A 56,791-nucleotide genomic window follows, 5' to 3' on the forward strand; every position below is an offset into this window, starting at 1 on the left:
CATTCAGGCTCTTCAACCTGTCCGGAGGCAACCGTTCTAACTTAGCGGAGCCGACCCTCCCCGTCAAACCCCCTCGTCAGAGGCGATTCAGCTGGGGTGGAACCTCAGTTCCGCGCCCGGACGCTCCAGGTGACCGACGATGTGATCGCCGGTCAGGAGTTCCGGGGGGTGTCGCTCGGGGGACCAGCCACCGTGGTTCGATCCGCGGTGTCCGTTCCTCCCTGCCGGGCGACGTCGAGAAGATTACGCAGGGTCGGGGCCGGAGAGCAAATCCCTGCCCGGTGACGCGGGTCACGTCGCCCGGATGGGCGCTGACCTGCGACGACGCTCAGTAGAGCGCGCTCGCCATGGCCCGCCGGGCGGCGATGACGCGGGGGTCCTCGCCGCCGATGACCTCGAACAGGTCGACCAGCCGCACGCGGACGCGCTCACGGTCCGCGCCGGCGGTGGTCCGCAGCACGTCGACCAGTCGCGCGAAGGCGTCCTCGACCTTGCCGCCGAGGATGTCGAGGTCCGCGACCGCCAGCTGCGCGTCCACGTCCGACGGGTCGGCGGCTGCCGCGGCGCGAGCAGCCTGGAGGTCGGCGTCGCGCGTCCGGTCGAGGAGGCCGACCTGCGCCAGCCCCGCCCGGGCGAGCGCGTCGCGCGGGTTCTCCTTGAGCGCCTGCTCGTAGGCAGCGGTCGCGGCGGGCAGGTCGTCACGCTCGATCGCGTCGTAGGCGGCCTGGTGCAGGGGCGGGAGCTCAGGCTCGGGCTCCTCCTGCGGCGCCGGCGCGGAGCCGTCGCTCGGGCGCACGCGGCCCGTGATCCCGTTGGCCTCGGCCGCGGCGAGCACCTGGTCCAGGACGGCCCGCACCTGATCGCGCGGGTAGGCGCCCTGGAACAGCGGCAGCGGCTGCCCGGCCAGGACGGCGACGACGGTCGGCACGCTCTGGGCCTGGAACGCCTGCGTGATCTGCGGGTTGGCCTCCGCGTCGATGCGGGCGAGCTGCCAGCGGCCGGCGTCCTCGTCGGCGAGCGAGGCCAGGTCGGCCGCGACCGTCGCGCTCGCCTCGCTGCGCGGGGACCACAGGACGACGACGACCGGGTACTCCGTGGAGGACTGGACGAGCGCCGGGAACGAGTCCTGGTCGACGTCGACCACGTACGTCCCCGGGGTCGGCAGCCCACCGGGGCTGCCCGGGGCGGGCGTCGCCGGGCGGTTCAGCGTCGAGAGGTCGACGGCGCCGCGGACGTCGAGGCGGGGGCGTGGTCCGGTGGGCTGGGACATGCGTCGATCATCCTTCGGGGCCTGCGTCGGTCGGGTCAGGGGGTGGTGCGGTCCTGCGGTGTCACTCGGCCGTCGCCGACGTGACGGCGTGCTCAGCCGCGAGCAGCTGCACGGGTGCGGTGCTGTCCTTGGGCGGCACGTACATGACGAGCACGTCCGTGAAGTTGCGGACGAAGTTGCTGCCGGCGCTGGTCTTGCCGGTGAGCGCCGCGTAGAAGGGGTCGGAGATCGGGATCGTCCCACCTGCGACCGTCAGCGTCACGGTCGAGACCGTGGCGAGCTGCCCGACGACGATCGCGCCGCCGTCGACAGTCCCCAGGGCGACCACGGACGCCGGGTCCGGGGTGTAGGTCTCGCTGGCGCTGCCTGCCGCCTGCACGCCGGCGGCCGTCGCCGCGCGGGCCGCCTCGATGCTCGTCCGGAACGTGTCCGGGGCGAACGTCGCGGCGAACGTGGACGCGTCCCCGTTGGCCAGGACGTCGGCGTACTGCTGGAGCGCCTCGGTCGGTGTCACCTTCAGCGTCGTGGCGTCGGGGGCGACCACCGGGCTGCCCGTCTCGGGGGCGGCCGTCGGAGGCATCTGGATGCCCGCGCCCATGCGGCCCCAGCCCCACAGCTTGTACGGCTCGCGCGGGGCGGCCTGCTGCATGACCAGGATGCGGGGAGCCTGCAGGTCGTCGGGCTGCTTGGTGACGACCAGCTGGGTCCGCGGCCAGACGTCCGTCTGGGGCACGATCAGCGCCTGGGCGTCCGTGGGCAGCGCCGTGGGCGGCTTCGCGCCTGCGGTCGCGGTGGACCGCAGGTACTCGGCGCTGCGGATGGCCAGGGCCGGACCGTCCACGCGCGGCGCCAGCTGGGCCGGATCGAGCGCGGTGTCGCCCGCGGTCAGGACGGTGCCGAGGTCCGTGAGCACGTCCTGGGACTGCCCGACCGTCGTGGCGGCCGGGGCGACCGCGGGGACCGCCTCCGGCTCCGGCTGCGGCAGCGGGTTGCTGCACGCGGCGAGCCCGAGGAGGAGCACGGCGCCGAGCGCGGCGGCAAGCCGGCGGGAGCGGGGGCTGCGCGTCATCGTCCCTCCTCCTTGGTCGCGTCGGTCTCCGGGTCGGTTCCCGTGGTGTCACCCTCGGTCGGCGGCAGGCCCCAGGCGCGGCGCCAGGCGTCGGCACGCGAGCCGCCCGCGGCGTTCTCGTCGGCGGGGGTCGGGTGCTCGGCCGCGGTCCGCACCCAGGTCGGTCGGCCGGCGTGCACCGGCTCGGCGTCGGGCCCCGCCGGCGAACCCGGCCGCAGGCGCGCACCGGGCGGTGGCGGGACGGCGGACCATCCTGTCGGTCCGCGGGGGTCCGGTGCGGGGGCCGTCGGGGCGGGCGACGGGGCCGTCGGCGCGTGGGCCCAGGACGGGCGGCCGTGCGGGGTCGCGCCGGGATGGGTCGGGGCCGCCGGGTTGACCGCGGGTTGTGCCGGGTCGGTCGCCGCAGGTCCGGCCTGCGAGGCGGTGGGCGCAGGCTGGGCAGACGGGCGGTCCGGCTGTGCGGTCGACGGGGTCGGTGCCCAGCCGGACGCGGCGACCGGCCGCCCGGTGGTGGTCGGTGCCGTCGGCGCGGCGGGCCCGTCCGGCGTCGTCGGCGGACTCGCCACGGTCGGCATGGAGCCCGTGGGCGGCCGCAGGGCGCGCCGGGTCGTCGGGACCGCGGACGGCGCGCCGGAGGCGGCGGGCACCGGTGCCGCGGCCGTCTCGTCGGGAGCCGGGGCCGCGACCCGCGGGACCGAGCCGGTGCGCGGCCTCGCCGCCCGAGCCTGTGCGGCCTCGCGCAGCTGGCGGCGGGTGAGGACCGGGACGTCGTCGACCGCGCCGACGGTCACGCTGTCGACCGCGGGGATGGCGCCGGTGGTCACGGGGTGCCAGACGGGCTCGTCGAGACCCGCGCGACGACGGCGGACGTCGCGCAGGAGCAGCCAGCCGGCCAGGAGCAGCAGCAGGACGCCCACGACCACGCACGGCCAGAGCCACGGGGTGGTGACCACGCGGGGCCAGGCGAGCGAGAGCGTCGGGGCGGACTCGCCCGTGCTCACCGCGAGGAGGCTCCAGCGGCCCTCCTGCGCGGGCCACTCGAGCGTCGCGGACCCCTTCCCGGTCTTCTCGACGACCCAGAGGTCGGAGCCCGTCGGGTCGGCCGCCGTGGCGGGTGCGGCGGCCGCGGAGTCCGACGGCGCCGGGGTGGCGGCGTCGGCAGCAGGTGCGGTCGCGGCGTCCGAGGGTGCGGCGGTCGGTGCGGGGGCCGCCACGTCCTTGACCGCCAGCGTGTGCCAGCCGGACAGGCCGGTGACGGTGCCGTGCGCGTCGGTGCCCACCCAGCCGGCGACGTCCGTGTCCCGGCCGACCGCGAGCACGACGTTCCCGCCGTCGGGCACGCTCACCTTCACCGTGACGGGGTCGCCGCCGAGCTCGAGGACGCCGGGCTCGGTGACGAGCGTGTGGGGGCCGCCGGACGTCGTCGCGACGAGGACGTCGTCAGCACGCCACACCGTCGCGGAGGCGATGCCGAGACCGATGACGACCAGTCCGACGACGCCGACGGCGGCGATGATCAGTCGCTTGAGCACGCAGGATCCTCCAGGGACGAGAAACCCCCAGGATAGGCAGAGCCTCACGTCCCGGCCGAACCGGGACCGAGTGGACGGATGGGCGTCGATGTGCGTGGCCGGGCCGACGCCGTCCGCGGCGCCGTGAACACGCGTATCCTGACCGGCGGGCTCCGGAAGTCGACGAGCGCCTCGACCGAGGCTGCTCCGCGCGGAGCCACCGTGCCCAGGAGGACTGCTCGTGCCCGACGCCCGGACCCCCTTCCCCGTCGTCAACTTCCGCGGATACGAACGCGAAGCCGTCGACGCCCGAATCACCGGGCTCGAGAAGGCCCTCGCGGACGCCCGCGCCCAGGTCGAGGCCCTCGACGGCCGCGCCATGCAGGTGGCCGGCGAGCTCTCCGAGGCGCACCGCCAGCTGCGTGAGGCCGAGCGGCCCACCTACTCCGGGCTGGGCTCGCGGATCGAGCAGCTGCTGCGGTCGGCCGAGGAGCAGTCGTCGGACGTCGTCACCCAGGCGAACGCCCAGGCCGCCGACGCACTCGCCCGCGCCAAGCTCGCGTCCGGCCAGCTGCGCGCCCGCGCCGAGAACGAGGTCGCCGAGGTCGTCGCCACGGCCCGTCGCGAGGCCGACGAGGTCAAGACCACGGCCGCCGCCGAGGCCGAGAGCACGCTCCTGGCCGCCCAGCGCCGCGCCGAGGAGCTGGTCGGGTCCGCCGAGCGCGAGGCCGCCCGCATCCAGAGCGCGATCACGACCGAGGAGAGCGAGCGGCGCAGCTCGCTCGAGCGCGAGCTGGGCACGCTGCGCGCCAGCGTCGAGCACGAGGCCACGCAGCTGCGCATCGCGACGGAGCGGACCGCGAGCGAGCTGCGGTCGCGCGCAGAGATCGAGACGACCGCCCAGCGCGAGGAGGCCGAGCGGTACGCGCTCGACCTGCGCCAGAGCGCCGACGCCGACACCACGGAGCTGCGCCAGCGGGTCGAGGGCGAGCTCGCCGCGGCGCGCGTCGAGGTCGACCGGTACGTGGCCCAGCAGCGCAGCGACGCCGCCGCCGAGGTGGGTGCCGCCCGCCAGCAGGCCGCCGAGGAGGTCACGTCGCTGCGGGTGCAGACCCAGGAGTACGCCGACGGCGTGCGCGCGGCAGCCGAGCGGGACGCCGCCGCGCTGCAGCAGCGCGTCGCGGCCGAGGTCGCGGCCCTGCGCGTCGAGGCCGAGCAGTACGCGGCGTTCGTCCGCGCGCAGGCCGAGCGCGAGACCGGCGAGCTGCGGTCGAAGACGTCCGACGAGCTCACCGCGCAGCGGGCCGAGGCCGACCAGGCGGTCGTCGCGCTGCGTGGCGACGCCGACCGGTACGCCACCGACCTGCGCGCGCAGGCCGAGCGGGAGACCGGCGAGCTGCGCGAGCGGACCGTCACCGAGACCACCCACCTGCGGGACCTGACCACGCGCGAGGCCGCGGAGCTGCAGGAGGTCACCGCCCGGGAGACCGGCGAGCTGCGGTCCGCCGCCGACCGCGAGACCGCGGAGCTGCGCGAGCGCACCCGCCTCGAGGTGGAGCGGGCGCTCACCGACGCCCGACGTTCCGCCGCCGAGCTCACGGCCGCGGCCAAGGCCCACGCCGACGAGATGGTCCGCTCCGCGGAGCAGCAGCTGGCCGACGCCGAGCTGACCATCGCCTCGCGCCGCGAGGCGGCCGAGCGCGACGACGCCGAGCGCCACGAGCGGGCACGGTCCGAGACCGAGCACCTGGTGCGCGACGCCGAGGCGCACGCCGCCGAGGCCGAGCAGCGGGTGGCCAAGGCGCTGGCGCAGGCCGACAAGGTGCGCACCGACGCCGAGCAGCACGCCAAGGAGCTCATCTCCAACGCGCGCAAGAATGCCGACCGCGTGGTGGCCGAGGCCCGCGAGCACGCCGAGAAGCAGATCTCCGACGCGATGATCGAGTCGGAGCGCGAGCGCACGTCCGCCACGCGCCAGGTCGAGGACCTCAACCGCCAGCGCGAGTCGATCACGTCCTACCTCGACGAGCTGCGCAACCTGCTCGGGCACAACCCCGACCGCGCCACGCTCGAGCGGGCGACACGGGCGGAGCAGGCGTTCGAGAAGGAGCAGAAGTCGGCTCCGGCGGCGGCCAAGAGCGGCGGCGACAAGAGCGGCGGCGACGCTCCGGCGGCGCCCGCCGGGAAGCCGGCGCGTCCCGCGTCGCGGCCCACCAAGTCGCGCCCGGCCCCCGTGTCGGCGGCTGTGCCGGTGGTCGCGGAGGCACCCGCCGCCGACGGGTCGGCCCCGTCGACCGACGAGTCCGGCAAGGCGACGGCCGAGGACGCCGTCGAGACCAGCGGCGCCACCGAGAGCACCGAGGTCGTCGAGAGCAGCGAGGTCGTCGGGGGCGGCGACGCCGTCGAGAGCGGCGACGTCAAGGACGAGCCCGCCGCTGCCGATGCCCAGGACGAGCAGCCCGCCGAGAAGGACGACGCAGCCGCGCCGACCCGCTGACGGGCACGTCGGAGGGCACCCGTGACCGATCAGACCGCGTCCGACGCGACCGCCCGCTGGCGCGAGGAGCGCCGCGCGGCGGCCGCGGCGCACGGCGAGCTGCTGGCCGAGCGCCAGCGGGCGGAGTCCGCCCGGGCGCAGGAGCTGATCGACGCGTTCCTGATCCGGGTGGCTCGCCTGGGCCCGCAGCCGGTCGAGCTGTCCGCGCGCAGCTACGACGGCCGGGCGCGGTACCGCACGCCGCTGACGGGCTGGTACCTGCGGCGCGACGAGACGGTGGCCATCGACACCACCGGCAAGTTCTACGTGCTCACGACGCCGCCCAGCCTGGCCGCGCGCTTCCGCGGGGTGACCCCCGAGCCGTCCGCTCCCCCGCTGGTGATCGGCGCGGGCGGCAAGGACGGCGAGTCGCTCGACATGTCCGAGGCCCTGCGGCGCGTGCTGGGGCGATAGGTCCCTACGCGGGGTCGGCGGCCTGGGCCAGCTCGGCGAGGGCTGCGGCCACCGCGGCGGGCTGCTCGACGGCGGACAGGTGTCCCGCCCCGGGGATCACCACCAGGCGCGCGTCGGCGGCCGTCGCGACCAGGTGCTCCGCGGCCTCGAGCGGGGTGACCGTGTCCTCGTCGCCCACCACCGCGACCACCGGGCCCGCGAAGCCGCGGAGGACCTCCGAGCGGTCGGGCCGGGCGGCCATCGCGCGCTGCGACCACGCGATGCCGGTGGGCTCCTGCTGGTCGATCCAGGCGGCGACCTCGTCGGCGACCTCGGGCCGGGCGGCCCGGGTGGTCTCCCCGAGCAGCGACGTGGCCATCGGCCGCACGGGGTCGACCGAGCCCGTGGCCTCCGCCTCCGCGGCGATCCGCAGGCGGTTCGCGCGCGCGTCGGGCGCGTCCGCGGTCGACTTGGTGTCCACCAGGGCGAGGCCCGCGACGAGGTCCGGGTGCCGCTCGACCAGCGCGAGCGCGACGTAGCCGCCCATCGAGAGGCCGGCGACCACCGCGCGCTCGATGCCGGCCGCGCGCAGGGTCGACGCGACGTCGTCGGCGGACGCCTCGAGCGCCGGCTCGGGCAGGTCCCTCGCGCGGCCGGGGGTCCCCGGCAGGTCGATCGCATGCACCGCGCGACCGGGCGGGAGGGCCGCCGCGACGCCGTCCCACATCCGGTGGTCGAGGGGGAAGCCGTGCAGCAGGACGAGCGGCAGCGTGTCGTCGCCCTCGCGGTAGGTGTGCAGGCTCATGCGTCGTCCTCCGCCGTGCTGCTGGGACCCGCCCAGTGGGTGGGCAGCGGGACCTCGTGACCGGGGAGCACGTGCGCGACGATCTCGTCGAGCACCCGACGGACCGCGGTCTCGCCCACCCACAGGTGCTTGGCGCCGTCGACGCCGATGACCTCGGCCTGCGAGACACGCGCGAACCGCCGGCGGGCTTCCTCGGGGCGCAGGTAGTCGTCGAGCTCCGGGACCAGCACCACCAGCGGCTTGCCGAACTGCGCCCACGCGTCGAGGTCCGCGTCCGTGGCGCGGTGCAGCGGCGGAGACAGGAGGATCGCGCCCTCGATCGACGGATCGCGACCGTGCATGAGCACCAGCTCCGTGCCGAAGGACCAGCCGACCAGCCAGCGCCTCGGCAGGTCGTGGAACTCGGCGAACTCGATCGCGGCGTGCACGTCGAACCGCTCGGCGACACCCGCGTCGAAGGTGCCGCCGCTGGTGCCGCGGGGGCTGGCCGTGCCGCGCGTGTTGAAGCGCAGGACCGCGAGGTCCGCGAGCGCCGGCAGCCGCCACGCGGCCTTGCGGTAGACGTGCGAGTCCATGTACCCGCCGTGCGTCGGCAGCGGGTGGAGCGTCACCAGGGTCGCGGCGGGCGGGCGGTCGACCGGCACCGCCAGCTCGCCGACGAGCGTCAGGCCGTCGGCCGTGTGCAGCTCGACGTCCTGGCGGACGGCGGGCAGGACCGTGAGCGAGCGGATGAGGCCGGGATCGGTCGTGGGCGTGGTCATCGGGACGAGCCTAGGACGCCTTCGGCCAGCGCACCCGCGAGGTCCAGGACGTCGGCCACGCCGTCGTCCGCGTTCGACGCGCACCGGCGCGCCGCGGCCGCGAGGACCGCCGGGTGCGCGTTGGCCACCGCGAAGGACGTGCCCGCCCAGCCCAGCATCGACAGGTCGTTGGGGGCGTCGCCGACGGCCCACACGTCCGCCGCGTCGATGCCGCGGGCGGCCGACCAGTCGGCGAGCGTCGCCGCCTTGGTGATGCCCGGCCCGGAGATCTCGCCCAGGCCGGACGCGCCCGAGTCGGCCACGATCCCGAGGTCGCCGACGACGGCCGCGAGCTCGGCGGCGAACGCGTCCGTGATCGGGCGCGTGCTGCGGACCAGCAGCTTGAAGGTCGACGGGCCGAGCACGTCCTCGATGCGGTCGGCCGTCGGGCTGCCCGGCGGCACGTGGTGCGTCGAGAGGAACCGGGTCTCGTGCGCGAAGCCGTCGACGCTCTCCGCGGCGAGGTGCACCGCCTCGGGACCGCCCCAGGCCGCCCTGATCCGATCGGCGATCCGCGCGACGAGGTCGGGCGGCATCCCCCGCTCCGCGAGCACCCGTCCGCTGCCCACGTCGAGCACCGCGGCGCCGTTGGCGCAGATGGCGACGCCGTGGCCGGCCACGTGCGGCGCCAGGTGACGCAGCCACCGCGGCGGCCGGGCCGTCACGAACACCACCTCGACACCGGCGTCGGCGGCTCGGACCAGGGCCTTCGCCGTGCGCTCGGACACCGAGCCGTCCGGGCGCAGGAGCGTGCCGTCGAGGTCGGTGGCCAGGAGCCGGGGAGCGCGGATCATCGGCGCGTCGGGCCGCGGCGCGCGCGGGCCTGCCAGCAGGAGCTGTGCCAGTGGCGCCGGTCGTCGAGGGCCTCGCCGAAGAGGCCGTCGGTGCGCCACGCGACGACGTGGGCCGTGCCGGGGGTGACCACCTGGTCGCAGCCCGGGCAGCGGTACCCGCGGTCGGAGCCGCGGACGTGCTGGACCACCCACTCGCCGTCCGGCGCGGACTCGGAGCGGCGGCTGCCCGTGGCCCGGTCGAGGTCGAGCTCGACGTGCTCGGCGCCGTACGGCCGCTTCGTCGATCGTCGTCCCACTCCGCCATCCTCCCCCACGCACCGCCGACGTCCGCACGATCGAGCGCCCGGGCGAGCAGATGTGCGGACGCTACCGCCCGGGCCGGGGGACATCCGCGTGATCGAGCGCCCGGGCGACCGAATGTGCGGACGTCGTGGGGAGAGGTGCGGGACGTCCGAGCACATGAGGGCTATGGCAGCCAGGTGCTCGGACGTTGCTGTCAGAGGTGCGCAACGTCCGAGCACATGAGGGCTGTGGCAGCCAGGTGCTCGGACGTTGCGGGATGGAGAGATGGCGACGGCCGAGCTCCCGGGCGGGGGCTCGGCCGTCGGTGGGGTCAGAGGGCGGCCGACTCCGGGGTCGGGATCGTGCTGGTGCGCAGGAGCTCCCGGTACCAGAGGCCCGAGTCCTTGACGGTGCGCTCGAGGGTGTCGTAGTCGACGCGGACCACGCCGAAGCGGCGGTCGTAGCCGTAGGCCCACTCGAAGTTGTCCATCAGCGACCAGACGAAGTAGCCGCGCACGTCAGCGCCGCGCTCGATGGCCTCGCCGACGGCGTCGATGTGGTCGTGGAGGTAGGCGACGCGGTCGGCGTCGTGCACCCGGCCGTCGGCGCTGACCTCGTCGTAGAACGCGGCGCCGTTCTCGGTGATGGCCATGGGCACGCCCGGGTAGCGGTCGTGGATCTCGAGCAGCAGGTCGACGAGCCCCTGCGGCTCGATGTTCCAGCCCATCGCCGTGTGCGGGCCGGGCTGCGGGAGGAACTCGACGTTCGTCGCGCCGATCCAGGGGCTGTGCACCGACGAGCGGTGGCCGTCCGGGCCCGGGGTGCCGTCGCCGTCGGGCGGCGTGCCGTGCTGGACGCGGCCCGTGGAGTAGTAGTTGACGCCGAGGAGCGCGAGCGGGACCTGGATGAGGTCGAGGTCGCCGTCGAGGACGAACGACCAGTCGCTGATGTGCTCGGTGTCGGCGAAGACCTCCTTGGGGTACTCGCCGTCGAGCATCGGGCGCAGGAACACCTCGTTGGCGATGGTGTCGATGCGCCGCTTGGCCTCGACGTCCTCGGGCGCGTCGGTCGCGGCGCGCGTGACGTGCAGGTTGAGGGTCACCGAGACCGGCGTGTCCTGGCCCAGCACGTCCTTGATGGCGCGGCCGGCCAGGCCGTGCGCGAGGTTGAGGTGGTGCACGGCCGCCAGCGCCTTCGCGTCGTCGGTCACGCCAGGGGCATGCACGCCCGAGCCGTACCCGAGGAACGCGGAGCACCACGGCTCGTTCAGCGTGGTCCACAGGTGGATGCGGTCGCCCAGCACCTCGGCGAGCTTGCGCGCGTACGCCTCGAAGGCGATGGCGGTCTGGCGGTTGGCCCAGCCGCCCTCGTCCTCGAGCGCCTGCGGGAGGTCCCAGTGGTACAGCGTGGCGACGGGCTTGATGCCGGCGGCGATGAGGCGGTCGGCCAGGTCGACGTAGAAGTCGAGGCCGGCCTGGTTGAACTCGCCCGAGCCGGTGGGCTGGACGCGGGGCCACGCGATCGAGAACCGGTAGGCCTGCAGGCCGAGGTCCTGCATGATCGCGACGTCCTCGGCCACGCGGTGGTAGTGGTCGGCCGCGACGTCGCCCGTGTCGCCGTCGAGCACCTTGCCGGGCGTGCGGGAGAACGTGTCCCAGATGGACGGCAGACGCCCGTCCTCGTCGACCGCACCCTCGATCTGGTACGACGCGGTGGCCGATCCCCAGAGGAAGTCGGCGGGGAACTGGCGTCCGGAGGGGCGCGTGATCGTCATGGTGGGGGTCCTTCGGTCGAGCGGACTGGTCCGGGCGGCTGCAGGTCTGCGGGGTGGCGGGCCGCGGCGCTCGACCGGCTCCTGCGCCGGTGGACCACGGGCCGCCCCCATGTCGAAACGATACGATACACATCGTGGGAACGCTCCCGCCACCCCGGTTGCCCGGGGCGGCGGGAGCCGTCAGAGCGCGAGCTCGACCGCGTCCTGCCCGGCGCCCGCGCTCACGGCGGGTCCGTCGAGGCCGATCTGCACGTGCCAGGGACCCGTCGCGCCGCGCGCCGCGACCCGCACCGTGCCGCCGTCGCGCTCGACCACGAACGTGGCCGGCTCGCCGCCGTCCTGCGCCGGGACGAGCACCACGGACCGGTGCCCGTCGGCCGGCTCGAACAGGCGCAGCGTGACGCCGTCGGCCCAGTCGTAGTCCGGCCGGTCGGTGCGCGCGCCGACCGGCAGGACCGCGTCCGGCCGGACGTACACGGGCAGCGACGAGAAGCCGTGCTGCTCGCGCACCCAGCGCGGGCCGGTGACCTGTCCGCCGTCGAGCAGCGAGGTCCATGTGCCTTCGGGCACGTAGACGTCGACGTGCCCGTCGGCGGAGAACACGGGCGCCACCAGCACGTTCTCGCCCAGCATGTACTGGGTGTCGACGGTGGCCGCGCCGGGGTCGTCGGGGAACTCGAGCACCATCGGGCGCATGACCGGCAGGCCCTGCTCGTGGGCGTCGAGCCCGAGCCGCCCGAGGTACGGCATGAGAGCGAGCTTGAGCTCGGTGAACGTGCGCGTGACGTCCACGGCCTCGTCGTCGAACGCCCACGGCACCCGGTACGAGTCCGAGCCGTGCAGCCGGCTGTGGGAGGAGAGCAGCCCGAACGGCAGCCACCGCTTGAACACGGCGGCGTCGGGGGTGCCCTCGAACCCGCCGATGTCGTGGCTCCAGTAGCCGAAGCCCGACGACGAGAGCGACAGGCCCCCGCGCAGCGACTCGGCCATCGACACGAACGTCGACTCGCAGTCGCCGCCCCAGTGCACCGGGAACTGCTGGCCGCCGGCGGTCGCGGAGCGGGCGAACAGCACGGCCTCGCCCTGGCCGCGCTCGGCCTCGAGCAGCTCGAAGACCGCGCGGTTGTACTGGTGCGTGTAGTGGTTGTGCATGCGCTCGGGGTCCGAGCCGTCGTGCCAGACGACGTCGGTGGGGATCCGCTCGCCGAAGTCCGTCTTGAACGCGTCGACGCCCTGGCCCAGCAGCCGCCGCAGGTGTCCCTGGTACCAGGCGACTGCCTCGGGGTTGGTGAAGTCGACCAGCGCCATGCCGGCCTGCCACTGGTCGGTCTGCCAGACCGAGCCGTCGGCCCGCGTCACCAGGAAGCCGCCCGCGCGCCCCTCCTCGAACAGGACCGAGCGCTGGGCGATGTACGGGTTGATCCAGACGCAGACCTTGAGGCCCTTGGCGTGCAGCCGCTCCAGCAGGCCCTCGGGGTCGGGGAACGTCGCCGGGTCCCACGTGAAGTCGGTCCAGTGGAACGCGCGCATCCAGAAGCAGTCGAAGTGGAAGACGCTCAGCGGCAGCCCGCGCTCGGCCATGCCGTCGACGAACGACATCACGGTGGTCTCGTCGTACTGCGTGGTGAACGACGTCGACAGCCACAGCCCGTAGGACCAGGCCGGCACGCGCGCGGGGCGGCCGGTCAGCGCGGTGTATCGACGCAGGACGTGCTTGGGCGTCGGCCCGTGGATGACGTAGTACTGCAGGCTCTCGCCCGGGACGGAGAACTGCGTGCGCGAGACCGCCTCGGAGCCGACCTCGAACGAGACCCGTCCGGGGTGGTCGACGAAGACGCCGTAGCCCGCGTCGGACAGGTAGAACGGCACGTTCTTGTACGCCTGCTCGCTGGCGGTGCCGCCGTCCTCGTTCCAGACGTCGACCGACTGGCCGTTCTTGACGAAGGCGCCGAACCGCTCGCCGAGCCCGTAGACGTGCTCCCGGACGCCCAGCGACAGCTGCTCGTGAACGTAGGAGTCGCCGCGCGCGTCCGTGACGACTCCGACGCTGCGCGCCGTCGACGAGGTGAGCACCCGCCCGTCCGCCTCGAACTCGACGCCCCACTCCCCCGTCGTGGCCACCCGGGCCGTGAGCCCGCCGGACCGCAACGAGGCCACCGGGCCGTCGGCGACGACCTTGACGTCCGCCGCCGACCGCGCGACGTCGAACGCCGGGCCGCGGTCCACGCCGCCCACGTGGTGCTCGATGCGGACGCCGATCACGTCGTCCATGGGCGACGAGAACGTCACGGTGACGAGCGGGCGGTTGAGGGTGTCGCCCCGCGACGTCAGCGGGACCGTCGCGCTGTAGACCGTGAGCGTGTCCTCGCCCACCACGACGTCGGCGACGCTGCGCGGGCGCAGCACCTGGACGCCGGGGAGGAGCTGCCAGTAGCCGTCGGTGAACTTCATGGGTCGATGCCTTTACTTGACTGCGCCGGCGGTGACGCCGCGGGTCAGGGTGCGCTGGAACAGGAGGAAGAACAGGACCGCGGGCACGAGCGAGACGAGGGCACCGGCGTTGGTGGTCGGCGCATCCATCATCCGGTCACCCTGCAATGACGCCAGTGCCACAGGGATGGTCTGCGTGTCGTTGGAGGTCAGCATGACCAGCGGGATGAAGAACTCGTTCCAGGTCCAGATGAAGAAGAAGATCATCAGCACGGACAGCGTCGGCCGGACCACGGGGAACACGACGCGCCACAGCACCTGCCAGCGGGTGGCGCCGTCCAGCGCCGCCGCCTCGAGCAGCGCCTTGGGGAACGTGCTGAGCACCGAGGACAGCAGGTAGGTGCCGAACGCCGACTGGATGACGGTGAAGATGATGATCACCGACCACGGCGAGTTGGACAGGCCGGCCTGCTGCGCCATGGTGAACAGGGGGTAGATCAGGGCCTCCTGCGGCAGCATCGTGGCCAGCAGGAACAGCGTCACCACCCAGAGCCGGCCCTTGATCCGCCCGATGCCGATCGCGTACGAGTTCAGCAGCGAGAGCAGCGTGCCCGCGATGGCGACCGCGCCGGAGATCCAGATCGAGTTGAGCAGCTTCTGCGGGAAGTTCACGCGGTCCCAGAACGCCTTGACGCCCGTGGTGTAGAACTCCTGCGGCCAGCTGAGCGGACCGTTCGCGGAGTAGTCCGCCGGGGACTTGAACGCGTTGAGCAGCATGATGAGGAACGGCACGATCATCAGCAGCGCGACGAGCACCGCGAACGCGAGCACGAACCAGCGGGCCGTCCCGCGGCGGTGCCGGGCACCGCTCGGCAGGTCGGCGTGCACCTTCGTCGCCGGAGCGGCGACCACCTCGACGGCCATCAGCCGACCCCTTCCTTGCGCTCGGACCGCGCCTGCAGCACGAGGATGATCCCGGCGACGACGACGATCACGAGCGTGAGCACGTTGGCCACCGCGGCGCCGTAGCCGACCTTCGACTTGTCGAAGAAGTTGAGGTACGAGTAGTAGCTGGGCACCAGGGTCGAGCCCTCCGGGCCGCCGCGGGTCAGCACGTAGATCGGGCCGAACACCTTGAGCGCGGCCACGGTGCACGTCAGCACCACGACGAACGTCTCGGGCTTGATCTGCGGGATCGTGATCGCCCGGAAGCGGCGCCACCAGCCGGCGCCGTCGAGCTCGGCCGCCTCGTACAGCTCGGGGTCGACGCGCTGGAGCGCCGACATGAAGATGACGACCGGGTAGCCGATCTGCACCCACACGAGCACGAGCATCACGCTGGGCAGCGCGGTGGTGGGCGACCCCAGCCAGTTGGGCGGGTTCTCGATGCCGATCGACCGCAGGATCTCGTTGACCGCGCCGGTCTGCGCGTTGAGGATCCAGTTCCACAGCACGCCGGCGACGGCGACGGGGAGGATCTGCGGCAGGTAGTACGTGGCCCGCAGCACCGAGGCGGAGCGGGCGCCGAACGTCTTGCCCAGGTAGTCGAAGAGCACGGACGCCAGCAGGAGCCCGATCAGGGTCGGCACGATCACCATCGCGACGATCATCGAGATCGAGTTCCGGAACGAGGTCCAGAACTGCTCGTCGTGCAGCAGCGCCGTGTAGTTGTCGACGCCGACCCAGATGTGAGGGGCCATGCCCCCCTTCCACTTCTGGAAGGAGTACACGACGTTCGTCGCGAACGGGATGCCGATGACGACCACGAACCCGATCAGACCGGGCACCAGGTACGGCAGGTAGGGCACCCACGTGGGGCGGGTCCGGCGGCGACGGGGAGCACGCGTGGTGGCGGGCGGCGCGGCGTCGAGCGTGCGGTCGTGCAGAGCGTCGGTGCTCATGGGGTCCTCCGTGGGGCGGGCCCGGCGGCCCGGGCGGGTGCTGACTGCGGGCAGCTCCCGCCCGGGCACGACGGGGTCACTCGCCGAGCAGGTCCTGCTTGCCGGACTCGTAGGCGTCCTTGAGGCCGTCGAGCACCTCGTCGGGCGACTTCGACTGGTTGACCAGCGACTGCAGCTGGCTGACGATCACGTCGTAGAACCCCGCGACCGGCCAGTCCGGGTAGTAGGCCAGGCCGTCGTCGCCGAGGATGTCGGTGAAGTTCTGCGTGAGCTCCGCCGTCTTCGGGTCCGTGATGGTGGACGGGTCGCCGGCGACGGGCAGACCGCCCGCCTGACCGAGCACGTCCTGCACCTCGGGGCGCAGCGTGATGTCGATGAAGTCCTCGGCCAGCGTCTTGGAGTCCGCGTTGGTGGGGACCACCCAGATGTTGCCGGACGAGCCCGGGTGCAGCGTGTTCTCGGGGAACAGGGTCTGCGCCCAGTCGAACGTGATCTCGGACTGCAGGCGGCCGAACCACCACGAGCCGGAGACCATGATCGGGTAGGTGCCCGCGATGAACGAGGTGCCCATGTCCTCGGCGGTCAGGCCGGCCGAGTCGGACGCGATGTAGCCCTTCTTGACCCACTCGTCGAGCTTCTCGGTCGCCTTGGTCATGGCGTCGCCGTGCCAGTCGACGTCGTTCTTGAACAGCTGGTAGTCGTCCACCAGCGCGCGGTCGCCGTAGTGCAGCACCAGCTCGTACCAGAGCTGGCCCAGCGGGTACTCCGCGCCGGCCTCGGCGAGCGGCGTGACGCCGTTCTGCTTGAAGGTGGCGAGGGCGGCCTCGAACTCGTCGAAGGTGGTCGGGACCGCGATGCCGTACTGCGCGAACAGGTCCTTGTTGAGGTAGACGCCGACGAACTCGCCGTAGTTCGGCACGCCGTACCAGTCGCCCGAGCCCATGAGCCCGTTCTCGTCGTACGTGGCGGTCGTGGCCAGGGAGCCGCTGAGCTTGGTGTCCCAGCCCTTCTCCTTGGCGACGTCCGTCAGCGGGGTCAGCAGGCCCTGCGACGCGAGCTGGCCGGCCGTGGCGTTGCCCTTGTTGTACTCCATGACGTCCGGGACGTCGTCGCCGGTGAGCACGATCTTGGCGTTCTTCTGGATCTGCTCGAACGTCTGGTGCTCGACGTCGACCGTCACGCCCGGGTGCTCCGTCTTGAAGATCTCGATGGCCTTGTTCCAGGCCTGACCCATGGCGGACTCGTCGTTCTCGTAGTGCCAGATGGTGAGCGTCTTGGTGTCCGCGTCACCGTCTCCGCCGCCGCTGCCCCCGCCGCTGCTGCTGCAGGCGGCCAGTGCGAGCGGGGCGAGGAGGGCGGCGGTACCGACGGCCGCCCATCGCCGTGTGCTGATCCTCATCCGGGTTCTCCTCATCGAGTGGATGGTCGGGTGTGAGGCCCGATCGTCGAAGCGCTTCGATAACTTAGCGTCCGATTCTTTCGTTGTCCAGCCGGGGTTGGTGGGGCTTTTGCCGGACTGCATCAACGGCTATCGTCGAAGCGCTTCGCCGTGGAGGCCGTGCCCTCGGTGCAGGCTCCCGGTCCGACCGGGGGCTGCCCGCTAGGGTGACTCCCGGCGCCCGGGTCCCGGGGCTCGACGCGAAGGAGGGGCGGTGCCGTGACCACGATCGACGACGTCGCACGAGCGGCGGGCGTCTCGGTGTCGACCGTCTCGTACGCCCTGTCCGGAAAGCGCCCGATCTCGGCCTCGACCCGGCAGCGGGTCGAGCGCGCCGTGCGCGAGCTGGGCTACCGACCGCACGCCGGCGCCCGCGCGCTCGCCTCGCAGCGCACCAGCGTGCTCGCGCTCATGGCGCCCCTGCGCGTCGACGTCAACGTCGGCGTGATCATGCAGTTCGTCACCGGGGTGGTCACGCGCGCCCGCGACTTCGAGCACGACGTCCTGCTGCTCACCCAGGACGACCACGCCGGCATCGAGCGGGTGGCGGCCGGGTCGATGGTCGATGCGGTGATCATGATGGACGTCGAGGCCGAGGACCCCCGGCTCCCCATCCTGCGCCGCCAGCGCCAGCCCGCCGTGCTCATCGGGCTGCCCCGCGACGCCTCGGGCCTCTCGTGCGTCGACCTCGACTTCGAGGCGGTCGCGCGCACCGCGGTCGACCACCTCGCGGACCTCGGGCACCGCCGGATCGCGCTGATCGGCTCGCCGCAGGCCGTGCTCGACCGGCACACCACCTACGCCCAGCGCATGGTCCGCGGGTTCCGGTCCGAGACCGAGCGCCTCGGCGTCGAGGCCGTCTTCGAGCCGTGCGAGTCGTCGGTCGCCGGCGCCGTGGACGCGCTCGACCGCGTCCTCGCCCGGCTGCCCGGCGTGACCGGGCTCGTGGTGCACAACGAGGTCGCCCTGCCGGCCGTGCTGGCGACCCTGCGCGAGCGCGGGATCGAGGTGCCGCGAGACGTCTCCGTGGTCGCCGTCTGCCCCGAGGACGTCGCGCTCGGTCAGGTGCAGGCACTCACGGCGGTGAGCATCCCGGCCACGCGGATCGGGGCGGTCGCGGTCGAGATGGTCATGCACCGGCTCGACCACGGCCAGGAGGCCGAGACCCGGCTGCTGGCGCCCGAGCTCACGGCCCGGACCACCACCGCGCCGGCGTCATAGCCAGGCGCCCCCGCGCAGCACGCGCAGGGGCCGCAGCTCGTCGTCGACGAGCACGAGGTCGGCCCGCCGTCCCGCGGCCAGCGCGCCGAGGTCGCGGCGGCCGAGCACGTCCGCCGGGGTGGTCGCCGCCGCGAGCACGGCGTCCTCGAGCGGGATCCCGGCGGCGACGACGTGGCGGACCACGTCGAGCAGGTGCGCCACTCCCCCGGCGATCGCGCCGGTCTCATCGGCCACCCTCGCCACCCCGTCGGCGACCACGACCTCCATGGGCCCGAGCCGGTACGACCCGTCGGGCATGCCCGCGGCCGCCATGGCGTCGGTGACCAGCGCTATCGAGCCGGCGCCCACCAGGTCGAACACCGACCGGACCGTGCCGTCCGCCAGGTGGGTGCCGTCGGCCACCAGCTCCACCACGAGCTCGCCGCGCGCGGCGGCCGCGAGGCACGCGGCGATCGGGCCCGGGTCGCGGTGGTGCAGGGGGCGCATGCCGTTGAACAGGTGCGTGGCCGTCAGCCGGCCGTTGGACCGCGCGGCCAGCAGGTCGAACCCGCGGTCCACGGCGTCGTCCACCTGCTCGGCCGACGCGTCGGTGTGGCCGATCGAGGGCACCGCGCCGGCGTCGACCAGGGCCTCGATCACGCCGCCGGCCCCGGGGACCTCCGGCGCGACCGTCATCGTGACCAGGTGACCCCCCGCCGCCTCCGCGAGGCGGCGCACCAGCTCCGGGTCGCCCGGCAGCATGTCGGCGGGGTTCTGGGCGCCGCAGCGGTCCGCCGACAGGAAGGGCCCCTCGAGGTGGATGCCGACGATCTCGCCCGCGTCCGCGAGGCCTGCCAGCAGGGCGGTCCGCTCGAGCAGGGCGTCCGTCGGGGCCGTGACCAGCGACGCGACCAGGCTGGTGGTGCCGTGCCGGCGGTGCTCGTCGACCGCGCGCTGGGCGTCCGCCGCGTCGACGGCGTCCGGGAAGCTCGCTCCCCCGCCGCCGTGGCAGTGCAGGTCGACCAGGCCCGGCAGGATCGTCGCGTCGCTCGGCTCCGGCAGCGTCCATGCCGGCGGCAGGCCGTCGGCCGGGCCGACCCACACGATCGTGGCGTCGTCGACGACCACGGCGCCGTCGTCGAGGATGCCGCGGGGAGTCACCAACCGGCCACGCAGGATGAGGGTCACGGGCTCATCCTTGCGCACGCGACGGACGACTCCGCACCGGGTAGCGTGCCGAGCGTTGGCCGCGCACACCGGCGTGCGCACCCCGGCGCGAGGAGCAGCGGTGAGCATCGCGAGTCCCTACCCTGACGTCGACGTCCCGGACGTCTCCGTGTTCGACCACGTGCTCGGGAGCCTCTCCCCCGACGAGCTCAGCACGGTCGCGGTGGTCGACGGGGACGCCGAGCTCACCTACGGCGACCTGGTCGACCGAGTCCTCGCCGTGGCCGGGGCGCTCGCCGCCCGCGGGGTGCGGCCCGGCGACGTCGTGGCCCTGCACGCGCCGAACTCCGCCGCGTTCGTGGCGCTCTTCCACGGGATCCTGCGCGCCGGCGCGACGGTCACCACCGTCAACTCCCTCTACACGGCCGACGACATCCGGCGCCAGCTCGCCGACTCGCGGGCATCGTTCGCCATCACCGTCTCGGTGCTCGCCGAGCCGATGCTGGCCGGCGCGCACGCCGTCGGCCTCGGGGACGACCGCATCGTCGTGGCCGACGGGGCCCCGGGGCACGAGTCGCTCGCCGACCTTCTCGCCGAGAGGCGGCCCGCCCCCGACGTGGCGATCGACCCCGCGACGCACCTGGCCGTGCTGCCGTACTCGTCCGGGACGACGGGGACGGCCAAGGGCGTCATGCTCACGCACCGCAACCTCGTGGCCAACGTCGAGCAGTCGCGCCGGCTGATCCGGCTCGGCCCCGACGACGTGGTGGCCGCGGTGCTGCCGTTCTTCCACATCTACGGCATGACGGTGCTGCTCAACCTCTCGTTGCGGGCACGGGCCCGTCTGGTGACGCTCGCGCGGTTCGACCTCGCGCAGTTCCTCGCCACCGTCGAGCGGCGACGCTGCACCTACCTCTTCATCGCCCCGCCCATCGCGGTGGCGCTGGCCAAGCACCCGGCGGTGGCCGAGCACGACCTGTCGAGCGTGCACACGATCCTGTCCGGCGCCGCACCCCTGGCCGGCGCCCTCGCGGACGCCGTCGCGGAGCGCCTCGGGTGCCGGGTGGTGCAGGGCTACGGCATGACCGAGATGAGCCCGGTCTCGCACGCGGTCCCGGCCGACCGCGACGACCTCCCCCGCGGCTCGATCGGTCTGATCATCCCCAACATGGTGTGCCGCGTGATCGACCCCGCGGACGGGCACGAGATCGAGGTCCCGGCCGACGGGATGAGCGAGCCGGGCGAGCTCTGGTGCCAGGGCCCGAACGTCATGGTCGGCTACCTGGGCGACGAGGCCGCGACCGCCGAGACCCTCGACGCCGACGGCTACCTCCACACCGGCGACGTCGTGACGGTCGACGCCGACGGCGCGTTCTACGTGGTCGACCGGCTCAAGGAGCTGATCAAGTACCACGGCTACCAGGTGCCCCCGGCGGAGCTCGAGGCCCTCCTGCTGACGCACCCGGACGTCCAGGACGCCGCTGTCATCGGGGTCGCGGACGCCGACGGGCAGGAGACACCGAAGGCGTTCGTCGTGCCGCGGTCGCCCCTCGACGCCGACCTGCTGATGGCGTGGGTGGCCGAGCGCGTCGCACCGCACAAGAAGATCCGCCAGGTCGAGTTCGTCGACTCCATCCCGAAGTCGGCGTCGGGGAAGATCCTGCGCAAGGACCTGCGGGCGCGCTGACGACGTCAGCCGCGCGCGTCGTCGAGGACCGCGTCCTCCACGTCCTCGTCCGTGGGCGTCCTCGGTCGGCCGGCGCGACGGCGGCGCGCCCACCCGGACCACCAGCGCGCGCCGCCCGCGCCGACCGCCCCCTCCAGCGCTGCGAGCACGGCGTGCGGGCTCACGGGCTGGACCACACCGAACCCGACGCAGAGCGCGACGGACAGCGCGGCGCCGACGAGGGCGAACGCGCCGACGTGCACCGCCTCGCGTCGGCTCCGCCGCACCAGGTGAGCCGTGAGCACGCCCGCCGGGAAGCCCACGACGAGCACGGGCACCGCCGCGACGAGCAGGACGTAGCAGAGGAAGGCGACGCCCTGCGACCAGCCCTGTCCGGCCAGGGCCGAGGGGTCCGTGACCAGCTGGACGGCGAGCACGAGCGGCACGTTGACCAGCGCGAGCACCGCGACGCAGCGCAGGCACAGCGCGAGGACCGCTGCCGGGCCGTGGACCGTCACGACGCACCCGACGCAGAGCGATCCCCGGCCAACCCGCCGACGACGGCTGCGCCGTGGCTCATGCCCGCACCGCGCGCACCAGCGCGAGCACGTCGTCGGCGGCACCGCGCAGCACCGGCAGCCGCGACAGCCTCACCAGCCGACCGATCAGCGGCGCGATCCCCTCGACGAGCGTCCGGGTGCGGCGCTGCCCGTGGGACCCGTCGTAGACCCAGAACAGCGTCACGCCCAGCTGCGCCAGCCAGAGCAGCTCGGGCAGCTCGTCGCGCAGGACGGTCGGGACCGCGGGGGTCGCCCCCTCCACGAGCTCGCGGAAGATGCCCTGGCTCAGCCGGCGCGCGTCCGCGGAGTGCGCCGAGAACGGGCTCGCGGCCGACCCCGGCCGGATGGCGACGGTGATGAACTCCCCGCCGAACGCGTGGTAGTCCGCGAACGCGTCGACGCCGGCCAGCAGCACGCCGCGCAGCCGGTCGGTCAGGTCCCCTCCGCGCGCCAGCACCTCGCGCGCGCGGACGACGTGCTCCCGGTTGACGTCGAGGTACAGCTCCTGGACCAGGTGGTCCTTGGACGCGAAGTGGTAGTACGCGTTGCCGGTGGCGACCCCGGCCTCCTGCGCGATCGCGCGCATGGTCGTGGCCGCATAGCCGCGCTCGCGGAACAGCCGGAGGGCGGTCGCCCGCACCAGCTCCTTGGTGTCGTCGCTCATGACTCATTTGAACACGTTCAACTGAACATGTTCAAGCCGTGCGGGGCGAGGCGCGGGCCGCGGTGCCCGCGCGATGATCACGACGCCGACGAGCACGACCAGGCCGCCCAGCAGCTCGGCGCGGACCGGGAGCTCGCCGAGCAACGCCCATCCGAGCAGGACGGCGACCGGCGGCACGAGGTACAGCAGCGACGTCGACACCGCGACCGGCATCCGGCCGACGGCGTACGCCCACAGGACGAAGCCGATCGCCGACGGCACGAGGCCCAGGTACACGGCGGCGAGCCACGCGCCGCCGTCGGCGCGGGCCAGGTTGCCGAGGTCGACGACGACCAGGGGCATCGTCATCACCGCGCCGGCCACGATCGCGTAGCACGCGACCTCGAGGCTCGAGTAGCGCGCGAGGAGCGGCCTCTGGAGCGGGTGGTACATGCCCTGCACGACCATCGCGGCCACCACGATCCACACCGACGCGGAGAGCGAGACCCCCGCGCGGGCCAGGCACACGAACGCGACCCCGACGAGCGCGACGACGCTCCCGACGACCGTCGCCCGCGCGACCTTCTCGTGGAACAGGAGCCGCGCGACGCCGACCGAGACGACGGGCGCCGCCGCGACGATCATGCTGGCCGTGCCCGCGGGGACGTGCAGCTCGCCCCAGTTCAGGAGCAGCTGGTAGGCGGGCATCCCGAGGAACCCGCACGCCGCGATCCAGCCCAGGTCCCGAGAGCGCGGTCGGCGCGACCGCGTCACCACGGCGAGGGCGAGCAGGGCGAGCGCCGCGACGCCGGTCCGCACGCCCGCGAGGCCGATCACCCCCATCGCGGGCACCGCGGCGCGGATCGCGACGAACGCCGACGCCCACAGCACGACGACGGCCAGCCCCGCGACGAGTGCCCTGTTGTCCTTCACCGCTCGAGCGTGACAGTCTCTACCCATCAGGTCTACTGACTGTTTGTGAACCTCACATCACTGGGAGTGATGCTTCTCATGCTCGACGTGCGCAAGCTCCGGATGCTCACCCTTCTGGAGCGGCTCGGCACCCTCGCGGCCGTCGCCGACGAGCTGCACCTCAGCGCCCCCGGTGTCTCCATGCAGCTCTCGTCGCTGGAGAAGGAGGTGGGGATCCCGTTGACGCAGCGGCAGGGCCGTCGCGTCGTCCTGACCCCGGCAGGGAGCGTGCTGGCAGAGCATGCTCGCGACGTCGTCGACCGCCTGTCCATCGCCGAGCTCGAGCTGGACGCGCTCCGCGCCGGGACGGTGGGCCGCTACACCGTCGCGGCGTTCCCCTCGGCAGCCCGCACGATCCTCGCGGAGGCGTTCCGACGCCTGCGCGGCGAGGACGGGTCCACCCTCGAGCTGCACCTGACGACCGCCGAGCCGGAGCCCGCGCTCGACGCCCTGGCCGCGGGAGCCGTCGACCTCGCCGTGATCCACGCGTACTCCAACGTCCCGCGGGACGTCGCGCCCGACGTGGCGACCCACGTGCTCGGCACCGACCCGGTCTGGCTCGCCGTGCCGGCGCTCGGGGACCCGAGCTCTCGCCTCGAGGACTACGCCGAGCACCCCTGGATCGCGCCGACCGGGGACGTCACCTGCTACGCCATGGTCGAGCGCGCCTGCGGGCTTGCCGGCTTCCGTCCCCGCATCGTCGCCGAGTCGATGGACTTCGCCGTCCAGCTGGCGCTCGTCGCCGCGGGGGTCGGGGTGGCGCTCGTGCCGGACCTCACGGTGGACCGGGTCCCGCACGGGGTCCGGCTGCTGCGCCCGGCGGCGCCCGTCGAGCGGACGGTCGCCGTCGCCGCACGCCGGTCCCGCCTCGCGGATCCCGGCGTCCGACACCTCACCGAGGTGATCGCCGCGGCGGCCGAGGCGACTCTCACGGCCCGTCGGGCCTCAGAACAGGCGTGAGCCCGAGTCGTCGACGCCCTTCATGGCGTCGTAGTCGAGCACCAGGCAGCCGATGCCCCGGTCGGTCGCCAGCACGCGCGCCTGCGGCTTGATCTCCTGCGCGGCGAACACCCCGCGGACCGGGGCCAGGTGCGGGTCGCGGTTGAGCAGCTCGAGGTAGCGGGTCAGCTGCTCGACGCCGTCGATGTCTCCGCGGCGCTTGATCTCGACGGCGACGGTGCCGCCGGAGGGGTCCTTGGCCAGGATGTCGACCGGGCCGATCGCCGTGGGGTACTCCCGACGGACCAGGGTGTGCCCCGTGCCGAGCAGGATGATCTGCGCCGCGAGCAGCTCCTGGAGGTGGGCCTCGACGCCGTCCTTGACCAGGCCGGGGTCGACGCCCAGCTCGTGCGCGGAGTCGTGCTGCACCTCGTACAGGTCGATCTCGAGGCGGTCGTCCGACTTCTGGTGCTGCACGGTCCACACCTGGGTGACGCCGGCGGCTCGGGACTCGTCGGACGGCTCGGACACCGCGAGCGTGCACGGCGGGCTCATCCAGTTCAGCGGCTTGTACGAGCCGCCGTCCGAGTGCAGCAGCACGCTGCCGTCGGACTTCACCAGCAGCAGGCGGGTGGCGAGGGGCAGGTGCGCGTTGAGCCGGCCGCTGTAGCGGGCAGCGCAGGACGCCACGACGAGACGCATCGGAACTCTTTCCGTCAGATGACCGAGCCGACGCGCGAGGGCGTCGCCTCGATCCACGACGTGAGGCCCGCGTAGGCCTCGGTGCTCATCAGCAGGTGGACCACGGTGGTCGCCGCGCCCGGGCGGCAGGTGACCAGCAGCTGCCCGGCGGCCGTCTCGCGACGCTCGAGGACGGTCAGGCCCATGCGCTGCCAGCGCTCCCGCGGCCGGGCCGCCAGCGAGCGGTACCGCCACCAGTACAGGGAGTCGGTCCCGTACTGCGCGACGCCCGACGACCACGGCCCGTCGGCCGTGCGGCCGACGGAGCACGAGAACGAGCCCACCCGCCGGTTCAGGGTGTGCACCCGCGAGCCCCAGAGCGCCGCGAGGACGAGCAGGAGGACGACGACGACACACCCGAGTGCGACGACGTGCCCGCTCACCGTGCCGGCGACCTCAGTGCGCGGCCGGCGGCGTCGCGGGGCGGGCGCCCTCGACGACGTGGTCGGCGACGATGGTCAGGTGGTTCGAGTCGAAGGACAGGAACCCGCCCTCGACCTGCCAGCGCTTCGGCTGGGCGCCCTGCGACGGGAACACGCGGACCTCGCCGGGCTGCAGCACGGACAGCACGGGCTCGTGACCGGCCAGGATGCCGATCTCGCCCTCGCCCGCCTTGGCCGAGACCATGTAGGCCGTGCCGGACCAGAGCTTGCCGGCGGTGGCGACGAGCTCAACCTCAATGTCTGCCACGAGACCCTCCTTCGATGATGTGCGGGACTACGGGTACGCAGGGGCGCCCGTGGAGGGCGCCCCTGCGTCGGTCTGACGGGTCAGACGCCGTAGTCCTTCTGGATGCGGGCCCAGTTGCGCTCGAGGTCCTCGAGGCCGCCGATGTTGAAGAAGGCCTGCTCGGCGATGTGGTCGAACTCGCCGTCGGCGATCTTGCCGAAGGCCTCGACCGTCTCCGTGAGCGGGACCGTGGAGCCGACGACACCGGTGAACTTCTCGGCCATGTACGTGTTCTGCGAGAGGAACTGCTGGATGCGACGGGCGCGTGCGACGACCGTCTTGTCCTCCTCCGACAGCTCGTCGACGCCGAGGATCGCGATGATGTCCTGGAGCTCCTTGTTGCGCTGCAGGATCGACTTCACGCGGGTCGCGGCGTCGTAGTGCGCCTGGCCGACGTAGCGGGGGTCGAGGATGCGGCTGGTCGACGTCAGCGGGTCGACGGCCGGGTAGAGGCCGCGCGACGCGATCTCGCGCGACAGCTCCGTGGTGGCGTCGAGGTGCGCGAACGTCGTGGCCGGCGCCGGGTCGGTGTAGTCGTCGGCGGGCACGTAGATCGCCTGCAGCGAGGTGATCGAGTGGCCGCGCGTCGAGGTGATGCGCTCCTGGAGGATGCCCATCTCGTCGGCGAGGTTCGGCTGGTAGCCGACCGCGGACGGCATGCGGCCGAGCAGCGTCGACACCTCGGAACCGGCCTGCGTGAACCGGAAGATGTTGTCGATGAAGAGCAGCACGTCCTGCTTCTGCACGTCGCGGAAGTACTCCGCCATCGTCAGCGCCGACAGGGCGACGCGCAGACGCGTGCCCGGCGGCTCGTCCATCTGGCCGAAGACGAGCGCCGTCTTGTCGAAGACGCCGGCCTCCTCCATCTCGACGATGAGGTCGTTGCCCTCACGGGTGCGCTCGCCGACACCGGCGAACACCGAGACACCACCGTGGTTGAGCGCGACGCGCTGGATCATCTCCTGGATGAGGACCGTCTTGCCGACGCCCGCACCGCCGAAGAGGCCGATCTTCCCGCCCAGCACGTACGGCGTCAGCAGGTCGATGACCTTGATGCCGGTCTCGAACATCTGGGTCTTGCTCTCGAGCTGGTCGAAGGCCGGGGGCTTGCGGTGGATGGGCCAGCGCTCGGTGATCTCGAGCTTCTCGCCCTCCTTGAGGTTGAGCACCTCGCCGATGACGTTGAAGACGTGGCCCTTGGTGATGTCGCCGACGGGCACGGAGATCGCCTCGCCGGTGTCGCGCACGAGCGCGCCGCGGACCAGGCCGTCGGTCGGCTTGAGCGCGATGGCGCGGATCAGCGAGTCGCCGAGGTGCTGGGCGACCTCGAGCGTCATCGTCGTCGCGCCGGAGGCCTCCCCCTCGCCCTGGGTCGACAGGTCGATGTCGACCTTCAGGGCGTTGTAGATCTCGGGGATCTGGTCGGACGGGAACTCGATGTCGACGACGGGGCCGATGACCCGCGCGACCCGACCCACGCCGGGGCCGGACGCGTGCTCGACGGCCGCTTCGGTGGTGGTAGCAGTCATGGTTTCTCCAGTGTTAGGAGGCGAGCGCGTCGGCGCCCGACACGATCTCGCTGATCTCTTGGGTGATCTCGGCCTGGCGGGCCTGGTTGGCGAGCCGGGTGTACATGCGCACCAGGTCCTCGGCGTTCTCGGTCGCGGTGTGCATCGCGCGCTGGCGAGCGGCGAGCTCGGAGGCCGCGGCCTGCAGGAGGCAGGTGTAGATGCGGCTGCGCACGTACATCGGCAGCAGCGCGTCCAGCACGGCCTCCGGCGACGGCTCGAACTCGTACAGCGGCGGGATCTCGTTCTCGTCGCGCGCCTCGACGCCCTCGACGATCTCGAGGGGCAGCAGCCGGATCACGCGCGGCGTCTGCGACACCATGTTCTTGAAGTGCGTGAACACGACGTGCAGCTCCGCGACGCCACCCTGGTCCGCCGGCGCCCGGAAGGCCGCGAGCAGGGTGTCGGCGATGTCGGTGGCGGTCTCGACCGTCGGGGCGTCCGAGCTGCCCGACCACTGCTCCGCGAGCTCACGCCCACGGAACGCGTAGTACGAGATGGCGCGGCGGCCGACGGCGTAGACGACCGGCTCCTTGCCCGCCTCGGTGAGGCGACCGATGAGGCGCTCGGCCTCCCGGATCGCGCTCGCCGAGTAGGCACCGGCCATGCCGCGGTCCGACGTGACGACGAGGACCGCGACCCGGTTGGTGTCCGACCGCTCGGTGACGAGCGGGTGGGTCACGTTCGAGTGCGTCGCCACGGCCGACACGGCACGGGTCAGCGCCCGGGAGTACGGCGTCGCCGCCGTCACCCGGTCCCGCGCCTTGCCGATGCGCGAGGCAGCGATGAGCTCCATCGCGCGGAAGATCTTCTTCAGCGACTGTGTCGACCGGATCCGCTGCCGGTAGACGCGCTGCTGACCTGCCACGGTCAGCCCTTCTTCTGCCGGACGATCTGCTCCTGCTCGACGTCGACCTCGGCACCGTCGTCGGTGGAGCCGACCAGCGTCGTGCCGTCACCCACGAGGAACCCGTTGCGGAACTCGTCGATCGCGTCGCCGAGAGCCTTCTCGGTGTCGTCCTCGAGCTTGCCGGTCGACGCGATGGTCGACAGGACCTCGGTGTTGCGGCGCAGGTGGTCGAGCAGCTCGCTCTCGAACCGGCGGACGTCGGCCAGCGGGACGTCGTCCAGCTTGCCCTTGGTGCCGGCCCAGATCGACGCGACCTGGTCCTCGACCGGGTACGGCGAGTACTGCGCCTGCTTGAGCAGCTCCATGAGGCGGGCACCACGAGTCAGCTGCGCGCGGGACGCCGCGTCGAGGTCGGACGCGAACATCGCGAACGCCTCCAGCGAGCGGAACTGCGCGAGGTCCAGCTTCAGCGTGCCGGAGACCTTCTTCATGGCCTTGACCTGCGCGGCACCACCGACGCGGGACACCGAGATGCCGACGTCGACGGCGGGACGCTGGTCCGCGTTGAAGAGGTCGGACTGCAGGAAGATCTGCCCGTCCGTGATGGAGATGACGTTGGTCGGGATGTACGCCGACACGTCGTTGGCCTTGGTCTCGATGACCGGCAGGCCCGTCATCGAGCCGCCGCCGAGGTCGTCGGAGAGCTTGGCGCAACGCTCGAGCAGGCGGGAGTGCAGGTAGAAGACGTCACCCGGGTAGGCCTCGCGGCCCGGCGGGCGACGCAGCAGCAGCGACACGGCACGGTAGGCCTCGGCCTGCTTGGACAGGTCGTCGAAGACGATGAGGACGTGCTTGCCCTGGTACATCCAGTGCTGGCCGATGGCCGAGCCGGTGTAGGGCGCGAGGTACTTGAAGCCGGCCGGGTCGGACGCGGGGGCCGCGACGATGGTCGTGTACTCGAGCGCGCCGGCCTCCTCCAGGGCGCCGCGGACGGCGGCGATGGTGGAGCCCTTCTGGCCGATGGCGACGTAGATGCAGCGGACCTGCTGCTTCGGGTCGCCCGACTCCCAGTTGGCCTTCTGGTTGATGATCGTGTCGATCGCGATGGCCGTCTTGCCGGTCTGGCGGTCGCCGATGATGAGCTGGCGCTGGCCGCGGCCGATCGGGATCATCGCGTCGATGGCCTTGAGGCCGGTCTGCAGCGGCTCGTCGACCGACTTGCGGTGCATCACGCCGGGGGCCTGCAGCTCGAGGGCGCGGCGGCCCTCGGTCGGCAGCTCGCCCAGGCCGTCGATCGGCTGACCCAGCGGGTCCACGACGCGGCCGAGGTAGCCGTCACCGATCGGGACGGAGAGGACCTCGCCCGTGCGGCGGACCTCCTGGCCCTCCTCGATGCCCGTGAACTCGCCCAGGACGACGACGCCGATCTCACGGACGTCGAGGTTGAGCGCGAGGCCGAGCGTGCCGTCCTCGAAGCGGAGCAGCTCGTTCGCCATCGCGCCGGGCAGGCCCTCGACCTGGGCGATGCCGTCGGCGGTCAGCGTCACGCGACCGACCTCTTCGGACACCACGCCGGTCGGCTCGTAGGACTTCACGAAGCTGTCCAGCGCGGCCCGGATCTCGTCCGGCCGGATCGTCAGCTCAGCCATTGCTCTTCTCCTGTCGTGACCGCCGATGAGCGGTCGAAGTGTCGTACACGCGGACGGCCTGGGGCCGACCGTCAGCTGGCAAGTCGTCGTCGTGCGTCGGCGAGCCTGGCGAGCACGGTCGAGTCGACCACGTCCGCGCCCACCTGGATGCGCAGTCCCCCGAGGATCTCGGGGTCCACCGTCACGTTGAGCTGCAGCTCCTGCCCGTAGGCCTGCTGCAGGATGCTGCCGAGGCGGTCCATCTGCGCCTGCGAGAGCTCGCTGCCCGACGTCACGGACGCCACGAGGCGCTCGCGACGCGTCGCGGCGAGGTCGGCCACGTGGCCGAGCGTCGCGACGAACCGCCGGCCGCGAGGGGCCTCGGCGGCGCGCCGGGCCACCGCGAGGGTGGCGTCGGCGACCTTGCCCCGCAGCAGGTTCTCGGCCAGGTCCCCGCGCTTGTCGCCCGGGACCCGGGGGTCGAACAGCGCCTGGCGCACCTCGCGCTGGCCGACCAGCGACCGCGTGATGCGGAAGAGCTCGTCCTCGACCCGCTCGAGCTCGCCGCCGGCCTGCGCCGACACGAGCAGGGCGTCGAAGCCCAGCTGCTCGACGGCGTCGACCAGGTCCTCGGCCGACGACCAGTGCGCCTGCGCGAGGGTGGTGACCACGTCGACCACCCGCTTGTCGGACCGGGCGAGCACGCCCGCCACGAGGCCGGCCTTGGCGCCGGACTCGATGGACTGGTCCGAGAGCGTCCGCCGGAGCGAGCCCGAGGAGTCCAGGGCGTCCACGACGGCGAACAGCTGCTCGCCGAGCGTGATCGCCTGCGTGCCCGCGGCGGCCAGCACCGGCTCGAACCGGACCTGTGCCGCGGACAGGGACGCCAGACTCGTGCCGCGCATCAGTTCTCCTTGCCTGCGCTCGTCGCTGCGGTGGACGCCTCGAGGTCGGCCAGGAAGCGGTCGACCACGCGCGACTGGCGCGCGGCGTCCTCGAGGGACTCGCCCACGATCTTGGACGCGAGGTCCGTCGCGAGCGCGCCGACGTCGGCACGCAGCGAGACCGCCGCCTGCTGACGCTCGGCCTCGATCTGGCGCTGGGCCGTCTCGAGCGTGCGCGCGGCCTCGGAGGCTGCCTTCGCCTTGAGCTCGGTGACGATCGCACCGCCCTCGGCGCGGGCCGCCTCCTTGATGCGGGCGGCCTCCGTGCGGGCGTCGGCGAGCTGCTGCTCGTACTCCGCACGCAGGGCAGCGGCCTCGGCCTGGGCGGCCTCGGCGTGCTGCAGCCCGCCTTCGATCTTCTCCGTGCGCTCGTCGAGCACGGCCTGGAACTTCGGCAGGGCGTACTTGATGAACACGACGGCGATGATCACGACGATCACCAGCGACCACACGATGTCGTAGGTCTCCGGCAGGAGGGGGTTGATGTCCTCCGTCTGGGTGGCCGCCGCCACGCTGTGCGCGGCAGCGACGAGCTGCGCGGTGATCACTTCAAGAAGAACGGCGTCGCGATGGCGAGCAGCGCGAGGATCTCGATGAACGCCAGGCCGATGAACATCGTCGAGCGGAGCTGGCCGGACATCTCAGGCTGGCGCGCCATGCCCTCGATCGTCTTGCCGAACAGGATGCCGAGGCCGATGCCGGGGCCGATGGCCGCAAGACCGTAGCCGACGAGGGCGAGACCGGTGATTTCCACTAGATCTGGTTCCTTTCATCTGCGCGCCGCGCGGCGCGTCCGTTGCGGGGCGACGACCCGGGGATCAGGACGTCGCGGGTTCGATCAGTGCTCTGCGGTGGTGGCCATCTGCAGGTAGACCGCCGTGAGGATGGAGAACACGTACGCCTGCAGTGCGGCGACGAAGACCTCGAGCAGGAAGAACCCGAAGCCGGCGACGAAGGTCACGGCGCCGAACGCCTTGAGCCCGGCCGAGGCCTCGAAGAGGAGGAAGGACGTCGCGGCGAAGCACAGCGCCAGCAGCAGGTGCCCGGCGAGCATGTTGGCCAGGAGCCGGATGACGAGCGTGGCGGGCCGCAGGATGAACACCTGCAGGGCCTCGACCGGCGTCAGCAGGATGTAGATGGGCCACGGGACGCCGGGCGGGAACAGGCTGTGCTTGAGGTAGCCGCCCAGGCCGAACTTCTTGACGCCCTCGTACTGGTACATCACGTAGACCCAGAGCGCGAAGATGATCGGCAGGCCGATCACCGAGGTCCCCGCGATGTTGAGGAACGGGATGACGCCGGTGATGTTGAAGACGAAGACGGCGAAGAAGATCGTCGTGATCATCGAGACGTACTTCTTGCCCTCCTTCTCACCGAGGATCTCGTACGCGATCGACTTCCGGCAGAAGTCCAGGCCCATCTCGAGGACGCTCTGGAACCGGCCGGGGACCAGCGTGGCGCGCTTGGCGCCGATGATGAAGACCAGCAGGAGCGCGACGACCGCGATGAACCGGACCAGGATGATCCGGTTGATCTCGAACGGGGTGCCCTCGAACCAGATGGCCGGCGGGAAGAAGTCGATGAGCGAGGGGGCGTGGAAACCCCCGCCGCCGTCATCCGCGGCGAGCGGCAGGATCGTCGCAAGGCTGAACAGGGCGGTCTCCCGTGGTCGTGTGCGCCGAGTGCCGCATCAGTGCGGGCACGAGCACGGCGCCGGGCCTTCATGGATGGGAGGAAGCCTAACCTATGAACCCGCTTGGTCCGGACCCGGCCCGGCGTTGCCCGAGGGGCTCTGGGCGGCTCCCGGACCGGCCGCCGGCTCGAAGTAGCCGACCCGTCCGCGGGACACCGCACGGGCGTCCAGGACGGCCGACCCGATGACCCCGAGGAGCATCACGACCGCCAGCACCTGGGGGTTGTAGAAGTCGAGCGGCTTGAGGGCCACGAGCAGCGCGATGACCACGAGGATCTTCACCAGCCAGGCGCCGAGGATGACCGCCATCATGGTCGTCGGGGCCGAGCGCGTGGTGCGCTGGACCGAGATCACGGTGGTCCCGGAGAAGACCAGCGCGACGCCGACGCCGATGAGCGCGCCCCAGACCCCGGCCAGGCCGTCGACCAGGTAGCCGACCAGCACGCCGACCACGGTGAGCACGCCGAGCAGCACGAGCATGTCGCGCAGCGCCTGGCGGAAGACGAGGTCGGTGGACGACGGGGTGGTGGTCATGGTGCGGCAGCCTCCAGGGGCGGTGTGGCGGCCCGGCCGCGCAGGGGTCCGAGCGTCAGCAGGGTGGCGGCGACGACGGCCGCGCCGAAGGCGATGAGCACCACCGTCGTGGACCAGCGGACCAGGGCCGCGACCCCGAAGGCGAACACGGCCGTCCAGACGTACAGGATCACGACCGCCCGGCGGTGCGAGTGGCCCAGCTGGAGCATCCGGTGGTGCAGATGCATGCGGTCGGGGTGGAACGGCGACTTGCCGGCGCCGACGCGCCGGACGATCGCGAGCCCCATGTCGAGCAGCGGGAGCAGCAGCACGGCGAACGGCAGCAGCATCGGCAGGAACGCGGGGAACCGCTGCCGCTCGAGCACCTGCTCGGGGTCGATCTGCCCGGTGACCACGATGGCCGCGGCGCTGAACACGAAGCCCAGCACCATGGCGCCCGAGTCGCCCATGAAGATGCGCGCCGGGTAGACGTTGTGCGGCAGGAACCCGACGCAGGCGCCGACCAGCACCGCCAGCACGAGGGTGGCCAGGTTGGCGTTGGCGTACGCGCCCGGGTTGGCGCCCTCGGTCAGCAGGTAGGCGTAGAGGAAGAACGCCGTGCCCCCGATGGCCAGGACGCCGGCCGCGAGCCCGTCGAGGCCGTCGACGAAGTTCACCGCGTTCATGGCGATCACCACCGTGAGCACGGTGAGGAACATGGCCATCCGGGTGGACCCGATGATCGGGATGCTGCCCGTGGGCAGCTGGTAGACGAGCACGCCCTGCCAGGCCAGGAACCCGCCGGCCAGCACCTGCCCCATGAGCTTGGTGAGCCAGTCGAGGTCCCAGATGTCGTCGGCGACCCCGAGGGCGCACACGATCGCGGCGCCGCCCACGATGCCGATGAGCGGCCGCGGGTTGGAGTACACGCTGTCGAGGAACGGCAGCCGGCTGGCCATGACGATCGCCACGAGGATCCCGGCGAACATCGCCATGCCGCCCAGCCGGGGCGTGGGGATGGCGTGCACGTCGCGGGACCGCACCGCGGTGATCGCCCCCCAGCGCAGCGCACACCAGCGGGCCAGCGGGGTCATCAGGTACGCGACCGTGGCCGAGATGAGCAGCGCGAGCAGGTAGACCCTCACGCGGCGGGCCCCTCGACGGCGGTGACCTCGCGCAGCTGCTCGAGGCTCAGGGCACCGGCACGCACCAGGCGCAGCGTGTCCCCCGTGGCGTCGACGATGGTCGAGGCGACCTGGCCGGGCGCGTCGCCGGCGTCCAGGTAGACCGCGACGGACTCGCCCAGCTGGTCGTAGGCCTGCTGGGCGGTGACGGCCGCGGGCGACCCCGTGGTGTTCGCGCTCGAGACGGCGAGGGGTCCCGTGCGGCGCAGCAGCGCCAGGGCCGTCTCGTGGTCCGGCACGCGCAGCGCGACCGTGCCGCGCGTCTCCCCCAGGTCCCACGCGAGAGACGGCTGCGCGCGGACGATGAGCGTGAGGCCGCCGGGCCAGAACGAGTTGGCCAGCGCACGTGCACCCTCGGGGACGGCCGTGGCCAGGCCGTCCAGCGTGCGCACGTCCGGGATCAGCACGGGCGGCGGCATCTGACGGCCCCGCCCCTTGGCGTCGAGGAGCGCCTGCACGGCGGGCGGGGTGAAGGCGTCGGCGGCGATCCCGTAGACCGTGTCCGTCGGCAGCACGACGAGCCCGCCGCGGGACAGGACGTTGACCGCCTCGTCGAGCGCCGGCCCCCACGTGGTGGGGTCGCTCGCGGGGATGATCCGCTCGTTCACGGCGCCGAGTCTGTCACGTCGGGCTGGGCGTTCCGGCGCGCGACCAGCATCCGGGGGCGTCCGGTAAGGTCGGGGCGCGACTCGATGTCCACGAACGCGCCGGTGGCGGCCGCGTCGGCGCGCGCCGCCTCGTCCTGCACCTCGGCGTGCTCCATGACGAGCAGGCCGCCGGGGGCCAGCAGCCGGGCGGCCGCCTGCAGCACGGCCCGCGGCACCTCCAGGCCGTCGAGGCCGCCGCCGTAGAGCGCGAGGTCGGGGTCGTGGTCGCGCACCTCGGGCTCCACCGGCTCGGCGTCGGGCGGGATGTACGGGGGGTTGGCGACGAGCACGTCGACCGTGCCGTCGAGCTCGCTCAGCAGCGCCGGGTCCGCGACGTCGCCGTGCAGCACGCGGACGTGCTCCGCCCCGACCGCGAGCGCGTTGCGGCGGGTCAGGTCGACGGCCTCGGGCGACAGGTCCACCGCGACGACGCGGGCCGCGGGGACCTCCGTGGCGACCGAGAGGGCGATGCCGCCGGCGCCGCAGCAGAGGTCGATGACGAGCGGGGCCGGGAGCCGCAGCGCCTCGTCGACGGCGACCTGCGCGACGATCTCGGTCTCCGGCCGCGGGACGAAGACGCCCGGCTCGACCAGCAGCGTGAGGTACCGGAAGCCGGTGGTGCCCACCAGGTGCTGCAGGGGCTCGCGCAGCCGGCGTCGCTCGACCAGGCCGGCGAACTGCTCCGCGAAGCCGTCCGGGACCGGGGGCGGCAGGACGAGCTCGAGACGCTCCTGCCCGAGCACGTGCGCGGCGAGCGCGGTCGCGTCGTGCCGCGGGGACGGCACGCCCGCCTCGGCGAGGATCCGCGTGGCTCCCTCGACGAGGGCGCGCAGGTCGGGGGTGGTCACGCGTCGCCCGCCGACGCCAGCCGCGCGGCCTCGTCGGCGTCGATCGCGGACTGCACGACCGGCGCCAGCTCCCCGCCCAGGACCACGTCGAGGTTGTACGCCTTGTAGCCGGTGCGGTGGTCGGCGATGCGGTTCTCGGGGAAGTTGTACGTCCGGATCCGCTCCGACCGGTCGACCGTGCGGACCTGCGACCGGCGGGCCTCGCTCGCCGCGGCGGCGGCCTCCTCCTGGCGGGCCGCGAGGATCCGGGCGCGCAGCACGCGCATGCCGGCCTCCCGGTTCTGCAGCTGCGACTTCTCGTTCTGCATCGACACGACGATGCCGGTGGGCAGGTGCGTGATGCGCACGGCGGAGTCGGTGGTGTTGACCGACTGGCCGCCGGGGCCGGACGAGCGGTAGACGTCGATGCGCAGGTCGTTGGCGTCGATCTCGACCTCGCCCTCGTCCTCGGCCTCCGGGAAGACCAGGACGCCGGCGGCGGAGGTGTGGATGCGGCCCTGCGACTCGGTGACGGGCACCCGCTGGACCCGGTGCACGCCGCCCTCGTACTTCAGGTGCGCCCACACGCCGTCCTCGGGGGCGACCGTGCCGCGCGACTTGATGGCCAGCTGCGCGTCCTTGTAGCCGCCGAGGTCCGACTCGGTGGCGCCCAGCAGCTGCGTCGCCCAGCCCATCTTCTCGGCGTAGCGCGTGTACATCCGCAGCAGGTCCGCGGCGAACAGCGCCGACTCCTCGCCGCCCTCCCCCGCCTTGACCTCGAGGATCACGTCCCGGGCGTCGTCGGGGTCGCGCGGGATGAGCACCTCGCGCAGCCGGGCGGACGCGACGTCGGCGGCCTTCTGCAGGCTCGGCAGCTCGGCCGCGAAGCTCTCGTCGACCTCCGCCAGCTCGGCGGCCGCCGCGGCGTCGTCGGACGCGGCCTTCCAGGCGGTGTACGCCTGCGCGACGCGGCCGAGCTCGGCGTACCGGCGGCCCAGCCGACGCGCGTTGGCGGCGTCCGCGTGCACCGCGGGGTCCGCCAGCTGCGCCTCGATCTGGGCGTGCTCGGCGAGCAGCGGCTCGGCGGCGGCGAATGCCTCGCTCATGCGTGGGTCCTCAGGGCTGGTGGCGGCTGCGTCCGACAACGACACAGCGCCGGTGCCCTCGCGGACACTGCCATGGAGGGCAGTCGTCCGCGCCGGGCACCGGCGCTGCGGGAGTGCTAGTTGGCGGCCTTCTTGCCGTACCGCGCCTCGAACCGGGCCACGCGGCCACCGGTGTCGAGGATCTTCTGCTTGCCCGTGTAGAACGGGTGGCAGGCGCTGCAGACGTCGGCGTGGATCTTGCCGCTGGTGACCGTCGAGCGCGTGACGAAGGTGCTGCCACAGGTGCAGGTGACCTCGGTCAGGACGTACTCGGGGTGGATGTCAGCCTTCACGAAACTTCTCCTTGGGTGGATGTCTCCGGGTCCGGACGCGCGAGACGGCGCCGGTGAACCGCAGACCAGCGAACCATTGTGCCATAACAGCGACGAGGCTCGAAATCATCCCGTCCCGACCGCCGGCGACGCGTCAGAACGGCTGCGCGTCCAGCCGGGCCGTCTCGGCCGCCACGTCGAAGTCGGCCGGGGGCCACTCGGGGTCGAGACCCTCGAGAGCGCCCCGCAGCAGCCGCCCGACGGCCAGCCGCGCGTACCACTTGTTGTCCGCCGGCACGGCGTACCAGGGGGCGTGGTCGGTGCTCGTGCGGTCGAGGACCGCCTGGTACGCCTCCTGGTACAGGGGCCACTTGGCGCGCTCGTCGATGTCGCCCGGGTTGAACTTCCAGTACTTGTCGGGGCGCTCCAGGCGCTCGCGCAGCCGCGCCTTCTGCTCGGCGACCGACACCAGCAGCGCCACCTTGACGATCACCGTGCCCGAGTCGACGACCTCCTGCTCGAAGGCGTTGATCTCGTCGTACCGGGGCTCCCAGACCTCGCGCGGCACCAGCTGGTTCACGCGGACCACCAGCACGTCCTCGTAGTGCGACCGGTCGAACACGCCGATGTGGCCCGGTGCCGGCAGCGCCTCGCGGATCCGCTGCAGGTAGTGCTGCGCACGCTCCTTCTCGGTGGGGACGCCGAACGACCTCAGCTGGACGCCCTGCGGGTCCACCAGGCCGAGGACGTGGCGGACGATCCCGCCCTTGCCCGCGGTGTCCATCCCCTGCAGCACAAGCAGCACCGAGCGCGTGCCGCCGGAGCGACCCTGCGCGAACAGCCGCTCCTGCTCCTCGCCCAGGTGGACGCCGTCCGCCGCGAGCCGCTTCTCGGCCGACTTCTCGCCGTGCTCCCACCCGGGCGTCGCGGCCAGGTCGGCGCTCGCCAGGTCGAAGCCCGCGCGCACCCGGAGGGCCTCGGACGGTTCTGTGCTCCACGACTTCGCCATCGAACGCCTCCTGGGTGTGCCACCGACGAGTGCACCGTAGCGGGACGACGACGGCCCCGCCCTCCGGTGCGGAGGACGGGGCCGTCGGGGTGCCGGGCGGTCAGTCGCCGCCGGGCGTCGTCTTCTGCACCTGCAGCAGGAACTCGACGTTCGACTTGGTCTCGCGCAGCTTGCCGATGAGCAGCTCGATGGCCTGGGTCTGGTCGAGCGCGCCCATGACGCGGCGCAGCTTGTAGATGATCTTCAGCTCGTCGTGCGGCATGAGGATCTCCTCGCGCCGCGTGCCCGACGCGTTGACGTCGACCGCCGGGAAGATGCGCTTGTCGGCCAGGCCGCGGGAGAGCCGGAGCTCCATGTTCCCGGTGCCCTTGAACTCCTCGAAGATGACCTCGTCCATCTTGGAGCCGGTCTCCACCAGCGCCGAGGCGAGGATGGTGAGCGAGCCGCCGTGCTCGATGTTGCGGGCCGCGCCGAAGAACCGCTTGGGCGGGTACAGCGCCGAGGCGTCGACACCACCCGAGAGGATGCGCCCGGACGCCGGGGCGGCCAGGTTGTACGCCCGCGACAGGCGCGTGAGCGAGTCGAGCAGCACGACGACGTCCTGGCCCAGCTCGACCAGGCGCTTGGCCCGCTCGATGGCCAGCTCGGCGACGATCGTGTGGTCGGAGGCGGGGCGGTCGAAGGTCGAGGCGATGACCTCGCCCTTGACCGTCCGCTCCATGTCCGTGACCTCTTCGGGGCGCTCGTCGACGAGCACGACCATGAGGTGGACCTCGGGGTTGTTGGTCGTGATGGCGTTGGCGATCTGCTGCATGATGATCGTCTTGCCGGCCTTGGGGGGCGCGACGATGAGGCCGCGCTGGCCCTTGCCGATGGGGGCGACGATGTCGATCACGCGCGGCGACAGCTTGCCCGAGTCGCTCTCGAGGCGCAGGCGCTCCTGCGGGTAGAGCGGCGTGAGCTTGTTGAACTCGGGGCGCACGCGGGCGCCGTCGGGCTCCAGGCCGTTGACCGAGTCGAGCCGGACCAGCGCGTTGAACTTGCTGGGCCGGTTGCCCTGAGCCGGCGGCTGCTCGCCTTCGCGGGGCTGGCGGACGGCGCCGGTCACGGCGTCGCCGCGGCGCAGGCCGTAGCGCTTGACCTGGTTGAGGGAGACGTACACGTCGTTCGGGCTGGGCAGGTAGCCCGTGGTGCGGACGAACGCGTAGCTGTCCATCAGGTCGAGGATGCCGGCGACGGGCAGCAGGACGTCGTCCTCGCTCACCTCGATGTCGTCGAGACCCGCGAGCTCGCCCGCGCCCGGGCGGCCACGGGTGCCGCGTCCCTTGCGGTCACGGTCGCGGTCGCGGTACCGGTCGCGCGAGCGCCGACGACGACCGCCGCGCTCGTCGAGGCCGCCGTCCTCGTCCTGCTGGCGCTGCGGGGCGCCCTGCTGCTGGCCCTCGCGCGGGGGTGCCGCCTGTGGGCGGGTGCCCTGCTGGCCGTCACGCTGCGCGACGCCCTGCTGACGGTCCTGGGTCTCGCGCTGCGGGCGGTCCTGCTGGGCCACGCCCTGCTGACGGTCCTGCTGGCCGTTGGCCTGCGCGAGGTCGCCCTCGTCGCCCTGCGGCGCACCGGCGCCGCGGCCGGCCCGGCGCGAGCGCCGCTCACCGGTCACGCCGCCGACGGCCTCGGCCGCACGCGCGGCGCGGTCGTCGCGGTGCTCGACGGGTGCGAGCTTGGCGTCCAGCGCGGCCTCGAGCCCGGCGAGCGCGTCGCCGCGCGGGGCCTGGGCGGCGCGCTCCTGCTGCGGCGCGCGGTCCTGCGGCGCACGGTCCTGCTGGGGCGCGACCTCGCCCCCGAGGTCGAGCTGCGGCGCCTGGGTGCGCGGCGCGCGGGCCGCACGGGCGGTCACGGGGGCGGGGGCGTCGGCCACCGCCACGGTCTCGGCGCGGCGCGGCTCGAGCGCCCGCGGCCGGGAGCCGCCACGAGCCTCCGAGATGGCCTGGACGAGGTCGCCCTTGCGCATCTTGGAGGTGCCCTTGACGCCCAGCTCGGACGCCATCGCCTGCAGCTCGGGCAGGCGGAGCGCCGAGATGCCGGCGCCGCGGGCGGACCCGCCGGAGCTGCTCACGGCGGGCTCGATGATGTCTGTCACGAAGGACCCTTCCCCTCGTCGGTGGCCGGGACCCGATGGTTCGGGGATCGGCCGACGTCCGGTCGGAGTGACCGAGACGGTGCTGGAGCCACACACGCGCTGCGTACGACGACGTCTGCGCACGGTGGGCTGGATCGTTCCCGGGTCGTCTCACTCATCTGCGGCGGCCGGTCACGTACGACACGGGCTGCCCGAGGACGAGATCCGGGGAACGCATCGATGCTATCACTGTCGGCTCGGTCACCTTTCCGGGTGAACGACCAGGTCAGGTTTCACCCGGTCACGGCACCCGCTGGACGGTGGCGCCCTCGCGGTCCACCGGGAGCGGCAGGATCTGCCAGCCCCCCATGGCGCCGCCGAACGCAGCGCGCACGGCGTCGTCGGCGTCGGTGGTGACCTCGCCGTCGGCGGCCCGGGCGGCCCCGACCCGACGCGCCAGCACCAGGACGGTGGGACCGGCGCCCGACACGACGGCGGCGACCCCGCGGGCGCGCAGGACGTCGACGAGCGCGAGCGACCCGGGCATGACCGCGCGGCGGTACTCCTGGTGCAGGCGGTCCTGCGTGGCCGGCAGGAGCAGGTCGGGACGCCGCCCGAGGGCCTCCACCAGCAGCGCGGCGCGGCCTGCCTGGAACGCGGCGTCGGCGTGCGGCACGGTCGCCGGCAGGACGCCGCGGGCGGCCTTGGTGGACAGGTGGGTGGGCGGGACGATCGCGAGCAGCGCCACGTCGTCGTGCACCGCCAGGTCGACGGCCCGGAACCGGTCGTCGCGCCAGGCCAGGGTCGCGCCGCCCAGCACCGCCGGCGCCGCGTTGTCGGGGTGGCCCTCGATCTGCGCCGCCAGGTCCAGCACGACCTCGTCGGAGAGCGCGTCAGGCTCGGCGATCAGGCCGCGGGCCGCGACGATGCCGGCGACGACCGCCGCAGCGGACGAGCCGAGGCCGCGGCCGTGCGGGATGCGGTTGTGGCACACCAGGTGCAGGCCGGTCTGCGGGGCACCCACCAGGTCGAGCGCCGCGCGCAGCGAGCTGACCACCAGGTGCTGCTCGTCGTCGGGAACCTGCCCCGCGCCCTCGCCGGTGACCTCGACCTTGACGCCGGGCGACCCGAGCGCGCGCACCTCGAGCTCGTCGTGCAGCCCGAGCGCGATGCCGACGGCGTCGAAGCCCGGGCCCAGGTTGGCGCTGGTGGCAGGGACGCGGACGCGGACGTGGTCCGCACCCAGGCGCATCGCGGGCCTCAGTCCAGGCCGAGGGCGGTGGCGATGGACACCACGTCGGCGGTCACGCGGACCGGCACGACGTCGCCGCCGTCCGGCGTGCGCAGCGCCCACTGCGGGTCCTTGAGCCCGTGCCCGGTCACCGTGATGACGATGCGCGCGCCGGCGGGCACGCGGCCCTCGTCGCTGAGCCGGAGCAGGCCCGCGACCCCGGACGCCGAGGCGGGCTCCACGAAGATGCCGACCTCGGCCGAGAGCACGCGGTGCGCGGCGAGGATCTCCTGGTCCGTCACGGCCTCGATGAGCCCGCCGGAGACGTCGCGCGCCTCCTCGGCCTGCGCCCACGACGCGGGGTTGCCGATCCGGATCGCCGTGGCGATGGTCTCGGGCTGATCGATCGGGTAGCCGCGCACGATCGGGGCGGCCCCGTCGGCCTGAAAGCCCCACATGATCGGCGTGCGCGTGGCCACCGGGGTGTGCCCCGCGCCGCCGTCGAGGCCCGCGTACTCGCGGTAGCCCTTCCAGTACGCGGTGATGTTGCCGGCGTTGCCCACGGGGAGCACGTGGACGTCCGGGGCGTCGCCCAGCGCGTCGACGATCTCGAACGCTGCCGTCTTCTGGCCCTCGATCCGGTCGGGGTTGACCGAGTTGACCAGCTCGACCGGGTACGCCTCCGCCAGCTTGCGGGCGGCCACCAGGCAGTCGTCGAAGTTGCCGTCGACCTGCAGCAGCGTGGCGCCGTGCGCGACGGCCTGGCTCAGCTTGCCCATCGCGATCTTGCCCTCCGGCACCAGCACCGCGCAGACCATGCCCGCGCGCGTGGCGTAGGCGGCGGCCGACGCGGACGTGTTGCCGGTCGACGCGCACACCACCGCCTTGGCTCCGCGGCCCGCCGCGGCGGACATCGCGGTCGTCATGCCGCGGTCCTTGAACGACCCGGTCGGGTTCATGCCCTCGACCTTGATGAACACCTCGGCCCCGGTGCGCTGCGACAGCGTCGGCGACGGGACGAGCGGCGTGCCGCCCTCCCCCAGCGTGACGACGCGCTCCTGGACGTGCGCGGGCAGGCGGTCGGCGTACTCGGCGATGACGCCGCGCCACTGGTGGGCCATCAGGCTCCCTCGACTCGCAGGACGGACACGACCCGGCGGACCACGTCGAGGCCGGCGATGGCGTCGACGGTGCTGCGCAGGGCGTGCTCGGGGGCGGCGTGCGTGGTGATCACCAGGCGCGCGAAGTCGGCGTCGGGCGTCGTCTCGGAGGCGGGCGACTGGCGCACGGCCTCGATCGAGACGCCGTGCGACGCCAGCTCCGTGGCCACCTGCGCGAGGACGCCCGGACGGTCCGCGACCTCGAGCCGCACCTGGTAGCGGGTGCGCGCGGCGGCGGCCGGCAGCACGGGCAGGTCGGCGTAGCGGGACTCGACCGGGCCCCGGCCGCCCAGCACGCGGTGCCGGGCCACGGAGACCACGTCGCCGAGCACGGCCGACGCGGTGGGCTCGCCGCCCGCGCCGCGGCCGTAGAACATGAGCTCGCCCGCGGCCTCGGCCTCGACGAACACCGCGTTGTACGCCCCGCGGACGCCGGCCAGGGGGTGGCCGGACGGCACGAGCGCGGGGTGCACGCGGACCTGCACGCCCTCGACGCCGTCGGCGGACCCGCGCTCGGCGATCGCCAGCAGCTTGAGCACGTGCCCGGTGCGCTGGGCCCACAGCACGTCGTCGGCGGTCAGCCCGGTGATGCCCTCGCGGGAGACGTCGTCGATGGACACCCGCGTGTGGAACGCGAGCGAGGCGAGGATCGCCGCCTTGGCCGCGGCGTCGTACCCCTCGACGTCGGCCGTGGGATCGGCCTCCGCGTACCCGAGCGCCTGCGCCTCCTTGACCGCCTGGTCGAGGTCGACGCCCTCCGTGGCCATCTTGTCGAGCACGTAGTTGGTGGTGCCGTTGACGATGCCCAGCACGCGGGTCACGCGGTCTCCCGCGAGGGACTCGCGGACCGGCCGGACGATGGGGATGGCTCCCGCGACGGCCGCCTCGAAGTACAGGTCCACGCCGGCCTCGTCGGCGGCGGCGTAGAGCGTGGGGCCGTCCTGGGCGAGCAGCGCCTTGTTGGCGGTGACCACCGACGCGCCGCCCGCGATCGCCCGCAGCAGCAGGCTCCGCGCGGGCTCGATGCCGCCCATGAGCTCGACCACGACGTCGGCGCGCTCGACCAGCGACTCGGCGTCGGCGGTCAGGAGGGAGCGGTCGACCACCGCGTCCCGGGGGGCCTCGACGTCGCGGACCGCGATCCCGACCAGCTCGAGCGTGGCCCCCACCCGGGACGCCAGGTCCGAGGCCTGCGTCGTGAGCAGCCGCACCACTTCCGTGCCGACGACGCCGCAGCCGAGGACGGCGACGCGCAGGGGCGGGTGGGCGGACGCGGGTGACGGCACGAGACGCATCTCCTGATCGGGTCGGGCGGGAGCGGACCCAGGATAGGGGTGCGTCCGACTGGCGGGACCCGCGGTCCGGAACGTGGAGCGAGCGGTGCGGTCCGAGCGCCCAGCCAGCAGCCGTCGTCGGCGTCGTCGTCGCGCCGTGCGTGAGCACGCTCGCGTGAAGACTCAGTTGCGCTGGGCGCAACGAACTCTTCACGCGTGTGGCGACGCGGCTCAGCCGAGGTCGAGCGCGAGCAAGTCGTCCTCGGTCTCGCGGCGCACCAGCACGCGGCTCGTCCCGTCCGCGACCGCGATCACCGCCGGGCGTGGCACGTGGTTGTAGTTCGACGCCATCGACCGCCCGTAAGCGCCCGTCGCGGCCACCGCGAGCAGGTCCCCCGCGCGGACGTCGGCGGGCAGCTGCACGTCGTGCACGACGATGTCGCCGCTCTCGCAGTGCTTGCCGACGACGCGCGCCAGCACGGTCTGCGCGGCCGCGGACCGGCCGACGACCTCCGCGTGGTACTGCGCGCCGTACAGCGCGGGCCGGATGTTGTCGCTCATGCCGCCGTCGACGGACACGTACGTGCGGGTGCGCCCGTCCTCGAGCCGTACCGGCTTGACCGTGCCGACCGTGTAGAGCGTCAGGCCGGCGGGGCCGACGATCGCCCGGCCGGGCTCGATCGAGAACCGCGGCAGCGGCGTGCCCAGGTCCGTGGCGCTGGCCTGCACGGAGGACGCGATGTCCTTGGCGATCCGGTCCGGGTCGAGGGCGACCTCCCCGGGCAGGTAGGCGATGCCGTACCCGCCGCCGAGGTCGACCTCGTCGACGAGCACGCCGGTCCGCTCGGCCAGCTGCGCCCGCAACGTGAGAACCGCGTGGGCGGCGACCTCGAACCCCGACGGATCGAGGATCTGCGAGCCGATGTGCGAGTGGATGCCGAGCAGCCGCAGCTCGGGCCGGGCCAGCACCGCGAGCAGCCCCTGCATCGCCGGGCTGTCGCCGTCGCCGGCGATCGAGAGCCCGAACTTCTGGTCCTCGTGCGCGGTCGAGATGTACTCGTGGCCACCCGCGTGCACGCCCGTGGTCACGCGGACCATCACGGGCGCGGGGCGTTCGGTGGAGGCTGCGTTCGCGACCCGGTCGATCTCCACGAGCGAGTCCACGATGATCCGGCCGACCCCGGCGTCGAGCGCGCGCGCGATCTCCGCGTTTGACTTGTTGTTGCCGTGCAGCCCGAGGTGCTCGCCGGGGATCCCCGCGCGCAGGGCGACCGCCAGCTCGCCGCCGGTCGCGGTGTCCACCCGCAGGCCCTCCTCGTGCACCCACCGGGCGACCGCGACCGAGAGGAACGCCTTGCCGGCGTAGTAGACGTCGACGCCCGCGCCGATCTCGGCGAACGCCGTCTCGAACGCGCGCCGGTAGCCCCGGGCGCGGGCGCGCAGGTCGGCCTCGTCCAGCACGTACGCGGGCGTGCCGTGCTCGGTCGCGAGCGCGCGCACCCCGACGCCGGCGATCGTCACGGAGCCGTTCGCCGCACGTGCGACCCCGGTGGACCAGGGCTCGCCGGGGATGAAGGTGGTCACATCCGCTCCGGGGCGGTCACGCCCAGCAGCCCCAGCCCGTTGGCCAGCACCTGGCGGGTGGCGTCGTTGAGCCACAGGCGGGTGCGGTGCACGTCGCTGACCTCCTCGTCGCCGAACGGGGCGACGCGGCGCTGGTCGTACCACTTGTGGTACGCGCCGGCGAGCTCCTCGAGGTAGCGGGCCACCCGGTGCGGCTCGCGCAGCTCGGCGGCCTGCGCCACCACCCGCGGCAGCTCCGCGATCTGGCCCAGCAGCACGGCCTCGCTCGGGTGGTCGAGCAGCGAGGCGTCGAACCCGTCCTCGCGGCGCACACCCGCCTCGGCGGCGTTGCGGGCCACGTTGACCGTGCGCGCGTGCGCGTACTGGACGTAGAACACGGGGTTCTCGTTGGTGGCGCGGCTCAGCAGGTCGAGGTCGAGGTCGATGCTCGAGTCCGCCGACGAGCGCGCGAGCGCGTACCGGGCCGCATCCACGCCGACGGCCTCGACCAGGTCGTCGATGGTCACGACGGTGCCGGCCCGCTTGCTCATCCGGACGGGTGCGCCGTCCTTCACCAGGTTCACCAGCTGCCCGATGAGGATCTCGAGGTTGACGCCGGGGGTGTCGCCGAACGCCGCGCAGATCGCCATCATGCGGCCGATGTACCCGTGGTGGTCGGCGCCGAGCATGATGACGACGCGGTCGAAGCCGCGCTCCCGCTTGTCCAGGTAGTAGGCGATGTCGCCCGCGATGTAGGCGGCCTCGCCGTTGGACCGGATGATCACGCGGTCGCGGTCGTCGCCGAACGTCGTGGTGCGCAGCCAGGTGGCGCCGTCGGCCTCGAAGATGTGGCCGAGCTCGCGCAGCCGCGCGATCGCGTGGTCGACGGCGCCCGACTCGTGCAGCGAGTCCTCGTGGAAGTAGACGTCGAAGTCGACCCCGAAGTCGTGCATCGACTGCTTGATCTCGCCGAACATGAGCTCGACGCCTCGGGCCCGGAACGCCTCGGTGGCGGCGGCCTCCGGCAGCGTGCGCGGGTCGGGCTCGCCGGCCGCGAGCGCGTCCGCGACCACCTGCTCGGCGATCTCGGCGATGTACTGGCCGCCGTACCCGTCCTCGGGCGCGTCCTTGCCCAGCGCGCGGGCCAGGAGCGAGCGCGCGAACCGGTCGATCTGCGCGCCGTGGTCGTTGAAGTAGTACTCGCGGGTGACCGCCGCGCCGGACGCCTGCAGCACGCGCGCCAGGCTGTCGCCGACGGCCGCCCAGCGCACGCCGCCGATGTGCAGCGGGCCCGTGGGGTTGGCGGACACGAACTCGAGGTTCACCGAGACGCCCGAGAGCGTCTCGTTCTGCCCGTAGTCGGAGCCCTGCTCGACCACGGAGCGGGCCAGCTCGCCGGCGGCAGCGGCCTCGAGACGGATGTTGAGGAAGCCGGGACCGGCCACCTCGACCGCCGCGATGCCCTCGGTGCTGGTGAGGCGGCGCGCAAGCTCTTCGGCGAACGCCCGCGGGTTGGTGCCGGCCTTCTTGGCCAGCTGCATGGCCACGTTGGTGGCCCAGTCGCCGTGCTCGCGCTGCCGGGGTCGCTCGAGGTGCACGGTCGCGGGGATCGCGGCGGGGTCGAGGGCGAACGTGCCGTCGTCGACGGCGTGCACGAGAGCGGCCTTGAGGGCCTCGGAGAGCTGGGCGGGAGTCACCGGAGAAGGGTACCGAGCCGGCCGGGCCGATCCGCCGCGGGCGACGAGCGGCGACCGCCCGGTCGGCGGGCGCGCGCGTCGCAGATCATCCGTCTGGGGGTCTGGCGTCGGCAGACCCGCCGGTGTTGACTGCACCGCATGCCTGGACACGGAGCCTGACCGGATGGCGCGACGGACCGGACTGATCGACACCGCGGTGGACGAGCTCCGCAGCCGCATCGAGTCGCAGGAGTGGCCCGTGGGGGCCCGGATCCCGCCCGAGCCGGCCCTGGTGGACCTGCTCGGCGTCGGCCGCAACACGGTGCGCGAGGCCGTGCAGTCCCTGGTGCACGCCGGCCTGCTGGAACGCCGGCAGGGCTCCGGCACCTACGTGGTGTCCCGCTACGAGCTCGCCGCGACCATGGGCCGCCAGATCGCCGACGCCCGCCAGCGCGACGTGGTCGAGGTGCGGCGGGCCCTGGAGGTCGAGGCCGGCCGGCTCGCCGCCCGCAGACGCACCGCCGGGGACGCCGCGGGCCTGCTCCAGCGTCGCGACGAGCGCGCTGCGGCCTACCACGCGGGCGACCTCGACGCGATGGTGTCGACCGACCTCGACCTGCACCGCGCGATCGTCCGCGCGACCGCCAACCCCGTGCTGGTCACCCTCTACGAGAACCTGCTCGACGCGATCGGCGAGAACATCCGGTTCAACTTCGTCACCGACACCCACGGCCACGACGCGCACGACGTCCTGGTCGAGGCCATCGTCGCCGGCGACGACGGCCGGGCCGCCAGCGAGACCAACCAGTACCTGTCCGCGCTGCTGGGCGAGTGAGCCGCGGCTGGTAGTGTCGTGCACCGCATCGACCCCCGGGTCGGTGTGCCCGCCCGCGTAGCTCAGTGGATAGAGCGTCTGCCTCCGGAGCAGAAGGTCGAAGGTTCGAGTCCTTTCGCGGGCACACATCACTGACGGCCCAGTCGCATCTGCCCAACGGCCGGGCTCGCAGACCACCACAGCTTGCTGAGGACGTCGAGGGTCTCGAACCCCCGTAGCCTCCGGTCATGAGCACCCTTCACGAGGTCGGCGAGCGCGACGCCTGGCGATGCTGTTTGTGCGACGAGCCGGTCGACCCCGACGCGTCCGTCAACGCCGATCGCGGCCCGAGCATCGACGGCGGCGCGACGCCGAAGGGCAAGAAGGCCGCGCCGGGCTCGGAGCGCCTGGCGCACCGGGCCTGCAACACCCGCAAGGGGGCGGTCAAGCCGGTCGTGGCGTGGTCGCCGGCGCTGTTCGTCGTCGAGCCGGCACCGATCGTGTCGACCGTCGAGCGGCTGACCCGCAAGGGCGGTCGCGAGGTCGTGGGGCGCTGCCCGACGAAGGCGGACGGTGAGGCGGCGGCAGCCTGGCTCGAGGACCGGCTGTCGAGGTTCGCCCCCGACCTGCGAGCGACGGCGGCGGTCGAGCCGGGCGGCGGGCAGTTCCTCCTCGTGCTGCGCGCGGGCTGACGGGGGCCTCAGGGCTCGTCGTCGGGCGCGCGGAACGACCGGCGCCCGTACTCCATCCACACGCCGAGGTAGACCAGCGCAGCGAGGGAACCGACGATGGCGATCCCGGCGCTGCCGGCCCCCGCGGCGCTCGCGACGAGCGCGCCCAGCGTCCCGGCGACGATCGCGTTCACCACGTTGACGAACATCGCCGTGCTGCCCACGACGTGGCTGAGCGTCGAGCGCTTGAGACCCATCGTGTAGGTCTGCATGAGCCCCGCGCGGCTGTCCTCCCACGAGGTGACGAGGTAGTCGGCGATCTCCGGGTCGAGCGCGATGTACGCGGAGCGGATCCGGTTCATCCCCAGGATCAGCGCGCTGTCGTCGTGGCTGGCGTTCATCACGCGCACGCCGGTCAGCGTCCCGAGGATCAGCACGACCGAGGCCAGCCCGATCGAGAGCACCCGGAACGGGGTCCCGAACCCCGACGCCTGCGCGACGAGCGCCAGGACCACGAGCGCGGCGGACGCGACGGTCAGGTGGATGGTGATCCTGCTCATCACCTCGGCCCAGAGGGTGCTTCGCGTGCCCAGCAGGCTCCAGTGCTCGGTCGCCAGGATCTGGGCGCGCACCGTGGGCGAGGGAGTCCCCGCGGGAGGCTCGGGCGACGACATCGGCGGCTCCTTCCGGCGCTGCCGCTCACGCTATGACCCGCGGGCCCTCCTCACCGAGGACTTTGGCGTCTCACCTCACCCGAACCGGCCGCTGACGTACGCCGCGGTCCGCTCGTCCTGGGGCGACTGGAACATCGCGCGCGTGTCGCCGTGCTCCACGATCACCCCGGGAGTGCCCTGCGACGCGAGGAAGAACGCGCACTGCTGCGAGACGCGGGCCGCCTGCTGCATGTTGTGCGTGACGATGACGATGGTGACCTCGTGCGCCAGCTCGGTCATGGTGTCCTCGATGACGCGCGTCGAGGTGGGGTCGAGCGCGGAGCAGGGCTCGTCCATGAGCAGGACGCGGGGTCGGACGGCGAGCGACCGCGCGATGCAGAGGCGCTGCTGCTGGCCGCCCGACAGGCCGCCGCCGGGGGCTGACAGCCGGTCGCGCACCTCGCGCCACAGGCCCGCCTTGGTCAGCGACTGCTCCACCAGCGAGTCCTTCTCGGACGCCGACGCCCGCACGCCCGTGAGCCGCAGGCCCGCCAGCACGTTCTCCCGGATGCTCATGGCGGGGAACGGGTTGGGCTTCTGGAACACCATGCCGATGTCGCGGCGCGCCTGGGTGAGCCGCCGCGACGGGTCGTAGATGTCGTCGTTGTCGAGCAGCACCTGACCGGCCAGGGCGGCCGACGGCACCAGCTCGTGCATCCGGTTGAGGATGCGCAGGAACGTCGACTTGCCGCAGCCCGAGGGGCCGATGAGCGACGTGACGACCCCCGCCGGCATGGTGAGCGAGACGCGGTCGAGCACCTGGTGCGTGCCGAACCAGGCGCTGATCTCCCGCGCCTCCAGCTGCGCCAGGTGCGCGGGCGCGAAGCTCGGGGCCGCCGCCGCGACCGGGGTGAAGGCGGCCGGGTCGGCCGAGACCGGCGGCAGCAGGATCGTCGACGAGTCGTGGGTCGGTGCGGTCACAGGGAGGTCCTCGGGGGTCGGTGGGGGGTCACGGGAGCGAGCCCCGGACCATCAGGTGCCGGCCGACCGCGCCCGCGAGCGCCAGCAGCCCGAGCCCGAGCAGCACCCACAGGGAGGCCGGGGCACGGCGGGCACGGTCGGCCCAGACGAGGTCAGGTGCGGCGGCGGTGACGGGCGCGGCGCTGGGGGCCGGCGCCGACGCCGACGGACCGGCGTCGGGAGCGGCCGGCGCCGAGGACGGGACCACCGACGAGCCGCCCGAGGCGTGGTGCGACCGGGCCGGCGCCGCGGGGACCGACAGCGTGATCTGCTGGTCCGGGTCGGCGTGGACGGTCGTCGGCGCACCGAGCACGAGCAGGGCGAGCAGCACCGGCACCACGGTGTAGAGGGTGGGCGTCGTGGCCGGCTCCTCCTCCAGGCGTCGGAACGCGTCCTCCTGCTCCCGGCGGCGCCGACGACGCGCACGGAGCACGGTCCACACCCCCAGCGCGACGAGCAGCACCAGCGCCAGGCCGGTCCACGGCACGGCCACGACGGCGGTGCGGGACGTGCTGGACACCAGGGGGATGTCGGTCTGCGGCCCGGGCGCCGCCTCCATCTCGACGTCCACGACCGCGGTCAGCAGCCCGAGCGGGAGCACCGCGGGCAGGACCGAGCGCACGGTGAACGACTGCCCGGGCAGCACCTCCTGCGTGGCCCCGGGTCGCGTGGTGACCAGGTGCACGCCGAACGGCCCCGTGATGCGCAGGCGCGGCTTGCCGACGATCTTCACGTTGCCGGTGTTGGCGACGGCGTAGCTGACGGTGGCGGGCGCGAAGCCGAACGGCACCCACGAGCCGGCCCAGGTGGCGCCGACGTCCCGGACCTCGAGCCGCGGGGTCACGTCGCCCGACACCCGGACGTTGAGCCGCACGGCGACACGCGTGTCGAGCACGACCCCGTCGGCGTTGGCCGTCGGCGAGGCGAGCGAGACCACGACGCCGCCCGGGTGGTCCCCGGGGGTGGCGGCCGCGGGGACCGCGAGGGCGAGGTCGACGACGGCGTCGGACAGGGCGGGCACGGTGACGGTCGGGGTCGATGCCGTGACCCACGCGCCGACGTCCGTCGGTGCCGTGGCGTGGGCCTCCAGGTCGTACCCGCCGGCCGAGGTGTTGAGGGCATCCGCCCCGTAGACGTCGAAGGTGCGCTCGACCGTCGAGGCGTTGGAGACGACGACCTTGACCGCCCCGGTCGCGCCGGGGTCCATCGTCAGCTCGAACCGCGTGCTGCCGTCGGGCAGCCCGTCCGCACCGGCAGGGCTGACGGACCAGGCCGTCGCGACGTCGTCCGCCGCGACGGCCTGGGAGCCGGCCAGCCCGGCGCCGCCCGCCGCCAGCACGGTCACGAGGACCGCGCGCAGCAGCGAGCGACGACCGAAGAGGCTCGTGTGCATGTCGGCCGTCAGCCGCCGATCAGCGTGACGGTGACGGTCGAGGTGTAGCTGCCCTCAGCGGTGCTGGCCGGGATGGCCAGGTTGAGCGCCGCGGCCAGCGTGGTGGTGCCGCGCCCGTTCACCAGCGACTTGCCGAGCAGCTTGCTCGCACCGAGACCACCGCTGGTGGCGTCGTCGAGGAACGAGGCCACGCTCGGGCCGGCCTGGGCCGTCAGCGGGGCGCCGGCGTCCTTGGTGACCACCGGGAGGCCCGGAGCCCAGCCGAGGTACTTGGCGCCGACGACGCCGGCGGTGCCGGTGAAGTCGGAGGCCTGGACGTTGACCTGCCAGCCGGTCAGCAGGTCGTCGCGGCGGGTGTCCGCCACGGTGAGCGTCGGCAGGGTGCCCGCCGCGGTGACGCGGGTGTTGCCCGTGTCGCGCTGACCCGTGAGCGCCACGTTGGCGCCGGCCGGGACGGTGAACACCAGGCTGCCGGGCTCACCGAGCGGGGCGGCCGGGACGGTGAGCGTCACCGTGATGGTGCCGTTCGGTCCGGAGCCCACCGTGACGTTCAGCGGAGCGGCGGTCGAGGCGGCGAAGGCCGCGGGGTCCGTCGGAGCGAAGCTCGCCGTGTAGGTGTGCGCGCCCAGGGCCGGCGCGGTGACGGTGTAGCTGGCGACGCCGGCGGTGACCGTGCCGGTGCCGAGCGTGGCGCCGTTCTCCTGGAACGTCACCGTACCGGCCGCGGCCGGGGCGACGGTCGCCGAGAGCACGAGGTCCGCGCCCGAGGCCGTGGCAGCCAGCGTGGTCGTGGTCGCCGCGGCGCCGCTGCTCAGCGCCGGGGCGGCGGGGATGGACCACGAGTAGTTCAGCGGGTCCGTGCCGCCGACCACGGTGATCGTGGTCTTGAAGTAGCCCAGGCCGATGCCGCCCGAGTCGCGGCAGGCGACGATGAACGGGAACTGGTTGCCCGTCGCGTTGGGGTGGGCCTCGTTGTACGTGGTGATCTGCGCGCGGTTCAGGCGGTCGGGCTGGACGTCCATGTAGAACCGGCCCTGCGCGTCCACGGCGGACCACACGGCGCCGACCGGCACCTGGTCCCAGTCGTTCTCCGGCACGCCCACCTGCGGGATGCGGATGCCCACCTGCGCGCTCGTGGTGTTGGCCGGGCACTTCTGGTCCACGGTCAGCGACTTCCAGGGCCGCGGGTTGACGCCGGCCGTGGGCGAGACGCCCGAGCTGATGGTCGTGGCGGCGGTCTGCTGGTCGAGCGGGCCGGCGACCGTGTGCCAGCGGATGTTGCCGGGCAGCAGCGGGCCCTCGTCGGCCGCGGCGGCGGGGCCGGCGGCCGCGAGGCCCACCACGCCCGCCAGGAGGGAACCGGCGAGCACGCCGGTCAGGAGCTTCGAGAGACGCATCGAGCCGCGTTCCTTTCGGGAGGGCGAACGGGCAGCGTCGTGCTGCCGCTCGAACAGTGCCGACCCCACGTGAACGGGGGTCGGCGCGGGGGCGTCCGCGGGACGACGCGCACCCGCGCGACGCCGCCGGAGCCGCCAGGTACCGAGACCGACGAGCACGAGCAGCAGCCCGAGGAGCAGCCACGGCACCGCCCAGAGGCGCACCGACGCCGACACGGGCGCCAGCTCGGGCTCGACCCCGGCCGAGGGTGCGAGCGCGTCGGCGCTGACCTGCACGGACTCGAGGACCGCGGGCCACACGCCGTCGACCGTGACGGTCTGCTGCTGCTGACCGCCGGGCAGGAGCTCGTCGATCCGCTCCGCCTGCGCGCGGGTGCTCAGCAGCCCGAACGGACCGGCGACGCGCGCGGACGGCTGCACCGCCATCCGCATGTTGCCGGTGTTCCGCACGGTGTACGTGACCGTCACGGTGCCCCTGCCGAGCACGCCGTCGGGCTCCCACGTGGCGGTCAGCCCGCCGACCTCGAGGCCCGGCGCGAGGTCCCCGGAGACGGTGACGTAGACCCGGGCCGCGACGCGCTGGTCCAGCTGGATGGCCGGCGAGTTGGCCCCGCCGGAGCCGGTGGTCACCAGCGAGGCGACGATCCCCCCGACGTGGTCGCCGGGCTGCGCGTTCGCCGGGATGCTCACGGTGAACGGGACGATGGTGTAGCCGATGCCGGTGGCGGTCGTCTGGCCCGGCACGGTGATCTGCTCCGGGCCGCCGAGCACGAGCCAGGAGCCGGCGTCGGTGTTGGCCTGCGCGTGCGGCACCACGGCGAGCCCGCGGTCGCCCTGCACGATGTCGCCGCCGTACAGCTCGAGACCGACCGGGGTCGCCGCCTGGTTGAGGACGGCGACGTGGTCCTGGATGGTCGAGCCCGGGGCGGCCGTGTAGCTGAGGAAGGACCGGCCGTCGGGTCGCTCCGGTCCGGCGGGCGCGATGCCGAAGGAGGCGAGGTCCGGCGCGGGCGCGTCGTCGGCGAGCGCGGGCGTCGCGCTCAGGACGCCGAGAAGGACCGCCGCGAGCGCGGCGGTCCGAAGGCGAGGAACGGTGGGCATCGAGAGCGCTCCGGGAGGTCGGAGGTGAGGAGGCGGAGCCGGTGCGGCTCCGCCTCCTCACCGGGAGATCAGACGGCGGTGAAGGTCACCGTCGACGTGTACGTGCCGGGCTGGACCGACGTGGGAACCCCGGCGATGCCGAAGACCCCGTTCAGGTGGGCGGTGCCCACGGAGTGACCGGCCGGGTACGCGGCGAACACCTTGGGCGTCGCCAGACCCGGCACGACGGCCGCGTTGTTGGTCAGGACGAGGTCACCGGCGAGGAGCGCGTTGCCGACGACCTGCGTGGCCACCAGGCCCGTGAGCCCGGCGTACTGGCCGCCGAACGTGGACCCGGCACCGTTGTCGAACGCCCCGGTGACGACCGAGGCCGTGAAGCCCAGGTTCCCCGCGCGGGTGTCCGTGATGACGATGTCCTGGAACGGGGCGGACGACGAGTACGTCGAGGTCGCCGGGTCGAGGACGGCCGTGCCGAGGTTCAGCGGCGCGGCGGGCGTGTAGGGCGTGGTGATGGTGATGGCGCCCTGCGGGATGGTGACGACGACGGTCTGGTCGTCGCTGGCACCCTGCTGCGTGTACGTCGCGGCGACCGCGGCCGACGTGGAGTCGGAGTACGGAGCCGTGCCGACGAAGACGGCCGTGAGGCTGTGCGCCCCCGCGTTGAGCGAGTTCACCGTGATGTCGCCGACGACGCCGTTGGTGCACAGGGCGGTGCCGATGACCGCGGCGCCGTCCTTGAACGTCACCGTGCCGTTGGGCAGGCCCGTGGCCGCGGTGACCGTGGTCGACAGGGTGACGGCCTGGTACGGGGCGCCCGCCAGGGGCGAGACCGACAGGACGGTCGTGGTCGGGCGGGCCGGCGTCGGCGTGACGGTCACGGTGACCGGGCCGGACGTCGAGGCCGCGTTGCTGCCGCCGAGGTAGGCCGCCGTCACGGAGTTGGTGCCCACCGGGATGGCCGACGTGGTGAGCGCCGCCGAGCCGGCCGACAGCACCGCGGTGCCCAGCGACGTGGTGCCGGCGAAGAACTCGACGCTGCCGGTGGCCGCGGTCGGGGTGACGGTCGCCGTCAGGGTGACGGGCGTGCCGGCCTCGACCGACGCCGCCGACGTGGCGAGCGTGGTGGTGGACGGGGAGGCGGCCAGCGGGGGCGCCGCCGGGATGGACCACGAGTAGTTCAGTGGGTCCGAGCCGCCGACGACCGTGATGGTCGTCTTGAAGTACCCCAGGCCGATGCCGCCCGAGTCACGGCAGGCCACGACGAACGGGAACTGGTTGCCCGCTGCGTTCGGGTGGTCGAGGTTGTACTGCGTGATCTGCGCGCGGTTCAGCCGGTCGGGCGGGACGTTCATGTAGAACCGTCCCTGCGCGTCCTGCGCGGACCACACGGCGCCGACGGGCACCTGGTCCCAGTCGTTCTCCGGCACCCCGACCTGCGGGATGCGGATGCCGACCTGCGCGCTGGTGGTGCCGGCGGGGCAGTTCTGGTCCACGGTCAGGGACGTCCACGGCCGCGGGTTGACGCCCGCCGTCGGGGAGACGCCCGAGCTGATCGTGGTCGCCGCCGTCTGGACGTCGAGCGGACCGGCGACGGTGTGCCAGCGGATGTTGCCGGGGAGCAGCGGGCCCTCGTCGGCCGCCATGGCGGGGCCGGCGAGCGCGAGGCCCACCGCTCCGGCCACGAGCGAGCCGGCCAGGACGCCGGTCACGAGCTTGGAGACTCTCATCGGACTCTTCCCTTCCAGAGGTGAAGAACGCAGGGTCAGTTGGTCGTGAAGTTCGAGGTCGCGGCCTGGGTCGGGATGCCGCACACGCCGCCGTCGTCGGACACGGCCAGCTGGGCGAACCCGGCGGCCTCGATGGACGACTTGCCACCGCCACCGCAGATGAAGCCGTTGGGGCCGAAGATCGACGTGAACCACGGCTTCGACAGGTCAGCCGTGCGGACCACGTTGTAGAGCGCGCGCTGGGCGTTGAAGCCGCCCTCGAGCTTGACCAGGGCGGCGCTGGAGCCCGCGCGGCCCGTGGAGAACGGGGCGACGGCGTTCACGGCGTTGGCGCCGTACGTCGCGCTCGACGGGTCGAAGACCGCCGGGTTGTGCTCCTCGGACTCCGTGATGCCCGCGCCGAGCGTCACCGCGGTACCGCCGTTGGCGGCCTGCAGCTGGGCCAGGAAGAACGTGCGGGTGCCCGAGCCGGTCTGCGGGATGTAGGCCTTGATGGCGCCGTTGGCCCCACCCAGCTGGTTCCAGTTGGTGTAGGTGCCGTTGTAGATCTTCACCATGTCGGCCGGGCTGATGGTCGCCGGCGCGTTGGTGCCCACGGCGGACACGGCGAGCTTGAGCCCGTCGACCGCGAACGGCACCTGCTGGAGCCCGGCGTTGATCTCGGCGGTGCTCAGCGTCGAGGACGAGCGCGCGAAGTTGATGTTGGTGTTGGCGATGAGCGCCGTCTTGCCGGCGCCCGAGCCGTTGGGCCGCGCGATCGAGGCGGTGCCGGTCTTGATGACGATCTGGTCGCCGATGACGCCGTTGGGGGCGATCGCGTCGTACGAGACCAGGCGCGCGTTGGCGCCGGCGTTGAACCCGGGCGTGAAGATCGCGCCGACCTTGACGCCGTCGGCGAGGTAGTTGACGGCGAACTGGCTCGTGTCCGAACCCACGCCGACGAGGTCGCGGGCCTGGGGGGTGGCATCGGCGGAGGCCGTGGTCGCGCCGGCGACGCCGAGGGCGGCGGCGAGCAGGACGGCCGCGACGGCCGAACCCTTCGTGCGGTTCATGGAGCTCCCTCTCGAGGATGTCTGGCATGCCGCGAGAGCGGCA

52 protein-coding genes and 1 tRNA gene are annotated in these 56,791 nt (G+C 73.3%); 8 read left to right on the forward strand and 45 right to left on the reverse strand.

Annotated features, from left to right (window positions below):
• Positions 1-328: 328 nt before the first annotated feature.
• From AB5970_RS13925 to AB5970_RS13935, 3 genes are all read right to left on the reverse strand, one after another.
• Complete coding sequence (locus AB5970_RS13925) at positions 329-1,270, reverse strand: co-chaperone YbbN (RefSeq protein ID WP_370504552.1); 942 nt, start codon at positions 1,268-1,270, stop codon at positions 329-331.
• 61 nt (positions 1,271-1,331) lie between these two features.
• A complete protein-coding gene (locus AB5970_RS13930) occupies positions 1,332-2,339 on the reverse strand; it encodes a hypothetical protein (protein WP_370504553.1) in 1,008 nt (335 codons plus the stop codon).
• A complete protein-coding gene (locus AB5970_RS13935; protein ID WP_370504554.1) occupies positions 2,336-3,871 on the reverse strand; it encodes a hypothetical protein in 1,536 nt (511 codons plus the stop codon). The genes AB5970_RS13930 and AB5970_RS13935 overlap by 4 nt, the downstream gene beginning before the upstream one ends.
• 220 nt (positions 3,872-4,091) lie before the next feature.
• On the opposite strand from AB5970_RS13935, the gene AB5970_RS13940 reads away from it, so the two are divergent.
• Both AB5970_RS13940 and AB5970_RS13945 read left to right on the forward strand, forming a co-directional pair.
• On the forward strand, positions 4,092-6,347 hold the full coding sequence (locus AB5970_RS13940) for a hypothetical protein (protein ID WP_370504555.1): 2,256 nt from the start codon (positions 4,092-4,094) through the stop codon (positions 6,345-6,347).
• A 21-nt stretch (positions 6,348-6,368) separates the two neighbouring features.
• Positions 6,369-6,800, forward strand: coding sequence for a hypothetical protein (locus AB5970_RS13945; protein WP_370504556.1), 432 nt, complete (start codon positions 6,369-6,371; stop codon positions 6,798-6,800).
• Positions 6,801-6,804: 4 nt separating this feature from the next.
• Here AB5970_RS13945 and AB5970_RS13950 read toward each other — a convergent pair whose 3' ends face one another.
• The 9 genes from AB5970_RS13950 to AB5970_RS13990 form a co-directional block, all read right to left on the reverse strand.
• Entirely contained in the window at positions 6,805-7,584 is a 780-nt protein-coding gene (locus AB5970_RS13950) for an alpha/beta fold hydrolase (protein ID WP_370504557.1), read from the reverse strand.
• The gene (locus tag AB5970_RS13955) at positions 7,581-8,345 is read right to left on the reverse strand and encodes an alpha/beta hydrolase (RefSeq protein ID WP_370504558.1); all 765 of its coding nucleotides are present in this window, start codon (positions 8,343-8,345) and stop codon (positions 7,581-7,583) included. The genes AB5970_RS13950 and AB5970_RS13955 overlap by 4 nt, the downstream gene beginning before the upstream one ends.
• A complete protein-coding gene (locus tag AB5970_RS13960; RefSeq protein ID WP_370504559.1) occupies positions 8,342-9,178 on the reverse strand; it encodes an HAD family hydrolase in 837 nt (278 codons plus the stop codon). Before AB5970_RS13960 ends, AB5970_RS13955 begins: the two co-directional genes overlap by 4 nt.
• The gene (locus AB5970_RS13965; RefSeq protein ID WP_370504560.1) at positions 9,175-9,474 is read right to left on the reverse strand and encodes a hypothetical protein; all 300 of its coding nucleotides are present in this window, start codon (positions 9,472-9,474) and stop codon (positions 9,175-9,177) included. The genes AB5970_RS13960 and AB5970_RS13965 overlap by 4 nt, the downstream gene beginning before the upstream one ends.
• Positions 9,475-9,791: 317 nt before the next feature.
• Positions 9,792-11,234 carry a GH1 family beta-glucosidase gene (locus AB5970_RS13970; protein ID WP_370504561.1) on the reverse strand — a complete coding sequence of 481 codons (1,443 nt, stop codon included), beginning with the start codon at positions 11,232-11,234 and terminating at the stop codon, positions 9,792-9,794.
• Between the two features lie 180 nt (positions 11,235-11,414).
• Positions 11,415-13,685, reverse strand: coding sequence for an alpha-xylosidase (gene yicI / locus AB5970_RS13975; protein ID WP_370504562.1), 2,271 nt, complete (start codon positions 13,683-13,685; stop codon positions 11,415-11,417).
• Positions 13,686-13,697: 12 nt separating this feature from the next.
• Positions 13,698-14,588 (reverse strand): carbohydrate ABC transporter permease, encoded by an 891-nt coding sequence (locus tag AB5970_RS13980; RefSeq protein ID WP_370504563.1) that lies wholly within the window; start codon positions 14,586-14,588, stop codon positions 13,698-13,700.
• Positions 14,588-15,565 carry a carbohydrate ABC transporter permease gene (locus AB5970_RS13985; RefSeq protein WP_370504564.1) on the reverse strand — a complete coding sequence of 326 codons (978 nt, stop codon included), beginning with the start codon at positions 15,563-15,565 and terminating at the stop codon, positions 14,588-14,590. Before AB5970_RS13985 ends, AB5970_RS13980 begins: the two co-directional genes overlap by 1 nt.
• Before the next feature lie 76 nt (positions 15,566-15,641).
• Positions 15,642-16,964 carry an ABC transporter substrate-binding protein gene (locus AB5970_RS13990; RefSeq protein ID WP_370504565.1) on the reverse strand — a complete coding sequence of 441 codons (1,323 nt, stop codon included), beginning with the start codon at positions 16,962-16,964 and terminating at the stop codon, positions 15,642-15,644.
• Positions 16,965-17,222: 258 nt separating this feature from the next.
• On the opposite strand from AB5970_RS13990, the gene AB5970_RS13995 reads away from it, so the two are divergent.
• Positions 17,223-18,224, forward strand: coding sequence for a LacI family DNA-binding transcriptional regulator (locus tag AB5970_RS13995; protein WP_370504566.1), 1,002 nt, complete (start codon positions 17,223-17,225; stop codon positions 18,222-18,224).
• Here the strand turns inward: AB5970_RS13995 and nagA are convergent.
• Positions 18,219-19,391 (reverse strand): N-acetylglucosamine-6-phosphate deacetylase, encoded by a 1,173-nt coding sequence (gene nagA, locus AB5970_RS14000; protein WP_370504567.1) that lies wholly within the window; start codon positions 19,389-19,391, stop codon positions 18,219-18,221. The genes AB5970_RS13995 and nagA overlap by 6 nt on opposite strands.
• A gap of 100 nt (positions 19,392-19,491) precedes the next feature.
• On the opposite strand from nagA, the gene AB5970_RS14005 reads away from it, so the two are divergent.
• On the forward strand, positions 19,492-21,057 hold the full coding sequence (locus tag AB5970_RS14005; protein WP_370504568.1) for an AMP-binding protein: 1,566 nt from the start codon (positions 19,492-19,494) through the stop codon (positions 21,055-21,057).
• A 5-nt stretch (positions 21,058-21,062) separates the two neighbouring features.
• On the opposite strand, the gene AB5970_RS14010 is transcribed toward AB5970_RS14005, so the two are convergent.
• The 3 genes from AB5970_RS14010 to AB5970_RS14020 are packed head-to-tail and all read right to left on the reverse strand — an operon-like array spanning position 21,063 to position 23,172.
• The gene (locus AB5970_RS14010; RefSeq protein WP_370504569.1) at positions 21,063-21,554 is read right to left on the reverse strand and encodes a hypothetical protein; all 492 of its coding nucleotides are present in this window, start codon (positions 21,552-21,554) and stop codon (positions 21,063-21,065) included.
• 58 nt (positions 21,555-21,612) lie between these two features.
• Complete coding sequence (locus AB5970_RS14015; protein WP_370504570.1) at positions 21,613-22,260, reverse strand: TetR/AcrR family transcriptional regulator; 648 nt, start codon at positions 22,258-22,260, stop codon at positions 21,613-21,615.
• 3 nt (positions 22,261-22,263) lie between these two features.
• Positions 22,264-23,172, reverse strand: a complete 909-nt coding sequence (locus tag AB5970_RS14020) for a DMT family transporter (protein WP_370504571.1) — start codon at positions 23,170-23,172, stop codon at positions 22,264-22,266.
• A 78-nt stretch (positions 23,173-23,250) separates the two neighbouring features.
• Between AB5970_RS14020 and AB5970_RS14025 the strand changes: the two genes are divergently transcribed.
• Positions 23,251-24,171: a LysR family transcriptional regulator gene (locus tag AB5970_RS14025; RefSeq protein WP_370504572.1), complete on the forward strand. Its 921-nt coding sequence runs from the start codon at positions 23,251-23,253 to the stop codon at positions 24,169-24,171.
• On the opposite strand, the gene nucS is transcribed toward AB5970_RS14025, so the two are convergent.
• From nucS to argS, 23 genes are all read right to left on the reverse strand, one after another.
• Positions 24,157-24,852, reverse strand: coding sequence for an endonuclease NucS (gene nucS, locus AB5970_RS14030; protein WP_370504573.1), 696 nt, complete (start codon positions 24,850-24,852; stop codon positions 24,157-24,159). The genes AB5970_RS14025 and nucS overlap by 15 nt on opposite strands.
• Before the next feature lie 14 nt (positions 24,853-24,866).
• Complete coding sequence (locus tag AB5970_RS14035; RefSeq protein ID WP_370504574.1) at positions 24,867-25,274, reverse strand: DUF2550 family protein; 408 nt, start codon at positions 25,272-25,274, stop codon at positions 24,867-24,869.
• A gap of 13 nt (positions 25,275-25,287) precedes the next feature.
• Positions 25,288-25,581, reverse strand: coding sequence for a F0F1 ATP synthase subunit epsilon (locus AB5970_RS14040; RefSeq protein ID WP_370504575.1), 294 nt, complete (start codon positions 25,579-25,581; stop codon positions 25,288-25,290).
• Between the two features lie 80 nt (positions 25,582-25,661).
• On the reverse strand, positions 25,662-27,149 hold the full coding sequence (gene atpD, locus AB5970_RS14045) for a F0F1 ATP synthase subunit beta (protein ID WP_370504576.1): 1,488 nt from the start codon (positions 27,147-27,149) through the stop codon (positions 25,662-25,664).
• 13 nt (positions 27,150-27,162) lie between these two features.
• A complete protein-coding gene (locus AB5970_RS14050) occupies positions 27,163-28,056 on the reverse strand; it encodes a F0F1 ATP synthase subunit gamma (RefSeq protein ID WP_370504577.1) in 894 nt (297 codons plus the stop codon).
• 2 nt (positions 28,057-28,058) lie between these two features.
• The gene (atpA, locus tag AB5970_RS14055; RefSeq protein WP_370504578.1) at positions 28,059-29,687 is read right to left on the reverse strand and encodes a F0F1 ATP synthase subunit alpha; all 1,629 of its coding nucleotides are present in this window, start codon (positions 29,685-29,687) and stop codon (positions 28,059-28,061) included.
• A 71-nt stretch (positions 29,688-29,758) separates the two neighbouring features.
• Positions 29,759-30,571, reverse strand: coding sequence for a F0F1 ATP synthase subunit delta (locus tag AB5970_RS14060; protein WP_370504579.1), 813 nt, complete (start codon positions 30,569-30,571; stop codon positions 29,759-29,761).
• Entirely contained in the window at positions 30,571-31,155 is a 585-nt protein-coding gene (locus AB5970_RS14065; protein WP_370504603.1) for a F0F1 ATP synthase subunit B, read from the reverse strand. The genes AB5970_RS14060 and AB5970_RS14065 overlap by 1 nt, the downstream gene beginning before the upstream one ends.
• Positions 31,155-31,364, reverse strand: a complete 210-nt coding sequence (atpE, locus tag AB5970_RS14070) for an ATP synthase F0 subunit C (protein WP_370504580.1) — start codon at positions 31,362-31,364, stop codon at positions 31,155-31,157. The genes AB5970_RS14065 and atpE overlap by 1 nt, the downstream gene beginning before the upstream one ends.
• Positions 31,365-31,448: 84 nt before the next feature.
• Complete coding sequence (gene atpB, locus AB5970_RS14075; RefSeq protein ID WP_370504604.1) at positions 31,449-32,192, reverse strand: F0F1 ATP synthase subunit A; 744 nt, start codon at positions 32,190-32,192, stop codon at positions 31,449-31,451.
• Positions 32,193-32,354: 162 nt separating this feature from the next.
• Positions 32,355-32,837: a hypothetical protein gene (locus tag AB5970_RS14080; protein WP_370504581.1), complete on the reverse strand. Its 483-nt coding sequence runs from the start codon at positions 32,835-32,837 to the stop codon at positions 32,355-32,357.
• Positions 32,834-33,961: a glycosyltransferase family 4 protein gene (locus AB5970_RS14085; RefSeq protein ID WP_370504582.1), complete on the reverse strand. Its 1,128-nt coding sequence runs from the start codon at positions 33,959-33,961 to the stop codon at positions 32,834-32,836. The genes AB5970_RS14080 and AB5970_RS14085 overlap by 4 nt, the downstream gene beginning before the upstream one ends.
• A complete protein-coding gene (locus AB5970_RS14090) occupies positions 33,958-34,608 on the reverse strand; it encodes an L-threonylcarbamoyladenylate synthase (protein ID WP_370504583.1) in 651 nt (216 codons plus the stop codon). The genes AB5970_RS14085 and AB5970_RS14090 overlap by 4 nt, the downstream gene beginning before the upstream one ends.
• The gene (prmC, locus tag AB5970_RS14095) at positions 34,605-35,495 is read right to left on the reverse strand and encodes a peptide chain release factor N(5)-glutamine methyltransferase (protein ID WP_370504584.1); all 891 of its coding nucleotides are present in this window, start codon (positions 35,493-35,495) and stop codon (positions 34,605-34,607) included. Before prmC ends, AB5970_RS14090 begins: the two co-directional genes overlap by 4 nt.
• Positions 35,492-36,580 carry a peptide chain release factor 1 gene (prfA, locus tag AB5970_RS14100; protein ID WP_370504585.1) on the reverse strand — a complete coding sequence of 363 codons (1,089 nt, stop codon included), beginning with the start codon at positions 36,578-36,580 and terminating at the stop codon, positions 35,492-35,494. Before prfA ends, prmC begins: the two co-directional genes overlap by 4 nt.
• Before the next feature lie 116 nt (positions 36,581-36,696).
• Positions 36,697-36,912, reverse strand: coding sequence for a 50S ribosomal protein L31 (rpmE, locus tag AB5970_RS14105; protein ID WP_056096298.1), 216 nt, complete (start codon positions 36,910-36,912; stop codon positions 36,697-36,699).
• A gap of 133 nt (positions 36,913-37,045) precedes the next feature.
• Positions 37,046-37,900, reverse strand: a complete 855-nt coding sequence (locus tag AB5970_RS14110; RefSeq protein ID WP_370504586.1) for a PPK2 family polyphosphate kinase — start codon at positions 37,898-37,900, stop codon at positions 37,046-37,048.
• A 100-nt stretch (positions 37,901-38,000) separates the two neighbouring features.
• Complete coding sequence (gene rho, locus AB5970_RS14115; protein ID WP_370504587.1) at positions 38,001-40,037, reverse strand: transcription termination factor Rho; 2,037 nt, start codon at positions 40,035-40,037, stop codon at positions 38,001-38,003.
• A 280-nt stretch (positions 40,038-40,317) separates the two neighbouring features.
• Positions 40,318-41,268 (reverse strand): homoserine kinase, encoded by a 951-nt coding sequence (gene thrB / locus AB5970_RS14120; protein WP_370504588.1) that lies wholly within the window; start codon positions 41,266-41,268, stop codon positions 40,318-40,320.
• Positions 41,269-41,276: 8 nt separating this feature from the next.
• Positions 41,277-42,368 carry a threonine synthase gene (gene thrC / locus AB5970_RS14125; RefSeq protein ID WP_370504589.1) on the reverse strand — a complete coding sequence of 364 codons (1,092 nt, stop codon included), beginning with the start codon at positions 42,366-42,368 and terminating at the stop codon, positions 41,277-41,279.
• Positions 42,368-43,702: a homoserine dehydrogenase gene (locus tag AB5970_RS14130; RefSeq protein ID WP_370504590.1), complete on the reverse strand. Its 1,335-nt coding sequence runs from the start codon at positions 43,700-43,702 to the stop codon at positions 42,368-42,370. The genes thrC and AB5970_RS14130 overlap by 1 nt, the downstream gene beginning before the upstream one ends.
• 210 nt (positions 43,703-43,912) lie before the next feature.
• On the reverse strand, positions 43,913-45,265 hold the full coding sequence (lysA, locus tag AB5970_RS14135; RefSeq protein ID WP_370504591.1) for a diaminopimelate decarboxylase: 1,353 nt from the start codon (positions 45,263-45,265) through the stop codon (positions 43,913-43,915).
• A complete protein-coding gene (gene argS, locus AB5970_RS14140) occupies positions 45,262-46,941 on the reverse strand; it encodes an arginine--tRNA ligase (RefSeq protein WP_370504592.1) in 1,680 nt (559 codons plus the stop codon). The genes lysA and argS overlap by 4 nt, the downstream gene beginning before the upstream one ends.
• 163 nt (positions 46,942-47,104) lie before the next feature.
• Between argS and AB5970_RS14145 the strand changes: the two genes are divergently transcribed.
• The 3 genes from AB5970_RS14145 (at position 47,105) to AB5970_RS14155 (ending at position 48,426) form a co-directional block, all read left to right on the forward strand.
• Positions 47,105-47,755: a FadR/GntR family transcriptional regulator gene (locus AB5970_RS14145; RefSeq protein WP_370504593.1), complete on the forward strand. Its 651-nt coding sequence runs from the start codon at positions 47,105-47,107 to the stop codon at positions 47,753-47,755.
• Between the two features lie 51 nt (positions 47,756-47,806).
• Positions 47,807-47,879, forward strand: a tRNA-Arg gene (locus tag AB5970_RS14150).
• A 103-nt stretch (positions 47,880-47,982) separates the two neighbouring features.
• Entirely contained in the window at positions 47,983-48,426 is a 444-nt protein-coding gene (locus AB5970_RS14155; protein WP_370504594.1) for a hypothetical protein, read from the forward strand.
• Between the two features lie 8 nt (positions 48,427-48,434).
• On the opposite strand, the gene AB5970_RS14160 is transcribed toward AB5970_RS14155, so the two are convergent.
• From AB5970_RS14160 to AB5970_RS14185, 6 genes are all read right to left on the reverse strand, one after another.
• Complete coding sequence (locus AB5970_RS14160; protein ID WP_370504595.1) at positions 48,435-49,079, reverse strand: hypothetical protein; 645 nt, start codon at positions 49,077-49,079, stop codon at positions 48,435-48,437.
• A gap of 75 nt (positions 49,080-49,154) precedes the next feature.
• Entirely contained in the window at positions 49,155-49,928 is a 774-nt protein-coding gene (locus AB5970_RS14165) for a phosphate ABC transporter ATP-binding protein (RefSeq protein ID WP_370504605.1), read from the reverse strand.
• Positions 49,929-50,067: 139 nt separating this feature from the next.
• Positions 50,068-51,471 (reverse strand): WxL protein peptidoglycan domain-containing protein, encoded by a 1,404-nt coding sequence (locus AB5970_RS14170; RefSeq protein ID WP_370504596.1) that lies wholly within the window; start codon positions 51,469-51,471, stop codon positions 50,068-50,070.
• Between the two features lie 8 nt (positions 51,472-51,479).
• Positions 51,480-53,969: an Ig-like domain-containing protein gene (locus AB5970_RS14175; RefSeq protein ID WP_370504597.1), complete on the reverse strand. Its 2,490-nt coding sequence runs from the start codon at positions 53,967-53,969 to the stop codon at positions 51,480-51,482.
• A 68-nt stretch (positions 53,970-54,037) separates the two neighbouring features.
• A complete protein-coding gene (locus AB5970_RS14180; protein ID WP_370504598.1) occupies positions 54,038-55,696 on the reverse strand; it encodes an Ig-like domain repeat protein in 1,659 nt (552 codons plus the stop codon).
• A 35-nt stretch (positions 55,697-55,731) separates the two neighbouring features.
• Positions 55,732-56,748 carry a substrate-binding domain-containing protein gene (locus AB5970_RS14185; protein ID WP_370504599.1) on the reverse strand — a complete coding sequence of 339 codons (1,017 nt, stop codon included), beginning with the start codon at positions 56,746-56,748 and terminating at the stop codon, positions 55,732-55,734.
• Between the last annotated feature and the right edge of the window lie 43 nt (positions 56,749-56,791).

The organism is Cellulomonas sp. ICMP 17802, assembly GCF_041295535.1.
GTDB lineage: Bacteria > Actinomycetota > Actinomycetes > Actinomycetales > Cellulomonadaceae > Cellulomonas.

What these genes read in the sequence shown, in the direction of transcription:
- AB5970_RS13925 (WP_370504552.1), bottom strand. Translation starts at nt 1,270, where the DNA reads ATGTCCCAGCCCACCGGACCACGCCCCCGCCTCGACGTCCGCGGCGCC.
- AB5970_RS13930 (WP_370504553.1), bottom strand. Translation starts at nt 2,339, where the DNA reads ATGACGCGCAGCCCCCGCTCCCGCCGGCTTGCCGCCGCGCTCGGCGCC.
- AB5970_RS13950 (WP_370504557.1), bottom strand. Translation starts at nt 7,584, where the DNA reads ATGAGCCTGCACACCTACCGCGAGGGCGACGACACGCTGCCGCTCGTC.
- AB5970_RS13955 (WP_370504558.1), bottom strand. Translation starts at nt 8,345, where the DNA reads ATGACCACGCCCACGACCGATCCCGGCCTCATCCGCTCGCTCACGGTC.
- AB5970_RS13960 (WP_370504559.1), bottom strand. Translation starts at nt 9,178, where the DNA reads ATGATCCGCGCTCCCCGGCTCCTGGCCACCGACCTCGACGGCACGCTC.
- AB5970_RS13970 (WP_370504561.1), bottom strand. Translation starts at nt 11,234, where the DNA reads ATGACGATCACGCGCCCCTCCGGACGCCAGTTCCCCGCCGACTTCCTC.
- yicI (WP_370504562.1), bottom strand. Translation starts at nt 13,685, where the DNA reads ATGAAGTTCACCGACGGCTACTGGCAGCTCCTCCCCGGCGTCCAGGTG.
- AB5970_RS13980 (WP_370504563.1), bottom strand. Translation starts at nt 14,588, where the DNA reads ATGGCCGTCGAGGTGGTCGCCGCTCCGGCGACGAAGGTGCACGCCGAC.
- AB5970_RS13985 (WP_370504564.1), bottom strand. Translation starts at nt 15,565, where the DNA reads ATGAGCACCGACGCTCTGCACGACCGCACGCTCGACGCCGCGCCGCCC.
- AB5970_RS13990 (WP_370504565.1), bottom strand. Translation starts at nt 16,964, where the DNA reads ATGAGGATCAGCACACGGCGATGGGCGGCCGTCGGTACCGCCGCCCTC.
- AB5970_RS14015 (WP_370504570.1), bottom strand. Translation starts at nt 22,260, where the DNA reads ATGAGCGACGACACCAAGGAGCTGGTGCGGGCGACCGCCCTCCGGCTG.
- AB5970_RS14025 (WP_370504572.1), top strand. Translation starts at nt 23,251, where the DNA reads ATGCTCGACGTGCGCAAGCTCCGGATGCTCACCCTTCTGGAGCGGCTC.
- nucS (WP_370504573.1), bottom strand. Translation starts at nt 24,852, where the DNA reads ATGCGTCTCGTCGTGGCGTCCTGCGCTGCCCGCTACAGCGGCCGGCTC.
- atpD (WP_370504576.1), bottom strand. Translation starts at nt 27,149, where the DNA reads ATGACTGCTACCACCACCGAAGCGGCCGTCGAGCACGCGTCCGGCCCC.
- atpA (WP_370504578.1), bottom strand. Translation starts at nt 29,687, where the DNA reads ATGGCTGAGCTGACGATCCGGCCGGACGAGATCCGGGCCGCGCTGGAC.
- AB5970_RS14060 (WP_370504579.1), bottom strand. Translation starts at nt 30,571, where the DNA reads ATGCGCGGCACGAGTCTGGCGTCCCTGTCCGCGGCACAGGTCCGGTTC.
- AB5970_RS14080 (WP_370504581.1), bottom strand. Translation starts at nt 32,837, where the DNA reads ATGACCACCACCCCGTCGTCCACCGACCTCGTCTTCCGCCAGGCGCTG.
- prfA (WP_370504585.1), bottom strand. Translation starts at nt 36,580, where the DNA reads ATGAGCGAGGCATTCGCCGCCGCCGAGCCGCTGCTCGCCGAGCACGCC.
- AB5970_RS14110 (WP_370504586.1), bottom strand. Translation starts at nt 37,900, where the DNA reads ATGGCGAAGTCGTGGAGCACAGAACCGTCCGAGGCCCTCCGGGTGCGC.
- thrB (WP_370504588.1), bottom strand. Translation starts at nt 41,268, where the DNA reads ATGCGCCTGGGTGCGGACCACGTCCGCGTCCGCGTCCCTGCCACCAGC.
- thrC (WP_370504589.1), bottom strand. Translation starts at nt 42,368, where the DNA reads ATGGCCCACCAGTGGCGCGGCGTCATCGCCGAGTACGCCGACCGCCTG.
- AB5970_RS14130 (WP_370504590.1), bottom strand. Translation starts at nt 43,702, where the DNA reads ATGCGTCTCGTGCCGTCACCCGCGTCCGCCCACCCGCCCCTGCGCGTC.
- AB5970_RS14145 (WP_370504593.1), top strand. Translation starts at nt 47,105, where the DNA reads ATGGCGCGACGGACCGGACTGATCGACACCGCGGTGGACGAGCTCCGC.
- AB5970_RS14155 (WP_370504594.1), top strand. Translation starts at nt 47,983, where the DNA reads ATGAGCACCCTTCACGAGGTCGGCGAGCGCGACGCCTGGCGATGCTGT.
- AB5970_RS14160 (WP_370504595.1), bottom strand. Translation starts at nt 49,079, where the DNA reads ATGTCGTCGCCCGAGCCTCCCGCGGGGACTCCCTCGCCCACGGTGCGC.
- AB5970_RS14170 (WP_370504596.1), bottom strand. Translation starts at nt 51,471, where the DNA reads ATGCACACGAGCCTCTTCGGTCGTCGCTCGCTGCTGCGCGCGGTCCTC.
- AB5970_RS14175 (WP_370504597.1), bottom strand. Translation starts at nt 53,969, where the DNA reads ATGCCCACCGTTCCTCGCCTTCGGACCGCCGCGCTCGCGGCGGTCCTT.
- AB5970_RS14180 (WP_370504598.1), bottom strand. Translation starts at nt 55,696, where the DNA reads ATGAGAGTCTCCAAGCTCGTGACCGGCGTCCTGGCCGGCTCGCTCGTG.
- AB5970_RS14185 (WP_370504599.1), bottom strand. Translation starts at nt 56,748, where the DNA reads ATGAACCGCACGAAGGGTTCGGCCGTCGCGGCCGTCCTGCTCGCCGCC.